We start from the raw sequence: 57,074 nt of genomic DNA, 5'->3' as shown, positions 1-57,074 counted from the left end.
CCCCTTGACTCAGGAGGGCTTTTTTAGTGAGAGTGCAACGGAGCGTTAAGAAAATGCCCTAATGAGCTATGGCTTTTCTTTAAAAGCCCGTTGGGTAGCTGACGGGAATTACCGCCTGATTCCTCGGGAGGGTCTTCGTATCTGCTCTTGTTTTTGTACTTGCTGTTCTTTCTCAATTAGCTTGGTTTTACAGAGCCACTCGTTTAGGTCTTTGTAGTTGGCATAGTCTGTTGACTTGTCTATGACTGCTTTGCAAGTTTTACTTATCTGCTGGGTTGCGTTTTTTCCTGCTTGGTCGTTGTCCAGATAGGTATAGATCTTTTGGTGTGATATTATAAAGTCTATGGCTTTGGACAGATTAGCTATTGAGTTTAACACGACAATATCTACTTTTGAGTATTGAATATTTTTCATTGTGAGGTAAGATAGATAATCCATGAATCCCTCGAAAACTAAACAGGCTTCGGTATTAGATTCAGTGCTTCTATCTGTTGCTATATTTTTAGAGGTACACCCTTTGAAATATTTATTCCGAAGTTCATAGCCTCCCGAATCGTTTTTAAAGCCGATGGAAAAATATGGTTTATTGTTGGCTGAGTAATGGATTTCATTGCAATGTTGCTTAGCTATATCAATACTGATTTTTCGTTCTGTGAGATAATAGAGTAATGCTTGGTTGGTAATGGGCAATATTTTTTGGATCGATATTCCTGATAGTTGATTGTTTTCGATTTTTTCCAAATGGTTATTACCGTGAAAAGAGAAGGGTTCGGGCTGATTATCGGTATTGCTGCCTGTTTGCATATTTGCGTATCTGCATTCGAGCTTGTTTATGGCTTCTTTTAGGGTGCAGTTATCCAATCGCATAACAAGGTCTATCATTGTGCCACCCTCGTTAGAGCCGAAGTCTATCCATAGATTCTTAGTGTAATCAACTTTGAGACTGGCGTTGCTATCTGTTCTGAATGGGGAATGGTACATGCCGTAGTATCCTCTGTCTTTGACGGGATGGATGTTTTGTTCGGCTAGATAGTCTTTGATGGACAGGTTGTTTAATTCTATTGTGGTCATGATGTTGATTCTTTTATATTTTGTTTTTTACAGATATATTCTTACTACATACTACAGTCACTTTAACCTGCTTATTAATAGCATAAAAGGTGTATTTTTTAGAAGTAATAGTAGTAACTACATATCTTAAAATGTAGTAAGTAGTAACAAGAAAGTAAGACGGCGCTTTCTCCACTTACTACAACTAATCTTCTTTTCTTTCACGGGATTAGCTTGTTATGTAGTAAGGTAGTAATGTGAGAAAATAATGTCTATTAATTACAGTTCATAATCAATAAAGGGATTGGGTTTAATCTTCTTTATCCGATAACCATATACAGGAGATGGATTGTTGTTAATTCGCTTTTGTAACCGTTTGAATCCTGCTTTTCGAATCGCTTCACCCATCCGTTTTTCAGACAATGGTACATTGGTGAACATCCGCAGATAATTTAGTATTTGGGCGGTAGTCATAAAATGTTCGTTTTCATTCTCTACGGTTGGTTTTTCAAATCCCTGCATTAGCATCTCAAACTCCACGGTCTGCACATGGAAGCCTGAACTTAAACGGTGTAGCTCTTCTATTTCCGAATCATCGAACCAATAACGCATTCCCTGTTTATACAAATACATGATTTCGGAAAATACATTATCCATATTTATAGAGAGAGCTTTGTCAATATCAATACGGACAACCTCAAAAGGCAGAAAGCGTCTGCTGCCTGTCGGGTCTGTCAAGAAATCATTTCCGTTTACCGATGCCATAAAACTGGCTAAGTGTGGATATTCTTCAATATACGTATCATATGGTCTACGATATTTTACTGCCGGAGTGGTTATCAGGTTCTTCAGTTCGTTTTCGTCCCGTTTATTCAATGCCCTTAACTGATCGTCAATGTTGATAAACAAATATTCGGCTATCAAGGTCAATACATCTTTGCATTGCGGGTCTATCTTACCTGTAAAGAGATAGCTTTTTAAGGATGTGGGGCAAAGGTGATCGAGCCATGTCGTTTTAAATTTGCCCTGTTCGCCTGTCAGAACCAAACAAGTATGATTCTGGCAACCGACATCGCTCATCGCATTGGCAACAACACCTATCAGCCATTTAATCAGATATTCTTCCCATTTGTCAGGATTGGAAACAATCACTGTCTGTAAAAGCTGTTCCGTATAGCAAGATTCCCGAGGATTCAGCATTGGCAGTTGAGAGAGATATTCCCTGATAGGATGTATCTTCTCTGCAAAATTACTTTCGAGGATAGCCCGGATATTATCGGCAGAGGTTGTAATACCTACCTTGACATCAATTTCCCTGCGAAGGGAGTTCAAAAAATATTTGGTTACAGGCTTGAACTCCCCTTGTGCATCGATTTCCCTATACTCCGTACGGCTTTTTACGCTATTGTAACGAAAGCTATACAGCGTACGTAGTTTCTGCTCGATCCGTTCGTTTTTCGATTGACGGGCGGAAGTAGTTTCTTTTCCTTTCATGGGAGTTAACTATCTTCTGCGGTTTTGAATCTCTTTAGGATAAAGTTTAATATTTCCTCTTTATCATAGAAGACAAGTTTTTCTCCGAATCGGTATTCTTTATAATAACCGAGCCGAGCGTATTTACGGACAGTGGGAGCAGAGGCTTTGAGAAGTTTGGTAGCCTCTTTCATTTTGATTAGGTTACTCATCGCTATATCTATAAGCGACATTTTTTCGGTAGAAGAATTATCCTTGATAGTTTCTTCTTTTTCCGGCTTTTGCCAACGTGAATAGTTTTTGTTTCGCATAAAAATAAGAATTTAGTTTTCTGAATTTTTATGCAATATAACACTGAAAATCAACCTCCTAAAGTTTTCGATATTTAATGATAATATATGATATTTTTGTGCTATTTCCCTTATTTTCGTCATTAGAAAATAGAGTAAAATTTTAGAAAACAGGCATAAAAAAAGCAGGCGGATAGCCTGCTAAATATGGTTATAATGAAGACGAAATTCTATAATCGTTTATCTTTCTCTTACATATTCTATCAGCTTATCCTTATTCAACAGGTATTCTTCACTGTAACAATCGTAGTTCAATATTTTGTCAACGTAGGCATCTATATTATTTTCCAGAATTTCAACTTCTACTTTATCCATATACGGATTTTTTTCTCCTCCTGCCAGATCAGCGGTGAATGCTAAAGAGAAAACGATTTCCGAATTCGGAAGTTTAAATGCGATGGCTGGTAGGGTATAGCCGCTTATCATAGCTGAGGGAGCACCTACCACCTCCATATTTTCGTTTTGCCATGCTATAGATGCTAATGCCGCAGCAGCTGAGTAAGTGAATTCATCTTGCAATACATACATTTTACCTTTAAAGTGGACGCTATTGCTGTCAGGTAATTGCACCGTTTGCCTGTACATTTCTGTTTTATCTCCTTTTCGTATCATTTTTAATTCACTGAACGAAGATAGAATTGAATTTTCAATAGCTGGGTTATGATTCATCCCAACATGATACTTATATTCCAAGGGTCTATCGATTATTTTGCGAAGCAGATCTATCCATACACCGTCATAACCTCCCGAATTTCCTCTTATGTCAAATATTATTTTTTCTACATCGGGTGTATATATGCGAAGCAATTCGCTGATGTACCATTCTCTGTCAGATATTGCCGGCATTCGCAGATAAAGAATGTTATTGTCGATAAGCATCACGTTTCTATAATTGGATTGAGAGTGTCTTTCTTGCAAAGTCTCTACTGTTGTGTCCAATGATAATGCTATCTCTTTATCCCCAATATTTAGGGTGAATTTCTCTATATTCAAAAGTGGTAAAACCATTGTGAAAGAACGCGAATAGTATTTTTGACTGATTGGGTCCCAGAATAAATAGTACATTTTAGCGGAATTGTCTCCAACAAACTGGTTCATCGGTAGACCGTCAATGCTGCTTATTTTTTCTCCTCCATTAACACGGATACTATTGTATCGAAAAGGACGTATATTGTAATATTCTCCATTCATGAATTTAGTCATGATATTGATTTGCACCTTCCCATTCATACTTTTGTTAAGTAAACGGTAATAATAATCGGCATTGGTCGTATCTGCCAGTGAGACGTTTCCTATCGATGATAAATAATAATCGGGCGAAACATAGCTTGCCAGAGAAGAACCGGGTATGATTTGGGAGTGTGCATCATTCAGTAGATTTAATCCTTGTCGGATGATTTGGACAAAGTCTTCGATAGAGGTTGCAGGTGTTATTTCATCGTTTAATTTTTTGAATTCATTATCCACATTTACGCCTGTCCGTTGTTCCAATAATGCTAACGGAAAGAAATATTGGTGAATGTGTCCTTGCAAAAAGGACAGATCGTCCTGCATTTGCTTCTGAGAAAGCATTTGACTTTGTATCGGATTGCTTACAAGGCAAACCAAAAATGCGATGTGAAAATATTTACTTATTGGTTTCATATATTAAGATTAGGTATTTTTGACAAACTACATTTTTAGCCCCACTAAATAGAAAAACTCATCAATCCGCTTAAGTTGTGCTGAAAATTTTTCTTTTGCTATTGAATTTTTATTATAAGAGGGATCACGTAGATAACTCATTTCTGGTTTAGTCTCTAAACCTGTGAACTTTTGCCAAGCTTCATTTCGTTGTTCATCGTTATATGCACTAAAATAATTAGCTTTAAGTAAATAACCGAACATCCGCTGTCCAATATGTTTAGGTTGTTTTTCTCCTGATTCATATTTTAGTATTTCTACTCGCACTTTAGCAAGTTGCTCTTCTTTGTCTAATATTGGAAATTGTTCAACGATTGGATTTGGTTCAGCTAATTCCATATGAGTAGTATCTGTTATGTCAACTTGGCTAGGAATAAATTCTGAAGTATCATATTCCTTTATCAACTGTTTGTAGAATCTGAAGTCAAAGTCTTTATCAAAATATTGTTGTATAAGGTCGGGGCGAAGAGTAAATATATCCACTACTTTGGAGTGAATGCGTGTCTTCTCGGCTAGTTCTCTTGGGTTTTTATAGCTGAAGTTATATATTTCAGCCAAATAATCCTTTGCATATATTTCGAATGTCTTACCCTTCTTCAAGACCTCATGTCTATATAATAGATATCCCCGTTTTAAAAGCCTGTATTCAAGATGAAGTGATTGATGGAGGTTATCCATCAAAAAATTACCAATTGATCTGAAAATGTTTTTTACTTTATTAGCCATAAGGTAAAAATAAGAAGATTTTTTTATCCTTTATTCTCAAAATTAAAAATTTGCTAAAAGGTAGTCCTATAAATTATTCTTAAATTGCAGAAAATTTAAATCTTATGCTAAAAATATGGGAAGAAAAAAAAACACGATCAAGTACCAACTTATGATAAGCTACTTATCCCTACACTCAAAGCTTTACAACAGCTAGACGGCTCTGGAACTATAGAGGAAATCAATGAAAAAGTATACGAAATAGCTAGTATAAGTGAGGATATTCTAAGTATTCCTCATAAAGAAGACGGTATACAGAGTAAAGTTGACTATCGCCTTGCGTGGGCACGAACATATCTTAAAAAATATGGATTGATAGAAAACTCTTCAAGAGGTATTTGGTCATTAATTGATAATGATATAAATCCTGATTCTTTTAATTCGAATGGAATTGTTAAAACTGTCAGGGCAGAGAACAATGAACCGGACATTAAACGAAGCAAACAGACTGAGATGCTTGATACAGTTGTTGAAAATGAACCTGATGAGTTAGACTGGAAAGAAAAGCTATTGAAAGTCCTTCAAAGCATTGATCCATCAGCTTTCGAAAGGCTCAGTCAAAGGATTTTAAGAGAAAGTGGATTCATACAAGTGGAGGTCACAGGTAAATCTGGAGATGGAGGTATTGATGGCAAAGGTATTGTGCGACTTAATGGTTTCTTAAGTTTTCATGTTTTCTTTCAATGTAAAAGATTTAAAGATTCAGTAGCATCAAGCTATATTCGTGATTTCAGAGGAGCAATGCAAGGTCGAGCAGATAAGGGTTTATTTATAACTACAGGTAAATTTACACGAGATGCAATAAAAGAAGCGTCTAGAGATGGTGCACCTCCGATTGACCTAATAGATGGAGATTTACTTTGCGAAAAACTTAAAGAATTTAATCTTGGTGTTAAAACAGAATTAATAGAAGAGGTCATTATTAATCCCGAATGGTTTGATAAGATATAAAATAAATAAATTGATATACAATGGCTAAAAAGGAGGATAAAAAGATTTGTTTTGTCATATCTCCAATAGGAGAAGAAGGTTCTGAAACAAGAGAACGCTCGGATCAGATACTGAAACACATAATTACTGAACCTGTGAAACAATTAGGATATGAAGTGATTAGAGCTGATAAAATATCTGAACCGGGAATTATTACTACACAGATTATTGAATATATTGTGAGTGCGGAACTTGTAGTTGCCGACTTAACAGAACGGAATCCAAATGTATTTTATGAGTTAGCTGTTAGGCATGCCGTTAGGAAGCCTCTTGTACAAATGATAAGAAAAGGCGATGTTATTCCTTTTGACGTTGCTGCGACAAGAATAATTCAGTTTGATCTACATAATCTAGACAGTGTCGCAACTGCAAAAGAAGAAATATTTTCGCAAGTAAAATCTATTGAAACAGGCAATAATGAAGTACATAACCCTATTTCGGTATCTTTAGATCTAAAAGTATTAAAAGAGAGTGGTGATGCAGAAGAACGTTCTTTAGCAGATATTGTTGAAGCTATTTCTGATTTGAGAGTTTCAGTTTCAAACATAGATAAAGGGATGCAATCATCTAAAATTATTGAAGAGTTGAAATCCAAGGTAGATGCTTTACCTTCTCGAATTGAAAGTAGGTTATACGACCCAGACATTAGAAGGCGCAGAAAGTTTCATCCTATGATGCTAGAAGAGATTATGCATATGGAGATGAAATTAGAGAATTTTAGTTTAACTTTTTTGATGATGACTAGCTTGATAAAAGATGATTTGCCTTGGATTTATGAAATCGGACTTGATACATACAAAGTTCTTAAATCATCAAAGACCAAAACCGAAAAAGTAAAATCTTTGGAGAATTTCGAGGATACCCTAAAGATGCTAGAACATCCTATGTATAGAGAAATATCTGGAAAATCAGAAGAGATGTATATGTTTAGTAAAGATATTAGACATTTCGTACGTCGTTACATGGAGAAATATTTGCAGCGAAGAACTAAATAAATTTTTCTGTATTTTCTACTATTTCTCAATAGTTGTTTTTATTATGAGAAAGGCTATATTTTTCCAATTTGCAACACAACTGTATAAATGAAAAAAGCAATCTATTGATAATCAATAGATTACTTTTTTGAGAGGCGGTATGGACGGAAGATGAACCTAAAGTTCAATCCTTTGAATACCAATATATTGCAGATGTCTAAAAATTCAGTCCCACGAATAAACCCACGCGTATTTTTCGCCAATTTTCGTCGTAATGTATTGTATCAATGAACTTTGATTGTAAAGATAAGCGGTACTTTTGTAAAAAAGGTACTTGAACCTAAATTTAACTATTTAAATTTGTTTGTTTTTCTGTAATCTTCTTGTGTACTCTTTGTATTTATCAATTGGCAAAATGTCCTCTGTTTCATTATCTTTGACTGTGAACTTTAGTGGTTCTAATTCTCTTTTTCGATTCTCACAGAGATATTATTATCCAAGCTGATAAAGATCCTCAAATCGGATGTTATTCTGCCCATTTTGATAAGACTTCCGGTATAACCTTTTGCATAATAAAATACGATACAATCTCCCGGTGTCCAATAGCAAATATCACCTACTACATAGCCGTTCTGAGTCGCTACGTTTTTCGATAGAGACATATCTGCGTAATACTCCCGATCATCGTGCCGGCTCATTTGCAGAGTTAGAGGAAGTTTATCTATAAAGTCCTGCGATGTCGGCGTGTCATTCAAGATCGCTGTAAGTATCTTGTCTCCAATAATAATTTTGATATTCATATTTTCAGAATGATTTTGATTGTCTTCCGGATTTGGGGGTTGCTCCGTCGGCTTTTCTGCTGGCGGGGGAGCTTCATTATCGGTAGTGCAAGCACTCAGGTTAAATATTATCCCGAATATGAAAATGAGATGAAGTACTATTATTCTCATATCTAATCTGTGCTATCGAAATTTAATGTTTTCACCACTTTTGCTGGAACGCCTGCCACTATCGTATTGGGAGGTACGTCTTTGGTTACGACCGCTCCGGCAGCCACAACAGAGTTTTCACCAATGGTTACACCAGACATTACCGTTGCTCCTACACCGATCCACACGCCGTTTCCGATAATTATGGGAGCTGTATATGTTGCACGTCTGTCGGCAGGGTTCAACGGATGCCCGATCGTGATCAGATTAACTTTAGGTGCAATCAGAACGTCATTTCCTATGGTTATGCCACCTCTGTCCATAAATTCGCAACAGTGGTTGATAAATACATTTTTACCTATTCGGATATTCCGTCCGAAGTCGGTGTAAAAAGGAGGCAGGAGTTCAAATGTTTCATCCACCTCCACGCCTGTAAGGCGTGAAAATAATGCTTGCACTTCCCCTGTGTCATGATACGAGTTGTTTAGTTCGGCAATGATTTTCTGTGCCTCGTTAATTATTGCGCCGATTTTATAATAGTCCGGATCGGTAAGTGGAATCAACTCGCCAGACAGGTCGCGCTCGAATATATCTTTCATTATTTCAGATTTTTAGTAAAAAACTCTGTCAGTTTGTCGAATGGGATAACATCCAAACGGTCGTATAAATCCACGTGAACAGCCTGAGGGATAATCATTAACTCTTTGGGCTCGCAAGCTGCTTTATAAGCATCTTCACTGAAATAGCGGGAATGTGCATTCTCCCCTGCAATCAGCAAAACGGGTCTTGGCGAGATTTCTTTGATATAAGTTAAAATCGGCATATTCATAAACGATAACACATTGGTAACTGTCCACGAACCATTTGAATTTATTGAACGCAGATGAAAACCCCGCTCCGTTTTATAATAATCAAAGTATTCTTTTACAAATTGAGGTTCATTGCCTTCAATTTTGTCAGGCAGCCCTTTGGGGGCTAAAGCCGGAGTTCCGTTTTCTGCATCCATCCAACGCTGTAGGCTTAATTGCTCTAATGTTTGGGTGCGTTGCTCCAATGTTGTGGCATCGAAATAACCGTTGGCATTCACTCTTGACATATCGTACATGCTTGTAGTTGCTACTGCTTTAATTCGTTTGTCAACAGCGGCAGCATTTAACGCAAAACCTCCGAACCCGCAAATACCAATGATGCCTATTTTGTTTCGGTCAACACTCGCTTGTATTCCTAAATAATCAACTGCGGCACTGAAATCTTCGGTGTTTATGTCGGGCGATGCTACATGGCGGGGTTCGCCTCCGCTTTCTCCCGTATAAGACGGATCTAAAGCAAGCGTAATAAAACCACGCTCTGCTATATTTTGAGCATAAAGCCCCGAGGACTGCTCTTTTACCGCACCAAACGGACCACTTATGGCAAGAGCCGGTAATTTCCCTTTGGTATTTTTGGGGATATACAAATCGCCCATAAGCGTAATTCCATAACGGTTTTTGAACATTACTTTTTGCCGTGTAACCTTATCACTTAATTGAAAAGTGTAATGGTCTGCCTGCTGTGCGACTGTCGCACTTTGTGCCGATGCTGAGTTGCTCATAACAAATACTATTAATGTGAATAAAAATAACCTTTTCATTTTTTCGAGATTTTAATTGTATGCTACAAAATTAAGATGGGATAGGGGAATAATTTTTGCTCACAGGCTCAATGTTTTTCGCTTGTAAGCTCATTTTAAAGTAAAAGCAAAAAGCCGCAAAGCAGAAATGCTCTACGGCTCGAAATCTTTTGCAGACAAGTATTTATCTTCGGGGAGAAAAACCGTATTGCTTTTTGAATGCGGCATAGAAATGAGACAGGTTCTTAAAACCTACATCGACATATACCTCACTAGCTTTCTTATTTTGATTTTTTAGCTTGTCGTAGGCTACTTCCAGCCTCTTAGTAATAAGCCATTTCTGAGGTGTAATATCGCTGACCCTCGCAAAGTCACGCTTAAATGTAGCAAGGCTTCTCCCAGTGTAAGCAGCTATCTCTTCCATTGTCAGATCATCCATATAGTTCTCGTTCAGAAAATCAAGAATATCAATCTTCCAAGGCTCGGAAAAATCAAATAAGACAGGAAAGAAATTGTTGTCTGTGTTCAATAAGCAGTAGACTCCTTCCTGTTCTTTCAAATTAATAATGTGATCCGTTGGCTGCACGGCAGAATCGAAATACGGTATCAGAGATTGGAAAAGACTGGTTATATCTGGTCTAAGCGGTATTCTGAATATGCTTTCTTTCAGAGATTTGACCTTTTTAGGAATATGGTTTTTATCTATTTCGCTATAAAAGTCACGGAGGAAATTGCGTTTAAAGGTCATGGATATTCCTTTGTACTGGTCGGTATCAGAGTACAATTTCGTCATTTTAACCCTATGGTTACGGCGTATAAAGACGCATTCGCCCGGATGAACGATGGTCTCTTTATTTCTTTCTTCGATAATCAGTTTCCCTGAATACAGGTATACGAGTGTATGGTCTTTTGTGGCATGTACACAGCTTGTATTGTTATCAAAGAAACAGGACAGGAATGTGCCTGAATAATTTATCGTTTTTGAAGTTTCCATGCTGACAGGTTTTATATCATACAAATATAGTATAAAGACAGGAATAATTTTTCGCTGTCAGGCTCATTCTTTTTTGCTGACAGGTTCAGATGATAAATAAAATACCTGTTTATTAAAGACTATGCGAAATAGCTCAAAGAAGGTAAAGTAATATATTGAAATAAGTTATCTTTGAAGTAAAATAAATATTTGTATGACTAATATCCAACCCAACGATTATAATCATTTCCTGATTGAGATCAAGGAACGAATCCGTTCTGCTCAATATGAGGCAATGAAAGCAGTCAATAAAGAAATGATACAACTTTATTGGGATATCGGTAAGCAAATAACAGAAAAACAGCAGGCATCCGGTTGGGGGAAAGCTGTTGTCGAGACATTGTCAAAAGATTTGCAGAAAGAATTTCCGGGCATTCAAGGCTTTGGTGCACGTAATATTTGGTATATGCAGCAGTTTTACACTGAGTATGAGGGAAATGAAATTCTGCAACCATTAGTTGCAGAAATTAGCTGGACAAAACATTTAGCAATAATGACTAAGTGTAAAGATATACAGGAGCGACAATTTTATATCTTGTCAACCAAGAAGTATGGATGGACCAAAGATGTGCTTATACATAAGATAGAAGCAAAAGCATTTGAAAAATATCTGTTAGGACAAACTAACTTTGACAAAACATTACCTGATAATATAAAACATCAGGCTGTTTTAGCAGTAAAAGACGATTATACTTTCGACTTTCTTGGATTAGGGGAAGAGCACTCAGAAACAGAACTGGAGCAGGCATTAATCAAAAATATCCGTTCATTCCTTATTGAATTCGGTACAGACTTTACATTTGTAGGAAATCAATACCGTATTGAACTGGAGGGTGAAGAGTATTTTATTGATTTGCTTCTATACCATCGTAAACTTCAATGTATGGTCGCCGTCGAGCTGAAAATAGGTAAGTTCCTTCCTGAATATAAAGGAAAAATGGAGTTCTATCTCAATATTTTGAATGATAAAATAAGGCTGCCTCACGAAAATCCTTCCATTGGAATCATTATATGTAAATCTAAAAAGCGTACAATAGTGGAATATGCACTAAAAGATTCAAATCAGCCGATAGGTATTGCCACTTATAGCCTTACAACTGAATTGCCCGAATCATATCAGGAGCTATTACCTGATGGGGATGAGATAGCTAAAAAGTTAAACCTGTTAATGGACAAATAAAGGTAGATTGTTGTGATATTTTGAATTCTATCCTCCCCCCCATTTAACTCCTCAAAATCGTTGTCCTTTGTAATTTCTTTCTTTAAGTATAAATCTTCAACTATCTTTTTATTCCAAATATTTGTTAATATAAAAAATCGCAGTATATTTGTGGCAGAAATAAGAGTACTAACCCTTAAAAAATCACGAAAGGGTATAATTATGTTGGTCAAGAAATAAAACACAGAAAACAGGAACTAAGCTGGCTCATCGGGATGAAGAGCTTTTGCAACTTATGTATATAATTAGAAAACCAAAAATCTACGGCTGCAAATTGGTTATCGTTGATTAGTTCCACAATCACAATTTAAATTTTAATTATTATCAATGTCGATGCGTTGACAGGTATATCGTTATATACTTTTCTGTCTTTCGTATCTTACACAGAGATATATTCTGTTATGGGTTAATTACGTCCATACGGCTGTTATATATGTCTCTGTATTATCAAAAACAAAAATGGGCATACAACCTAAAGAATTAAGTAAACTGGGATATACCAACAATGTGGCACGTAGTTTAGCGATCAACATAGTAAGCAAATATTGCAAACACGACAGCAAAGAACAAATTATAAAAATGCTTAGCGATTTGCTGGCATATCCCGATAAATATAAAGGCAATGAAGTATGGGGAAAACTGGCGGAACATTTTTCACCGATGCCGGTAGACAAATCGTTCACAGTTTACAACCTGCTCGATGAGCCTTTGGCATTCAAAACATACGGAAATAAATTTATTGATACTTTGGCCAAACAGCAAATGAATCTGGCAATGCGATTACCTGTTACACTTGCCGGAGCTATGATGCCTGACGCACACGCCGGATACGGCTTGCCTATCGGAGGTGTGCTGGCAGTAGAAAATGCGGTAATACCTTATGCTGTTGGTGTAGATATCGGTTGCAGAATGAGTCTGACCATATTCGATGCCAATGTGGACTTTTTGAAACGCTATTCACATCAGATAAAAGAAGCGTTAAAAGAATATACACACTTCGGAATGGATGGCTGTCTGGGTTTTCCTCAGGAACATGATATATTGGACAGGAATGAATTTCAGCTTACATCACTACTCAAACTGTTACATGGAAAAGTAGTTAGGCAATTAGGCTCATCAGGAGGTGGTAATCACTTTGTTGAATTTGGGGAGATAGAGTTAATAGAAAACAATGTCTTAAAACTTCCTGCGGGAAATTATACAGCCTTGCTATCACACTCAGGTTCCCGTGGAATGGGTGCAGCTATTGCCAGACATTACAGTGATGTGGCTCGTGAAGTATGTAAACTACCACGTGAGGCACAGCATTTTGCTTGGTTAGGACTGGATACCGAAGCCGGACAGGAATACTGGATGAGTATGAATCTGGCGGGAGACTTTGCACAGGCATGTCACGAGCGTATACATATCAACTTAAGCAAAGCTCTTGGATTAAAAGCATTAGCGAATGTAAATAATCATCACAATTTTGCATGGAGAGAAGAAATAGCTCCGAACAAATATGCGATAGTGCATCGTAAAGGTGCTACTCCTGCGGGAAAAGGCATTGCGGGATTTATTCCGGGAAGCATGGCAACACCGGGTTATCTGGTAAGCGGTAAAGGTGTATCCGATTCGTTAAACTCTGCTTCACATGGAGCAGGACGGGCTATGTCGAGACAAAAGGCAAAAGAACAATTTACACAATCGGCTTTGAAGAAATTACTTACTCAAAACGGAGTGACTCTTATAGGCGGTAGTGTGGAAGAAATGCCTCTGGCTTATAAAGATATTGACAAGGTAATGCCTGCTCAGGAATCTTTAGTGGATATCCATGGCAGGTTTATGCCACGGATAGTTAGAATGAATAAAGAGTAATTAGCTAATGTGCCAATTAGCTAATTAAGCAATAACAAAACATGAGTAGTAAAATATACTTACAAATAACCTCCGGACGAGGTCCTGCCGAATGTTGCCGTGTGGTCGCACTCGTTTTAGAGCGAATAATGGAACAAGCTAGAAAGGCAGGGCTTAATACAGAAGTGTTGGAAAGAGAACAGGGTGTGATTAATCGCACCTTGTTTTCGGCAACACTTTCGATAGAGGGTAAAGGATGCGAAGATATAGTAAAGGAATGGGAAGGTACAATTCAATGGATTGCCCAAAGCCCTTATCGTATCTATCATAAACGCAAGAATTGGTTTATTGGGTTAAATTCCTTTATTGTACCTGACATTAAGGATACCAACGAAAAGGAAATTGAATATCAGACTCTTCGTGCATCGGGTCCCGGTGGACAGCATGTCAATAAAACCGAATCGGCGGTGAGAGCAATTCACACTCCTTCGGGATTGAGTGTTACGGCTTCCGATCAGCGTTCGCAATTGCAGAATAAAAAGCTGGCAACGAAACGGCTGTTAATTAAATTGGCTGCTTGGAATATAGAACAGAGTATGCAGGCAGCTCAGAAAAATTGGAATAATCATAATAATTTGCAACGAGGCAATCCTGTGAAAGTAATACAGGAATCGTTGAATTAAAAAGACTAAAATTATGTTTGCAAGACGAACGACAACCAGAATAAAAAAGGGCGCTGTCCAAAAGAAGAACAGGCATGCCAAAACTCCCAATTATTGGAACACACGTCAGGATGAGATTCAGATTGATATAGAAAATCCCGGGAAAGGCTACAAGCATTTCCTGAAGAAAAGGGATATAAAACAGTTCTTAGAGATATTCCCTAACAGGGAAGAAATTGATATTGAATTTGATGCTGTGTTATTATCAAGAGGAAGTTATTACAGAGATGGGTGGTACGAAAACGGAGTGATCGGAATATGTGCCTGGGAAAAAGAGATGACTAAAGAATATAGCTTAGGTTATTTCAAAGCCCACAAAGAAATATTTGATAGGCTTGAGGTTAGATATACATTAAAGGAAGATTTTGTTATATGTGATTTTACTGAGAATCAAATCAAAGCTTATTTACTTTTGCACATTTTTCTTCATGAACTGGGACACCATCATGACAGAATTAATACTAAATCACGAAAAATTGCCAGAGGAGAGAATTATGCGGAAAGCTATGCTTTAAAGTATGAGGAAATTATATGGAATAAGTATTTTGAATATTTTGAGAGATAAATATAAAAGAAAATAATGGAACAAATAAAAACAGAACAATATAAAAATCACTTACAGAAAAAGAAAGAAGTCCTGAATAATGCTGTTATTCAGCTGAAAAAAGAATTTATCGGAATTGATGGTATTATTGATCAAATAGCAAATACAATTACTTCATGGTTTTTCTTTCCCGAAATACAGGATCGTCCGATTATTATTAACCTGTGGGGATTGACAGGTATTGGTAAAACATCCTTAATCAAACGCCTCACTGAACTGATCGGTTTCTCGGAACATTATTTCCGTTTCGATCTCGGAGAATGTACTAGCCGTTACTATGATATACAAGATTCCTTTAAAGATATCTATAATAATTGTGACGGAGAACCTTTTATAATCAACTTGGACGAATTTCAACTGGCGAGGACAATAAACGAAGAGCAGGAAGAAATAGACAGGGCTTCGATCCGTGCGATATGGGATTTACTCGATTGCGGAAAGTTCGATGTTATCGACTTCGAATACAATATGAATTGGTTTAATAAACTGATAAAGAAGCTTGATCTGGCATTATATAAAGGAGTAACAGTCGAGAAAGGAATTATCTCAGGGAACGAAGACCTGTATTGGGATGTTGTGAATTCAAGCAATAGACCCGAAGTGAAGAAGAACAAGAAAGTAGAGCAAATTCCTTTTGTATCAGACAGCGATCTGGACACAATCTTCAATATGGTAGATCATTTGTTTTTGGTAAAAAGCGAATTACAAGACAAATTGAATGAGATGGATGGCGATCAGACAATTGATTATTTGATACAACTCTATAAAGCATCTTTGAAACCCAAGACAGTAGATTGTACCAAATCGTTAATATTTGTAATGGGCAATCTGGATGAAGTATACACAATGAGTCGCAATTTCAATCCCGATATGAGTGCGAATGAACTTCACCGTCAATCGACCGAAATAACGATTACAGAAGTAAAGCAGGCCTTGCTGAACCGTTTCCGTAGCGAACAAATAGCTCGTCTGGGTAACAACCATATTATCTATCCCGCATTCGACGAAAAATCATTTTACGGTATTATACGTTTAGAACTGGATAAAGTAAAAAGAAAAGTTGCAGACACCTACGGTCTCTCCATGATCTTCGATGATAAAGTAGAACGTCTGGTATATGAAGAAGGGGTATACCCTACGCAGGGAACACGACCGTTGTTTACTACTGTTCATCAGGTTGTAAATACACGTTTAGGTAAAATACTGAATGAAATCTACCTGAAAGGAGTTGAAGCAGATTCGCTTTATTTTAGAATAGACGATAAAGCTTCTGAAAAAGATAGCACTGCACTGAAGATTGATTTTTTGAAAAATGGAGAGGTTATCCACCATATTATCGATCAACAAACGTTGGTATTAGGAAAACTCCGTCAGGAAAAACGAAACGATGAACAGGCCATAGTCGCAGTACATGAGAGTGGTCATGCAGTACTTTTGTCTGTGCTGATGAAAACAATTCCTGAGGTCGTATTTTCGGTAACAGCCGATAGCAACAGCGATGGATTTGTCCTTTCCCGACCCGAATGGAATTACATTTCTAAAAAAGAAATCATAAACCGTTTGGCCGTTTTGCTGGGAGGTCTTGTTGCCGAACGTATTATCTTTGGAGAAGAGAATGTAACTATCGGTTCGAGTTCAGATTTGAGCAAAGCCACGAAATTAGCAACTTATGTGCTATATATTTGTGGGATGGGAGACGTAAAAGCCGCTTTCGGAAATGAGAATATGAACGGTACGCCATCGGTCATATTTGACAACAGTAGTGAAACCGTTAATAAAGATGCAAAGGAATTGCTCTTGAAAGCAGAACAATTGGCATACTCAACATTACAAAAACAGGAAAAATTATTAATCAAAATGGCTGACTATTTGAGTGATAAGCGAACCTTAACAAAAGAACAGGTAAAAGAATTTATAGGACAATATGCAGTGGATTTCAGTTTGGACGAAATCATCGAAGATGCAGAACATATTTTCTATCGCAGACACTTAAAAGGGTTAGCAGAGAAATACAACTAAAATGACAGAAGAACATAAAAAACGGATCGGTAAGTTTCTGAGCCTAGTGCTTCGACACGAACCTCAAAAAATAGGCTTAGAACTTGACGAACAGGGTTGGGCGAATGTACAGGAACTTATTGAAAAGTTTAAAAAGCACCGCTATCATTTCTCCATGGAAGAATTGGAGGAAATTGTCGAAACAAATAATAAGCAACGCTACTCGTTCAATGAAAAAAGGAATAAAATAAGGGCTAATCAAGGACATTCGATAGATATAGATCTGGCTTTATCTCCTGTCGAGCCTCCCGAATTTCTATATCATGGAACAGCTACACGGTTTCTGTCCTCTATTATGAAGGAAGGAATCATAAAAGGCAGCCGTCAGCATGTACATTTGAGCAGTGATAAGGAGACGGCAGAAAAAGTGGGTTCCAGACATGGCAAGGTTTGCATCTTAACTATTATGACTGGTAAGATGCATGAAGATGGTGTTTTGTTTTATTGTTCAGACAATGGGGTTTGGCTTACTGATTTTGTAGATGTAAAGTATATATCGAAGTAATAACATATTAATAATTTAGAAATCTTGTAATTGTTAGCGTATATATGAGATTTGAATCTCAACTTCAGCCTGTAAATATAAATTTGTAAGGCTCATAATTCATATTTTTAGAAACTATAACTTATACCACCGTTAACACGTAAACCCGACCAATCAATTTCACTTTCAATTTCTGATATTTTAGATGAGAAATTTATTTCATAACCAGTAGAAACAAATAGTCCAATGTGTGAAGTAAAATTATATTTTACTCCTAACTGAGGCAAAAGACTAACACTTGTATTATTATAGCTATTATCTTCCAGTTCCAGAATGTTGTTTTTCGGAAAAACTTCCTGATCTATTTTAATTTTTGAAAAAATAAGGCTAGGTGAAATTTCTCCATAAAAAGACATGCTTTGATTTTCGCCCATACTAATACTATAAAAATAATTTCGATAGAATATTCCTCCCCGATATCCACTTACTTTTATCTCTGAACTTATTTTTCCCGAATAGTCGGCATAGGAAATCTTTCCTGCAGTATTTAAATAACTAACGGTTATTCCGAATTCATGTTTTTGCATTCTATAACCTAGATCAAAGGTATGCATGATATAACCCGGGAAATTATCAGTAGTTGAAATATCTAATCCCGGGACTTTAGCTAAAATAGCATTCCGTGTACCTGATAATAAATCTTTCATATCAGACATTTTATATGATCCGTAACCTACAGAATATTTTACTGTTATCTGAGATTGTGCTTGTAGAATAAAAAATAAACTTAATAAAACTAAAATTGCTTTTTTCATTATTTCAAGTATTTTGAGATATCCCAATAAGGATTATTTGTGACAAGAGTATTATTAAATATATATGTATTACCAACTAAGTCTTTGCTATAATAAGTGCTTAGTTTGATGTTGTAAGTTTTGATATCAGTTATTGACTTTCGAATATGTCCTTTTTTATTAGTTTTAAAATCTAAGTCATAATATAGTATATAACCTGTATATGGGTCTGTAGAGATATATGTTCCTTCTATTACCTCTGTCTTACTTAAAGTTTCTAGATTCAACTTATAAAAACTTTTTGACTCTTGAACAATCAATTCATTATCAGTAATCGGATCAAAATAACAGCCAGAAACATTAGAAATATCCATATCTTTATACAATATCGCTCCTCCTTCTTTTATCTGATATATTTTTATATTGTCAAAAGTATTGTATATACACATATATTTACCATCATCGGAGACTGTAATCTTAGTTTTATACGGAGATGTTGGCACAGTGATATTATACAGAAGTTCACCTTTGATATTATAAATCATACATTTTCTCGAATAGCTCATTCCACTTATAATAATCATATCATTGTCTGTAATGGCGAAAACATCGTCCAAGTTTGTATATATCGTGTTTCCATCTATTTCAAACTTGTTTAATTGATTCATATCTTTATCAAAAATATGAATCTGTCTGGTCAGAGATTGAAGAACTGCAACTTTTCCTGTTTGTGAAGAGCAAGATAGTTTGTCATTTTCGTGATAGTCTATATAGCTAATAGATACTGTCTTGAGCTGTTCTTTTGTGATTACATCGTATTGTGCTATACTGTATCCCCTAAAAGCGTATAGTAACTTATTTCCGGTATCAGCTACGAAATATCTGTTGTAGTAGTCTCTTGGGAGAAATGTTGGATAATAATAGTAAAAGAAATTCTCGCCCCATGTCCAATAATTATTACCTTCATAATTTTCTGGCAATACATATATTGAACCATAAATATCTTCTGGGAATGGTGGCAGCGAAATATTTTTGCTAGTTGATGTATATTCTAAAGTTTCTGTTTTTGTGAATCCTTCTTCATCCACACCATAAGCAAATATATATTTACATCTATATTTGTTTTTATTCCATGACACAAAACCACTTTCTAAATCATTTGTTTTAATCTGAATTTTCTCTCCACCTAAAGAGGAATAGCTCATGGTATACCTGTCATACCAAGGTTCTATTTTATTATCTTTAAAGAATGTTCTTATTTGATAATCCTTATATCCATGAACGTAGTTTTCATCAATTATATATGTTTGATTGGGGTCTGATATTGTAATAGTTATTTCTGAGTTCCATGACCAATCCTTGTCATAAGTAATTTCGTACCTGTCAACTTCCAGTCCTTCAATATTGGGCTTCTTCCATTGTATTTTCAAGTAATCGCTCTCAGATAAACCATCTGTTATTTGCAATCCTCTATCTACATGGATATATTTTAGGGTATACTCTTTCTCTCCAATGTATCTTTCCAAACCCAATTTTTCTGCCAGACTATGCGTTCCGGAAGTAGATTCAACATATAGTTTAAGCTTATGAATACTATTGTCATAGGCATCGGGATTGATTAATATTCCATTGTGGCTGTTCTCAAGAGGTATACCGTCTAGAGTTATTTCCGTTTTCAATATTTTGTCAATTTCTTCATCTATGCTATAACTTAGCCATGTTTTATCATAAATATAAATAATGTCATTATCTCTGACCCCATACAAGTTGATGTCAATTTCTTTATCTGGAATTGGCTTTTCTTTTTCTACAAAGTGAGTCTCTTCAGTTTGATATTCACATGAGTATGTAAATAAAAGAATGAATATTATAGCTATTCCTTTTTTCATTATTTAGTCTTCTTCATGAATTTTGAGATGTCGAAGTATGAACCCCATGCATGGATTGAAGGACTCACTAAAATATTATTATATGACAGAGGCTCTTCGCTATCAATACTCATTTGAAATAAAAGTTTTGAAAAAGTCGGGTCCAGCACATTAATATTTTGATATAATTGGCCAGAAGTAGTATATAAAAAATTGCCATTAACCACATCTACAGACGAAAATTGACCATCAATTTCTGCTATTTTGTTGAAAGAGGGTAGTTCTGATACACGAAATTTTTGATTATTCCCCTGTATTAATTGAGTTGGATTGGAAGAGTTAAAATAAATAAAAGGTCCATTAGCCATTAAATCGTTATAGCTTAATGTTTTTATTAATTTGGTTTGGTTTCCATTCAATTCTAAAATATCAACTTGCATGGAAGATTCATCATTGAAATTAAATAGACTCAATAACATATATTTATTATCAGCAGATAATCTCATCTCGTTGATGTTCTTTCCAGAAGTTGGGATTGGAATATCGTATAAATATTTCCCAGTATTGGCATCAAAAACCATTAAAGAGATATTATAGAAATTAGAACCACTATTATTCGAAGATATAAGTAATTTATTGTCACTGGTAAATTTCAAAATCTCATATGTTGGATGTACACCGTATGCTAATTCGATCTGAGTCGGGTTTGTAAAGCTATGATTTTTATATATACTTATTTTATTGTAATCTCTTACAGCTATCTTAGTGGAATATTGATCACAAGACATGGATATACTAATTGTTTCATCAAAACTCATAACTTTAGCCGTCTTCATTGTTACCATATCGGTTTTGTATATACCTCTTCTTGCCAAAATATATAGTAAATTTCCTTTCGAATAAGGAACAAAACCCAAGGGATCATCACTAATATTGAATTGATCATAAAAATACTTCGTACCAAAAGAGCCTTGGCTGAAAAAACCTGGATGACGAGTAAGCTCATAGTTTGTTTGTTTTCCTAATAAATGCACATCAATCATATCGTAGTTACTCCATCTCCATGCAATGTAGGGGAATGGCAACCTTTCTACATCTATAGTGTTTGTCCCATCAACTACAAGAATATTTTTATCATCAAATAATCTTACTATTTGCGTGCAATTAAATTCCGGTTGGGGCCAGGATATACGTATTGTTTTTAAATCGATATCTTCGAAGACAAAATCATCTTTACTAAGTTTTTTATATACAGGTATATATTTTGTGGTAAAACTAAATAGATCACTATATAGCCATACTGTAAACCGGTATTCTCTTTCCCCATAAGCATAATTTTCGTCTACAAAACTTGTTTTATTCTGATCTTCGATGTTTTTAGTTTGCCAACCTCCTAACTGACTATCATAGTATTCTATCAAATATTTGATCACAGGCATTCGGTTTATATTCGGCTTATCCCAGATAAGTTCTAAATAACCAGCAGTACTACGCTGTTGTCTTAAATTCAAATGTATATCTTGTATTGTCAATTGTTTATATTGAGCAATATACATATCCGTCCAAGGTTTGATTTTATTGTTCTCGAAGTATGTTGTAATTTTATATTCCCGAAATCCATATACATAGTCGTTATCGATAAAAAAGGAATTTTCAGGATTATCTATATCAAAGCTTTTCTCCTTCCCCGATATAATGTCGTAGTATGATATATTATATTTTGCAACCGGAGTTTGTTCTAATGACGGTTTATCCCATACAAGTTTCAAACGGCCATCATTCGTCATTTCTTGAACAATGTTTAATTTCAGATCAGTTTTTATAAATCTGACTTTGAATGAGAACTCCCCTACGTATTTTTCCAGATATAATTTATCTGCCAAACTGCCAGTATTTGATTTTAGTTCGACTTTTACTTTTAGATTTTGTTCCTTCTCTTGATCAGATGAATATAAAATGATAGCATTATTATTTTTAGGAATACTCTGACCATCTAAAGTAAATGTAATATTTAATAATTGCTGACTTACAGCATCAATAGAGTAAATCAGTTCTGTTGTTGTATATATATAAATTATCCCGTCTTCTCCTATATTCCGGATATTCAACCTTAAATCAATATTTTCAGAAGGTTTTTCTTTTTCAACGAAATAATCCTTTTCTGTTTCATATTCACAACTAAAAAATAATAAGGATAAAACAATGAAAATGGATCTTACAAAATATTTATTCATAGTAATAGGTTAATTTTTGTACAAATATATCATATTTTTCTTACCACATCTAGCTACCGATGATTGTTTGATAAATAATCATCATTGAAGATAATGACCAAAGAATTAAAAACTCAAAAACTTCATCAGGTATGTAGTCAGAGGAATTTTTATTACCAAGATGATAGATGAAAGTTACCATCTGATTGCCGTGGCGAAGTTTGCAGGAAATAGCCCCTAATGCTATCGAGCAGATTTCTTATTTACTCTTTATACGTAGAATAGATGAGACTGATACTTTAGAAAAAGCTAAAGCTATTTTTGCTGAATAGTAATTCAAATCCATCTTTGCCGGAAAAGAAAATTGTCGTTGGTCATACTTCCCCTCGATACAACAAATATAAAATATATTATATCAAGAACTTAACACTATGTCGGTACAAATAGATTTATAAGTTCTGTTTGCGTTCTATTCTGTATCAATTATTTAGCTAAAATACGTGATTTTTATTAAAGGACGAAATGTTAGGTGGGAAGTGATTGAAATATTATCTGATATTTGATCTATGAACAAACATTTAGATATAAGTTTTTATTGGGTAGTGTTACCCAATAAAAACTACCCTATTGACTACCCTGAATTGAAATTGTTTTTTACCTATTGAGAATATAGTTTATAAATATCGTAAGGAGTATTATAAAGCTATTGCAGTTAGTGGAGGTGAAGATGGCTGTAAACTATTTATAGATTTTACTTTAGGTGTAATTGATGAAACGTTGGCTCTTGAAAGCAACACACCATGCTCGATACGTGACAAAATCATAGAACAGATAGGGAATAATTCCAAGATTACACGTAACGAGTCAGCCTCTATATTAGGTATAACGTCCGATGGAGTTAAATATCACCTTCAGAAAATGACAGCAGAGGGTCTAATTTTCTGTATCGGTTCGGCTAGGGATGGATTTTGGGAAAGTTACAGACAATTAATTAAAAAAATGAATATCTATAAGTTAAAGTAAATATTTAGTTAAATTTGCTAACAAAGGAAAGTAAACGAAAATGGAATTTGAAATTTACGCCTTGCTATGACAAGAAGATTCTTGATGAACAGCCACTGAGCCTGCCTTTAGGAGCTACAATGTGGCAAGATACAGAATTTATTGGACATAAGCCTGAAAATTTAATAGTTAATATACCAACAAGGAAACCTAAAATCAAGCTATTGACTGATAATCAGAAAGAAGAAAACAGAAAAAAGCACGTTTTTGCATCCTTGTAGAATATGCCATCGGCGGTGTCAAAAATTGTCTTATTCTCAAAGAAGGTTTCAGATGTTGCAAGTTTGGATTTGACGATTTAGTCATGCTCATTGCTTGCGGTCTACATAATTTTAGAATTTCAATTTCACTGATTTTGAATCATATATACCTTTATTGAATATAATAGTCATTAATATATTAAGGAATTCATATATGAATATTTCTGAAATAAAATGACAGTAATGTGAAATATCAAATATATTTTTTATATTGTACAGTAAAAATTATTTGAAGATGATTAAATGATCGAAAAACATTATAAATATAAATTAGGTGTTGCATTAGCATTTGGAACTGAAGCGAATACTGGAAATTTTGAAATGATCGTATTTCAAAATATAATTATAAACAGTTGATTACATTCAATTTACACCAATTATTATCGAGCGAGGTCTCGAAGAACTGCTTTCATTCCCACCTGTATATTTAAAAGCGGAAAATCGAAATGAGTTATTTAAATCAGTAATTGGAGATAAAGAATTCAGTCAAAAAGATTATATGCACCATTTTAAATATATATAATCGACAGCACCTGTTACTCGTGATTTGAGAGAACAGGTAGAAAAAGATATTTTACCAAAATAGGGGATGGGAGATTAATACTATATAGATATAATTAGTTAATTTTGGAAACAAAAGCAACTATCATATTTTAATTAAAAGAAGTGGGAGAGAAAAAAACAAGAAATAGTTATGGATTTTTGATAGAGAAAAGTAAAGAATAATTAAAGGTCAAATTACAAAGCATAATCAAATGTCATTATCATTAAGCGCAGAACAAAAAAATATAAAAAACATATTCCTCAATGAGGACCAGTATGTAATACCCTCTTACCAAAGGCCTTATTCATGGGAATATGATCAATGTTTCCAACTTTATAATGATCTAATGGAAGCATTCGAAGAAAATACAGATTACTTTATTGGAAATATAATCATTGCGAAAAGCACAAATAATAAAGGGATTCTTCAAGTTGTAGATGGGCAACAGAGAATAATAACACTTTTTTTATTTCTTAAAGTGTTATCAATATTATATCCTGAAATGAAAATTCTAAAAAAAATGTTAGAGATAGAATCATGGGAGGGAGATGATAGCTTTTCAAGGATTAGATCTGAGATTTTTGAGAGTAGTGATGGTAATGATTTAGATAAAATTTTTAAATATCAAAATGATGATTTTGAAGAAAAACGAAAAAAAGTATCTGATAAACAAGGATGGATTCTAGAAAGATTATGTGATAACCGTATTGAAGCTAATAGTTTATTCTTTTATGGTTGGTTGGTAGATTTTCAAAGATCCGTCGGTTTGGATAAGAGTAAAGAGTTTATAAAATTTTTATTGGAGAATGTATATTTATTACCAATCGAATTAGTCGGTAACTCTATTGATGAAGCTAATACTAAAGCTTTAGTTATTTTTGAAACAATAAATAACCGAGGAATGAACTTAGAGGATGCAGATATTTTTAAAGCAAAGTTATACAATAAAGCAAAGAGAAAGGAGGAAGAGGATTCTTTTATTAGGCTATGGGTGGATTTCAAAGCCTCTTGCGATGCTTTACAATTAAAGGTCGATGATGTGTTTAGGTACTATTCACATATAATAAGGGGAACTGAAGGAATTACAACTGGAGAAAAAAACTTGAGAGAGTTTTTTATAAATAAATCATATTCACCTTTAAGTTTTAAGGATTATCAGGATGTTTTATCTGATTTATTTAAGATCACAGAAATCCTAGAATATCTTAATCAAGAAAAGATAAAAACGACAGACACAGCCATATGGTTACAGCTAATAGATGCATATACGAATCAATACCCCAAATATGCGATTGTAAATTTTCTATACGTTTATGGATTTAAAGAAGATAGGAAGTTTATCGATTTTTTGAAATCGATAGTTCGATATATATATTATCAAGGGTCTACTACTACTGTAAAATTCGAAATTTATAATATAATAAAACAAACCTCTAGCAAAACAGATATAGATTCTTATAAGAGGAGTGAAATTCCAATAGATTATTTTCTCTATTTAGGAAGGTTAAAGAAAGGATTTGCGTTGCTAGCTTTTTATTTAGAGAATCATATTAACATCCCTTCTTACACAATAGATAGAATTATAACGACCAAGGATAAGCATTTACTCTCGGAAGATTGGGAAAATGTAGATTTGAATAATGTGGTAGAAAGCTTAGGGAATTTTGTCGTTTTAGATATACCTAAAAGAAATCTTCCATTTGATAAAAAAAGCGAATACTATATTAAATCTCATATAGATAATGTAAGAGCTCTTTTAAATAATAATAATTTTACGTATCATGATTTTATAAATAGAGACAATCATCTTAAGAATATTCTTCTATCATTTTTTTCAAAATAATTAGTCATGGAAAAATTATTTATTAATTATTTCAAGGCATTTAGTGAAGAGCTAGAACTGAAGATAGGTAATAAAAATTTATTACTATATGGTGAAAATGGGGCTGGAAAAAGCTCTATATATGAAGCAATAAAATACATCTTTTTTCAAGATAAAATTGAGGGTCTTAAAATCCGCACAACTATTACTCCAGAAGAGAAGCAACAACAAAAGAATGACTTAAAATCATCTTATAATAATAAACAGGTTAATAACCCTTTTCAACTAAAGATAAACAACACCGACTATGACTCATTTAACAAAATAGATTATCAAGTTTTCATGATATCTTCTGAGGATATTCTGGTCAAGTCTAATATTTCTCTTGAAGATGTTATGCGAACTTGTTACTTTAATATTGGAGATACAGATATTTTTTTGAATAATTATTACGATTTAATTGAAAGTGAAGTTAATCTTATCCTAAAAAGGGATTTTAAAGAAGATATTCGAATCTCTATTGATAATAGTGATAATTTTAAATGTATTATAATTGATGACCCAAAGAATTTAAGGAGAAAAGAAGAATTAAAGAATTACTTTAATGAAGCCAAATTAAATCTAATTATTTTACTTCTACTCTTTACTATAATTCATATAGCTGAAGATTCCTCAAAGAAAAGGCTTCTAATTTTGGACGATTTTGTTACAAGTATGGATGCTTCAAATAGAACATATCTTATAAACCATGTTTTATCAACATTTTGTAATTTCCAAAAAATAATACTAACACATAATATAAGTTTTTACAATTTAATAATGTTTGTTATTAATGAAATAAATATCGAAAACCCCAAATGGGATTTTTGTAATTTATATGAACTTAACAATTCTCACAAAGTCTACCAGAAATCTCTTATTGAGAAAGTTAGTTGCATACGAACAGATTTTAATGCAGGAGGTTATAATATAACAGAATTAGGTAATCGCATTAGAAAAAAAATTGAAATATTATTGTATGAGTTTTCTAAATTAATGATGATTGGTGCTGTTGAAGAATCGAAAAATATCCTGTCTTCCATATTAAATGACAAATCGATTTATTATGATAACAATAAAACTGGTTATGATTTGATTAATGATGTCAAAATCATTTTAGCTGACGGAAATGATCGTGATTTAAGAAATAGAATATGTAATAAAATAGATAGTTATGGAAAAATAAACCATTCACAATTAAAAAGCATTCTTAAAAACTTAAAATTATATCAAAAAGTAACTATGCATCCCCTATCTCATGCTACAATCGGTTTAACAACGTTTACAGTAAAAGAAATTATAGAATGTTTAGATCTGTTAGAAAAAATAGAATCTAACTTGAAAGGATGCATAAATGGTAATGTCGTTAATCTCTAAATAATAAAAATAATTGATGAAAATATAATTATGGCAGACGTTCATTCAAAAGAAATAAGAAGTTACAATATGAGCAAAATTAAAGGGAAGAATAACAAACCTGAAATTTTGGTAAGAAAGCATCTTTTTTCTCAAGGACTAAGATATCGACTTTACTCTAAAACACTTCCAGGTAAACCAGATATTGTATTGCCAAAATATAAAACAGTAATATTTATCAATGGTTGTTTCTGGCATGGCCATGAAGGATGTCGATACTTTGTTATACCGAAAACTAGAACTGATTTCTGGCTTAATAAAATCAACAATAACAAACAACATGATAAAACAACATTCTGTTTACTTGAAGAAATGCAATGGCATGTACTAACCATCTGGGAGTGTGACTTGAAAAAAGAAAAAAGAGATAAAACACTCTACATGTTGGTAAATGATATAAAAAAACAATATTAAGAATGTTAGATTTTTATTATAAATATTACAATAACAGATTTGCATTAAAAAGCAGAGAACTTTCAAAAGAGATAGATTCAGTTTTTTTATTGAAAGGAATAAAACCTACCTCCACATCTGAAATTGTAATAAATAAAAAATATAAGGAAATTCTGGGTAATGATTTGTTTTCTGAACTAAATAATCTTTACTATACTATTCAATCCTATTTTGGTGAAGATCCATTTTTATCCAGATATCTGGATAAAAACAAAACATTTGATAATGAAACAGAGTTTCATTTTGCGGATTTCTTCTGTGGAGCTGGTGGACTCAGCGAAGGAATTATCCAAGCGGGATTTAGCCCTGTGTTTGTGAATGATCATAATAAATCGGCTCTGGAAACCTACTATTTTAACCACAACCTTCCATTAGACAATTTTTTCGGTGGAGACATCGAAAATCTTACAATCGAGCTTGATAATTTCAGACATCTTTTCCGGAACATCAGACTTGTAGCTGGAGGACCTCCTTGTCAGGGATTTTCCATGGCAAACAGACAACCATTGAAAGATGACCCCCGGAATTCTTTATATAGATTTTATCTTACTATGATTTCTGTAATCAGACCAGACTGGTTTATTATGGAGAATGTTAAGGGAATGAAAAATAAAGAAAGTGAGATAGAAAGTGATATACGTAAAATTGCAGGGCAAGAATATGAGTTTTTTCCAATGGTACTGAACGCTAAAGATTTTGGTATTCCTCAGAATAGGGAGAGATATTTTCTCATCGGAAATAGAATCGGTATTTCACCGCTCGAAATGCAGATGAAGTTTAATGTGATCAGTAATGGATATAAACCATACGTTCTGAAGGATGCTTTATTTGGATTACCAGAGATATCTACCAATCCTCATATAAAAAGTTCTCATCTTGATAGTGAGAAACATGGGTATACAACCCGTAAATTTATGATTAAGAGCAATAAATATATTTCTGAAATCAACTCTTACCGGGAAGTACAATATCTGCTGAATCATAAGTCCAGATATAATAATGATAATGATATTGAGATTTTCAGCCGCCTTCTACCTGGAGAGGATTCTACAGCGGAAAGCATACAGGATATTCTGAAATATAAAAACAGAGAAGAAATATTTAAAGATAAATATAAGAAACTCAGAAGTGATGAGATTTGTAAAACTATTACATCTCACATGAGACTAGATTGCCATATGTATATTCATCCGACACAAGCACGGGGATTGAGCCCTCGGGAGGCAGCAAGAGTTCAGACATTTCCAGATGATTACTTTTTCAGAGGTTCTCTGAATGACTGGTACTATCAGATAGGTAATGCCGTTCCTGTCAAATTAGCTAAAGTGATTGCAACGACAATAAAAAGTTTCTACGAATGAGGTATATAGAACTATTTTCAGGTATTGGTGGTTTCAAGAAAGCGTCCGAGTTATTAAGTCGGGATTCAGGCATTCCTTTCGATTGTGTTGCTTTCTCTGAAATAGATGCTCATGCTTTAAAGACGTATAAAGCGAATTATAATATTACTGAAGAAACGGAAATGAATGATATTATTTCTTTTGCTGATAAAGATGAAAATGTCAATTCTCTTGTAGATTTTGATATTCTTATGGGAGGATTTCCCTGTCAGGCTTTTAGCCTTATGGGGAAACAGCTGGGTTTTAGTGATGACCGCGGTTCTATACTTTTCAGTATAAAAAAAATTTTGAATGTGAAAACTCCTGAATTTATAGTGCTTGAGAATGTAAGACATCTCGAGAAACACAACAATGGAGATACACTCCATAACATTATGAATTTTTTTCGGAAAAACGGATATCATTTTGTCGAAACAGTTGTATTGAACACAAGAGAGTTTGGACTTCCACAGAGGCGGTCCAGGATATTTATTGTATGCAGTAGAAGAGAATTGGAAATTGAACTTACTCAAGAAAGAATAATTGACAATTTCAGAAATATCGATGAACATTCTTTATGTATATACAATAATGTTCTAGATATACTGGACAAAAATGTTGACAATAAATACTATCTTTCAGAGAAAATAAAACATACTATCTTAGCAGATGGTTCTAAAAATTTTAAATCCAAATCACAGATTGATTTGGATATTGCAAGAACTCTGACTGCAACAATGGTAAAAATGCATCGAGCATGTCAAGATAATTATTATTCAGATGATTATATCATAAACGGTATAAGTCATAAAGATACAGCAAAGGAAATATTATATACCCAACCTGTTAGGAAGTTGACCCCAAAAGAAGCTCTCATGCTTCAAGGATTTGATGAAGAATTCTTTAATAATGCAAAAGATGCTGAGGTAAGTGATCATCAACTTTATAAACAGGCTGGAAATGGACTGAGCGTAAATACAATGTATGCGTTATTGCATTATTTGTTTGTAAATCAACGAATTCAGGATTAACATGAAACTACCGAAATGGACAGAAGAAGAGCTGACTCTTACTCTGGATCTATATCTTAAGATCAAGAGAGGAGAAAAAAAACATTCTTATTCAACATTCCGGGAAATGAGTGAAAAACTCAGATCTCTGAATATTCATCCCGGATTGAATGAAAATCCGACATTTCGCAATGCTAATGGAATTTCTCGTAAACTTGGAAATTTCTCTGCAATTGATCCTGATTATGCAGGTAAGGGTCTTTATGCCTGCTCTATGCTGGACAAAGAGATTTTTATGAAATTCTATAAAAAACCAACAGAGCTTAAAAGAGCGGTGTCTGATATTGAAAAAAAACATCTGGATCAAAAAAAAGAGAACAGAAAGCAGTTACCCTGGAAAAAAGAAGAATTGATTCTCACTCTGGCATTATATAAAGTTCTGACTTTTGGACAGATGCACGGTACAAACCCCAAGGTTATAGCATTAAGTAGAGTTTTGAATGAATTACCCCTATATGAAAAGAATATACGTTCTGAAAACTTCAGAAGTATAGCTTCAGTCTCACTCCGGTTAAGTAATTTCAGAAGTTGTGACCCTAAATGTAATACAAAAGGGTTACTCAGTTCAGGTACAGGATTATTTAAAGAAATATTCAATGAATATTGCAAGAAAGACAAATTATTAGCCAGCGCAGTAGCTGACATAGAAAAAAAATACAATGTAAATATTCAGCATCTTCTTTCTAAAGATAAGCCTGGTAATATACAGGATAAAATGAAACGGAATGATGAAATGGATAATAATTTGTACCAGTTACATAAAAGTAAAGAAGTTGATACCTCATTTTACCGTAAGGTTAAAGAGTATCACTATGGTAAATCCGGAACATGCTCGGTCTGTAGGATAAAATTAAATAATATATATGGAAAACTTGGGGAAGATATCATGGAATATCATTGTATAAAAAGGTTTTCTACAGATAAAAATGCTTCGGTTGAGGTATGTATCGGAGATTATATACAGGTATGTCCTGCATGTCATAAATTACTGGATAAACATTATGGATTGATTGAGCATGAAGAGCTGAAAAATATTATCAGAAATCAATGATGAAAATACAGCATTATGATATTGTCAGACCTGATCCTGAAAAAGAAGTAAATTCACTCAGAGCATTTGGATATTCTGTAGAAACAGCTATAGCCGATCTTATTGATAACTCTATAACAGCTGGAGCTGATAAGATATCAGTTACTTACGATATAGATTCTTTTGGCTCCCATGTAAGAATAGAGGATAATGGGAAAGGTATGTCTGAAGAAGAGCTGATAAATGCTATGAAATTAGGTAGTTTTAACCCTTCAGATGAAAGACGTACAGACGATCTCGGAAGATTCGGGTTGGGATTGAAAACAGCTTCTTTTTCTCAGTGTAAACGTTTAAGTGTTTTGTCTAATGATGGTAAATCATCAAGTATCCGTGTCTGGGATCTGGATAAAATACAGGATGAAAAAGAATGGGTGCTGTATAGAAAATGTCTCGATGATTATTCGTCCACAAAACTTGGAAAGTTTGAAAACAATACCGGAACAGTAATATTATGGGAAAAACTTGATCGTCTTGCTGAAACTGGTAATCCTAATACAGACAAGGGGGACTTCTATCGTAAGTTTGAGAATGTAAAAAAATACCTCAGTCTTGTTTTTCATAGGTTTCTTGAAAAGAAATCACTTCTCATCTGCATCAATAGAGAACAGATTTCCCCAATAAATCCATTTGTTATATCAGATAGCAACCCTTCTCAGGAATTACAGGAGAACTTTTTTACTATGAATGGTTCTCAGATTTCAGTACAGCCATATATATTGCCTCATGAAGCAAAATTATCAAAAGATGAACAGAAAAAATACGATATAATAAGAGGATGGATTGAACATCAAGGAATATATCTTTATCGCAATGACAGACTTATTATTGACGGTTCCTGGATGGATCTTAAGTTCAAACAGAGGGAAAGCCAACGTTTAGTACGTATTTGTATAGATATCACCAATAAGCATGATAAAGAATGGCAGATTGACGTAAAAAAAGCATCGGCTAAAATTCCGGATATTATAAGAAAAAACATTCTAAAGATATGTACTGATGCTATTTCCTGTGGAATAAAGGTCTATACTCACAGAGGTGCATATATTCGCAGAAAAGGAGAGAAAAAAGAGATCGTATATACATGGAAGTGCAAAACACGGAAAGGAGAAAAATTCTATCAGATTAATCCGGAACATCCCTTGTTTGTGTTGATTGCAGACATTCTGGCAGATAATCAGCAGATATTCAAATTATATATTAAAACCATTGAAAGTACCATACCTGTTGGTATGATTCTGAATGATTCATACGATGAAAATGTCTCCCTAAAGCAATCTTTGGATAACGAACCTGAACAGATCAGAAAAATCTATGCAGAACTGCTCAAAGGAATGAATGATTCTGGAGTTGATATTGAACAAGCTAAAGAAATATTAAAAACAACTGATTTATTCAGTAAACATTTAGATGTATTATGATTCATTACAACGAGATAAAAGCAAATGTCAGAGGTGTGTATGAAACCTTAAAAAAACTGATGCCATTTCCACAAGCAATAAGTACCTCTATCAACAGTTTCCTGTCTTCTATCCCGGTTGAGCAGATATTACATCCTTCGAGGACATTCTCTTCTATTGAGGAAGTTGTTGATTTGCTGAACGAAGAGCTCAGTGAGGAAGTCAATATTATTGTGGAAGATGGGGAGCAACATACCATTTTTGACAATAAAGATCATATAGAATGGTATAAACAGAAAAAAGCAGAAGACGCTATAAATTTCAGATTCTGGCCGAGATATAAAAAATATCTCAATCATATTAAAGGTTGGGCTACTTCTACAGTTGAAAATCTGGATAAGACAACTGATGGCATTATTGAACTATTTGAGGATCCTACTGTAAAAAACAGAGCGTTTGATCGAAGAGGATTAGTTGTGGGATATGTTCAGTCTGGTAAAACTGCCAGTTTTATGGGAGTTATTAATAAAGCCATTGATTCTGGGTATAAAATTATTATAGTACTGGCTGGCATGCATGAGAACCTCCGCCAGCAAACACAGGAACGCATAGATGAAGAGATTCTTGGAAGAGATACTAGTATTAAGGCGGAGATAAAAAGAATAGGGGTATCAACTCTTCCTGGAGAAACATATTACCCTATTGATACCTTTACAGAGTCCAATTACGATGCTCGCAAGAACGGGGATTTTAACCTGAAAAAATCTCATGGTACACCTCCGACATCAGACAGATGTATTATTTTTGTGGTAAAGAAGAATAAATCTATACTTAAAAATCTTATTAAGTATTTTAAAGGCTGGATAGAGACATTTGACGGGGATCTTGTATACGAAGACAGAGATATAAAACAATTTAATAACCTGCCTCTTTTAATTGTGGATGATGAAGCTGATCAGGCATCTGTAAATACTAAGCCACATATAAATACAGACGGAGAAGAAGTGGACCCAACAGCCATAAATGAGTGTATAAGGGAACTTCTGCAATTGTTCAGACAAAAAATTTATCTGGCATATACCGCTACTCCTTTTGCCAATATATTCATACATCACGACAGACCTCATACTATATTGGGTAAAGACCTTTTCCCTGAATCCTTCATTAAAACTCTAGATGCTCCCTCTAATTATTTTGGACCTAAAAGGGTTTTCGGACTTAATGATTGCGAAGAATTTGGACTACCTATAAACAGAACAATTAGCGATTCCGGTCTTAAAGAATCAGATTTTGTTCCATTGAAACATAAAGCAGATTACACCCCGGAGAATATTTCTGAAAGTCTCAGAGAAGCTATAGACTCCTTTATTATATCATCGGCTATACGTTGGTTTAGGGGACAGTCTAAAAAGCATAACACAATGCTTATTCACTGTACCAGATATACAAGTGTACAAAACAAAATAGCACAATTAGTAAAGGAATATGTTGAAAAATTATCCGACCATATTATTAATCATGATGCTGATACAATAAAAAAACTGAAGAATCTTTATGAAAAAGATCACCTCCCCACCACCATAAGCATGTATGAAGCCTCTCATTGCTGGAATGATATTCTGCCGAATTTCAGTAAAGTTATACGAAAACTTGAAAGTAATTGCCTAATAATAAACGGTACTGTAGGAGATATTTTGGATTATGCAAATAAAAAAGAAACTGGACTATGGGTGATTGCTGTCGGAGGAGACAAACTATCCAGAGGACTCACCCTTGAAGGACTGACTATAAGTTATTTTACCCGTACCACATCCCTCTATGACACGCTCATGCAGATGGGACGATGGTTTGGCTACAGAACAGGATTTGAAGATCTTTGTCGGATATATACAACAAAAAAACTATATGACTGGTACAGGAATATATCAACAGCATTCGAAGTTTTGCGTGCAGAGCTAATTGAAATGGAAAGATTAAGATTGACTCCCAAAGAATTCGGGTTACGTATCATATCTCATCCAGATATGATGATTACAAGTACAATGAAAATGCGGGATTCTATTCCATTGCGACTGAACTATAAAGGAACATGTACTGAAACCACATCTTTCCCCAATAATGAAAAAGTTATTGAATCAAACTATCAATGCGCAGAAAGTCTTATCTTAGGATTGAGAAGACCAGATATAAATGAAAAAGATAAAATAGTTTGGTTAAACAGACGTGTCAGTATTATAGAAGACTTTTTGGATAATTATCAGACTTACAAAGGACTTCCTGCTGCAAATTCAAAAAGAATAAAACAATATCTTGAAACCCAGAGAGCAAAAGATATAACAGACTTTGATAATTGGAATATAGCATTGATAACTCTGGATAATTCACAGAAAAAAGATAGAGTGATATCTTTTTCTGGACATAAAATAAGACCGGTAAGTCGTTCGCTGAAAGAAGAAGCCAGTGATAAACTTTTTATTAAAATGATGACTGATAAAATTGACGAAGTTGTAGACCTTGATACAGATCCGAGACATTTATCAAGAAAGCAGATCCGCAAATTACCAGGAAGATTATCTAACCCCCTCTTGATGATATATGTACTGAATGTAACTGATTATGGAAGAGATGATGTGTTGCAATTTAATAAGAATATCGTTGGCTTTGCAATCAGCTGGTCGGATGGTGGAAATTCGGTTGACATGCAATATTATGTAAATACTGTTTATCAAGAACTGGACCTCAATGAAGATGAAGAAAATTGATTATACTGAAATATGGAAAGAGATTAATGAAGAATCACGGAATAACCCTAATTCATTAATCGCCAGGAAAATTCTGGCTGAAAGTAATGAAGCTGTTTTTATTGCAACTGATTTCAATAAAAATATCCGCTGTCTTTACATTCACCTTTCCTCTGGAATCTATATTAATCAGAATAGACTCCCATTGTTCAGAGGACTCGATATTGCAGAGGTGAATAATTCTATCGGTGATCATCATAATTGTAGATTTCTAAAAATCTCTCAGATAATCCCCGAGACAGAAAATATTTTTGAATTATTTGTATCAGATATATGTAATGATATCGTAAATCTGGCATCTTTTTCTTCACTGGAACCTACTTTAAGTAGATCTTTGAACGAATGGAAAATATTCTTTGAAAAATATACAGATGAAATTCTACCTATATCTGCACAACAAGGCTTATTCGGTGAACTATTATTTCTTGAAGATTTTATTCTGAAAAAATATACAACATATGAGGCTATGCTATACTGGACAGGAGCTAAACGAACAAATCATGATTTTCAACTACATAATACGGCTATAGAAGTTAAAACATCAGCAGGAAAAGAACATAAAAAAATATATATCAGTTCCGAAAAGCAATTGGATAAAACAGGACTCAAAAATCTGTTCTTAGTTCTTTATTGCCTTAATATTCATGATAATGCTCCTGATAGATCATTGTTTGCAAAGATTGAATCTATCCGAAAAATACTTTCTGATGATTCTGTAGCATTAAGCATATTCGACGCACAGTTAATCAGATTAGGATATAATAGAGATTTAGCTCACGCATATACATCTGGGTTTTCAATAACGAAGTTAAAGCTATATGAAATAACGGAAGGATTTCCTTCAATTTCACCTTCGATATTACCCGATGGCATAGGCGATTTGAAATATTCAATTATAGTTTCCGCATGTGGAAGGTTCGAAATAAATAAATCCGAAATGATTAAAAATATATAATATGAATATAAAAGAATTTGCAGATGATTTCCTTGAAAATGTTTTTGTAAATATAGAGGCAGGGGACAGTAATCAAGAAGATGAATTAACAAAAGATATTATTGAATATATTAAAGATTGTGGAGAAGTATTTGAGCCTATAATATGCCATTATAAACAACGAGGCATAAAGATCAATGCCTATGATTATAATGAAGAGTCCAATACATTGGATCTTTTTGTCACAATACTAAAATCTGGAACAGGTTTACAGAAAACTTCAGATCATGATATTGAGGATGCTTTTAAAAAAATCTGCGAGTTTTACAAAATGGCTGTCTCTGATAAACTGATATCAAAAATAGACGAGTCAAATGAAGATGCGTATGAATTGGCTCAGTTAATTGATGAAATAAAAAATCAACATCAACATGTAAGATTTTTTGTATTAACAAACGGAACTGTATCATCTGATATTTTGCCAGAGTGTATAACCGATAGTAGAGTCAGTTTTGAGTATAATCTTTGGGACATGGATCGGATATATCAGCAATATTCAGTAAGAGCAGGTAAAGAGAAAATTGAAATTGATTTTCCTACTGACTATAATCATAAACTAAAGTGTCTGAAAATGGATGAGGTCAGTGATAAAGTAAATGTCTATCTGGTTATTATCCCTGGAATAATTCTTGCTAAAATATATGGTACTTATCATCAAGGATTACTTGAGAAGAACGTTAGAACTTTTTTACAATTTAAAGTTAAAGTTAACCGGGGAATAAAAAAAACTATTAGTGAAGAACCTGATATGTTTCTGGCATACAATAATGGAATTTCTACTATTGCTGATAGTGTAGAAATAGAATCTGAAAATAATATAGCTTATATAACTAAAATAAATGGATGGCAGATTGTGAATGGAGGACAAACTACCGCTTCTATTTATTCTACATCTTTAGATAAAAAAATTGATTTGTCTAATGTTTTTGTTCAGATGAAACTTTCTGTTATTAAAGAAACTGTTAATTCAAATAAAATCATCCCGAGCATATCTAAATACGCTAATAGCCAGACAGTTGTTAAAGATTCTGACTTAAGTTCTAATGATGAATATCACGTAAAACTGGAAACTTTTTCAAGAAAAGAGTGGATTCCGGCACAGACAGGAGGTAAAGCTACTAGTAAATGGTTCTATGAGAGAACTAGAGGTCAGTATTTAGACGATCAATCTCAAAAGAATGGAGCAGAACTAAAAAGATTCAGAATAGAATATCCGAGTCAAAATAAATTCAATAAAACAGATCTAGCTAAATACGAAATGAGTTGGATGCAAAAACCATACGATGTAAGTAAGGGTGGAGAAAAAATATTTAAGTTATTTGATGATATAATAAAAAACAGTAACATAGAAGTTGACGAGATATATTATCATCATACAATTGCTCGAGCTATTCTTTTTAAGGAAATAGATAAGCATGTAAATAGAAAAAAGCTAGGTGGGTATAAGGCTAATATGGTTTCCTATATTATATCTTTGCTTTCTTATAAAACACAGAAGAAACTTGATCTCGATAAAATATGGGAAAAACAGATGTTATCTGAGAATTTATTCAAGATAATTGATGAAATTATTCCTTATGTTTGGGAAAAAATAAATACCCCGGAAAAAAAAGGAATGAACATTGGAGAATGGTGTAAAAAGATTGATTGCTGGAATAGTATTACCGAAAAATACTTTGAGATAAAAGGACTTGAATATGAAATAAAAAAAGAGTCTGATGACATTAATGAGAATTCACAAGAATATACCCTTGCAGAAAAAAAACTGGTAGATGATATGTCTGGAGTTTCGCCAATTATTTGGTTCTCTATTTCAAAATGGGCCAAGGAGAATAACCTTATGTCACCTCTTGATAGAAAAGCAGCTTACAATTTTGGAACAGCAACTAACAGAAATCTACAACTTTCTTTTAAACAAGCTAAATTTGCTGCTAAGATTTTAAGACAGGCTAAAGAACTTGGCTTTAAAGATTGGAGCGAAAAATAAAAATATCCATATAGAAATAAGGTATAATTGGCTTTTTGTATTTTCATAAATATGAGAATATTAATCCTGTGGTTCTGTCTTCTACTATATAAGGGCTTACAACAATTCATTTAAAGATATTGTTTTTTGGTTTATACCATCTGTTTTCATTTTTCTAACTTGTTTTGTGGCTTGTTAATAAGAGTCGTCATACCACAACTTAAATGCGGTTGTAGAGTATTTTAAATTAAATATTGATTACCTAATTAATACGTTCTTTTTCCATACTAAAAAACTGTAATGATTGAGGTTTATCCCTTCAGATTTAGGGATACCGTTGATCCTCTCAGCTAAAGTATTCCAATTAGGGTATCTATTCTCGGGTCATGCTAATGCGGACATTATTGTTTTTCAATAGATCTGTATATTCTTTGCAACAATATTGATTGCCTCTCTTTGAATAAGGACCTTAAGTATAGTATATAAATATTTCTGGTCAATCCTATACCTTGACTGATCAATAAGATAATGTAGTTTAGTACAATACGGATTAACCTATGGACAAATGTGACAATATCTCACTATGCAAGTCGTTTGGCATTTAATTTAATTTGTTTATAATAACTTGCTTGGGGATAGCCAAACAACCCACAAAGAGTCTGCAAGCCTACTTCTGTGTGTCGCTCTTTGAATCGGAAGATTGCCTGACTCGGGATTTTTTTAATAAATCAATTCGATATTCTTCCTAAAGCATATCTCCTACAATCTGATAGCTTTCAAATTTAAGTTCGGTCAACTTAAATTGACATCTTAATTCTCATTTTTCAGTTTTGGGTTTGAAGTATTTAGGTTTGCTTTTCTTCTTTTGTGCCTCCATCAATTTATAGCTATCAATACAAACCTTATTTAGGACGAGATAAAGACAAGGCAGTTGTCTTCAAGAGGACACAAGAGGACATATACTACCTTTATATAGACAATACGCTGATATATAATTGTTTAATAAAAAACATACTATATATTTGTTATGAATATTCAAAATCAGCTATGACGATAGCCTATTGTTAAATAATAAAAATTTAAAATTATGAGTTCAATTGTTTGTATAGAATCGCAAGTCTTCGAATCCCTGCTCAGCCGGGTCGAAGCACTCAGCCAGGAAGTTGCCCAGCTGCATAAAAAATACAAAAGCAAGCATCTGGGAGAAAAACTAGATGGAGGACAGGTCTGTGACATACTCAACATCGAAAAGAGGACCCTCCAGACCTACCGGGATACCGGCAGGATCGGATTCTCCCAGATCGTAGACAAAATATTTTATCGAGTAAATGATGTGGACAAACTGCTCAAGGAAAATATGATTATTAAAAATAATAACCCTAAAACAAAAAAGAGTCATGGAGATAATGAACCAAAATGATCCCCGGATCAAACAAGCATTCGATTCACTGGATATCACCTCCGGGAAGCTCGCAGAGCTCTTCGCCGATTACAGACCAATACTCAACGGAGAACGTCACATCACAGATGAGCATCTGCGAATGCTCATACATGTCTGTGACCGGACATTACAGGACTACAGAAGTAAGGGTTTACTCCCTTATTTTAAGCTTACCAAGAAAGTACTATACAAGGATAATTTGCTATAGAACTAAATTCTCAGGTTTATTATTGAGATATTTTAGTCCCACGATTTAGGTTTACAAGCCTTAAAAAAAGGAAGCAATTTCAAGCAAATTTCGGGACAATAATACTATTGATTATCAATAATATATATCCTTATCCGTAGGACTAAATCCGGGAAATAAAAAGTCCCACGGATAAGCCTGTGAAAGATACCTGAAACGGCATTTTTTTGCTTATGTGGGATAAAATAAAAAGTCCCAAAAGTATTAACTTTCAGGACTTTGCGATGTTTTGCATCTTGCTTTGGCGGTATGGACGGGACTCGAACCCGCGACCCCCTGCGTGACAGGCAGGTATTTCCGCTATGATTTTCAATTAATTACGTTGTTGTTATAAACTATTTATAAACAGGTCTAAATTGCTCTCAATTTAGGAATTTGGTTATCCTCTGTGTAACTTGGTATATTCTCTTAATATCCGAAACATTCAAACTGAAATCTGCATATTCAATTGAAGGATTATTAGCTTTAAAAACAATACTATTTTCGTTTTGATTATACCCTTTAATCTTTCTAATTAAAATATCGTTTTCTATTAATATTACCCAAAAATCTTTAGGGTTTATTTCTTCACTTAAATCTTCTATCTTTACCTCTTTAGAGATAGCTATATCCCCATTACTTAGGCTATACCGACTATTATCGTCCATCGCTTCCCCTCTAACCTCAAAAGCAGCATAAGCACCTGAATTGATTCTATCAAATACAATGCTAATCTGTGTATCTCCCAAATCAAAGGTATCAAGTAAATAGCTGTATTGGCAAACAGGAGTAAAAGGTATTTTTAATATGTAATTTCCTCCCGACAATTTTTGGTACTCCATTCCGTAATCGTCAGTAGGATTACCGTACAATTCCTCTTGTGTTTCCGTATTTAGAAAATATAAGAGTTTTTTCTTTGATTCGGGGGGAATGGGTTCACCTCTTTCATAACGAACAATACTCATACGTTGCAATCCCATCCAAGAAGCTAACTCGTCTTGTGTGATACGCAACCTTTTTCTATGTCTCTTGATTAAAGTGTAATCAAGAGTCTCATTATCTGTATGTTTAGTCATATTTGAAGAAATCCGTAATCAAAAATCCGTAATCAAAATCGTAAATAAAGTTAAATATGAAATATTTGTTGCATAAACGTATCGCTTATTGCAACATTTGTTGCTTTATTTGTATATCAATTGTAACATTTGTTGCAAATATAATGAGAATATGTTTAATATCAAACATTTCTATTGAAAAAATGAGATTAAATGAGATTTCAATAATGTAAATAATACAATAGAGTAATGCAAGGACTACTTTCTGTGATGAATATAGCCATATCATTAGTTGAGAAGTCGCTTGCAGAGCCTATACCTCAGAACATTGACAATTGTTTATTTGGCTTTCGGTATATTATTGATTTTTCAGGCAAAGACGATAAAGTAACCCTCCAGACAGCCGAGATTTTGGATTCAGAATGGGTACTGATCGAAGAAGCCAGCGACCTATTAAAAAAAGAGATTTTGAAAATGGTAGAAGGCAGAAATGTTGAATATTGGCAAGCTATTGAACAAGAAACAGAAATACGGAAAGACAGGCAATATTGAATATTCTTTCCTTTGGTAAGCTCTTTGACATGTTGACAAGCAAACCCCTGTTACGACAGTTTCCGCATTGGGTTGTGGAGTGGTTCTGTGCATAAAATAACGAAATACACACTGCCTATGGCTATTTACTTTGGGGTGGGAGGATAATAAAACCCTGTGTGATTAAATATATAGAGTATTTGCATCGGCAGATACTTCGGGAACATACGAATCGGGCGTACAGTCAGTTCAGGTCTGACTGTTCCTACTTTTTACGAAAACTTTTCAACTAATTAAATATCTCATTTTCTAATATATACACTTTAAATATTTGAAACTGTCGATTCTTTACGAAAACTTTTCAAATTAAATCAATGCCAGACTTTTAGCATAAAATACCTTTGGTTCAAAATGATAAAATTTTAAATAAAATTAATAAGTAAACTAACATGGAAAAGCAAATCGGTCTTGGTACAGGCAATGGGGCTTGGCTCTTGGATATGTACATAGAGGCTATTCACGTCACGCCCGAATCAGCACAAGAAATTCTCGAAAAATATAATATAAAGAATCGGGATGTAAACGAGATACATATAGGCTTTCTGGCAAATCAAATGATTCGTGACATGTGGATTGAAAGAAGCGGATTAGCGATTAAATTCGATGAAAATATGAATATGGTCGACGGTCAGCAGCGATTACTAAGTATCATTGAATCAGGGAAACCTCAAAATCTATTATCCATCTGTAATGTAGATCAAAGGGCGTTTGAAATTCTTGATACACAGCGTACACGGACTGCCTCCGACACATTCAAAATAAGCGGCTACCAATACCATGTTCAGTTAGCCGCACTAACAAAGAGGTATATGCTATTAATAAGGCACACTCTTGACTATAACATATCTTCAAAAAGGCAAAAGATCACACCTAACGATCAATTAAATGAATACAGATGTAATAAAGAATTATATGACGAAATATTGCAAAAAGGCATTAAACTGAACTCGGCATACAATATCCTGACAACAACAGATTATTGCGGTTTTATATCCTATCTAATCAAGCATAAAGGGCATGAGCCTGAAAAAGTTTACTCTTTTTTCAATCAATTTGCATCTATCGAAAGGTGTATCTGTATATCTATCGAAGAAGTCCGCCGTAGGCTCGTCAATGCGAGAAATTCAGGCAAGAGAGATAAAAACAGAAAATATGTGAAGCGGTCTGGACTTTCGGATAGTTTGAAAACAAGCTATATAGCTATTGCATGGAACGCATTTATAACCAACAGGCACGATTTACAAGAAATCAGATTTGAAGATGGGGAGCATTTTTTATAAGACATAACACCACAACCAATCAACTTTATACACACTAACACCTTCGGGCGTACTAATTGAATTTAGTACGCCCTTTTTTTGTCCCATACACCTAAGATTATTTTTTATAATATGTTAAAATACAGATAATAAATGAGACGGCAACCCAAGAAAAAAGGCATTCAAAGAGCAATTGATTTCTTTAAAGGAAATGCGTATGTGAATATCAGAAGTGCAATATTCGATGGCTTTAAAGAAGCACTTAAAGAAGGTTTTCTCGCAGCATTTTATGAATATGAAGAATATAAACGAAAAAGGAAAAGGAATTTAGACACCGACCTTATCAGTAAATCCGAAGCATATACTATTCGCAATCGTGATCGGGTCGAAAAACTAATCGAACTGGAATTATTAGACCAAATGACAAGTAGTGAAAACCCAAATTCCACAATTTATATTTCCCGCAAACAATTATTAGAACTAGATAAAATAAACACAAGAAACTATCAATGGCAACCAAAAAAGACTTCCAGAAATTCCAAGAGCAAGCCAAAAAGCTCTGCGAAGATTACTCCACAACAAACGCAGAATCCGACACAGCAGTAATGTTCTGGTTCACACCGCAACAACTCGAACAGTACACCGAATATTGCTTAAAACAAATTACCAAAAACAAATAACCATGTCAGAAAAAACCCATTGGAAACAATTAGTCAATCTCGATTACATCGGAGCTTACTCCCTGCAAGGGCAGGACTTGACCGTAGAAATTGTAAAAGTAGAAGTAAAGCGGGTAAAAGGCGAAAACGGTAAGGAAGAAGATTGCACCGTCGCCTCCCTCAAAGGGCAAAAACCCTTTATCGTCAACCGCACCAACGCAAAAATCATTACCAAGATTCACGGATCACCCTATATCGAGGATTGGGAAGGAAAAAAGATTACCCTCTATCCCACTACCACAAAAGTAGCAGGGGAAACCGTAGAATGTCTGCGGGTCAGACCCATTGCCCCCAAACAGGAAACCTTTGACAGTGAGATTGCAGCCGATGAAGCAAAACTAAGAGAATGTAAAACCCTGAACGAGCTTAAAGATACCTTTCAGAACCTTCGACACCGCAGCGATACCAAGATCATAGCCGTTAAAGACGAATTAAAAGCCGTATTGCGATGAAAATATACAAAGATTTACAACAGCAGTCCGATGAATGGTTCATGCTTAAATACGGCAAAATAGGAGGCTCTGCGTTGAAGCATTTAATGGTTTCTAAACCCGTCCACGAATCGGCAATCTATAACGACCTGCTTTCAGCCCGATTCGAAGATTACGAATACGAAGAAGCATTTACATCACGGGATATGGAACGGGGTAATATGTACGAACCCCTAGCCCGTGCCGAATACGAAAGAGTCCATAATGTAACAGTTGAACAATACGGATGGATAGAAATGAATAACGGCATAGCCGGATTATCACCCGACGGGATAATAGGAACAAAACTCGATCGGGCAATCGAAATCAAATGTCCGAACCGCATCACACATACAGCCTACTTACGCAACCCCCTTTCGATGGTCGAAGAATATGTCTGGCAAGTAGTTATGTACTTTACCGTACTCGATAAACTCAAAACCCTGCATTTCATATCCTACCGACCCGAAAATAGGGCAACCCCTCTGCTTGTCTACAATGTAACCCGTGACACTATCGTACAGGTATCAGCCAAAGAAACCGACACCATCGGAAATCTGGTAAAAAAAGCAAAATATAAACTCAAACAACTTGAAGCCACTCTCGAAAAAGACGTGGCTTTTTTATTACCCAAATTTTAACCCATCAAAACATGAACGATCTATTGTACGGCTCTATCTGCCTGTCGGATATTCCCAAAGAACTGATAACAAAAAGCGAAAAAAACGGCAAGCAATATATCAATATTGCAGTTCCCAAACTAAAAAACAAAGGCAAATTCAACGAAACCCATGCCATTACCGTAAACGTCCCCAAAGACCAACGCAAGCCCGACGATAAAACAATTTTCATCGGCAGCCTCAAAACTTGGGAGGGGAGCAATAAAACACAAAACAATTCAAACAATTCATCCAGTCAGGATGATGATTTACCATTCTAAACACTTATAACTATGCACAATTGGTTTATTTGTAAAGTGTCTTACGAAAAGACACTCGAAAGCAGTAAGGTAAGAAAAGTAACAGAACCCTACCTAGTCGATGCCCTGTCCTTCACCGAAGCAGAAGCCCGTATCATCGAAGAAATGAAGCCCTTTATATCCGGCGAGTTCACAATTGCCGATATAAGCCGCTATCCCCTAGCCGAAACATTCTTCGACGGCTCCGGCGACCGCTATTTCAAAGCAACCGTAGCCTACATCGGTCTGGACGAACAAGCAGGCAGCGAAAAAAAGACTAAGGCTTTGATGCTGATTAAAGCATCTGATCTCCAAGTAGCCAAAGACAGGCTCACCGAAGGGATGAAAGGAACACTCGCAGATTGGGAACTTCCCAAAATCGAAGAAACGCAAATAATGGATGTATTTATATACTCCTAATTCTCTGTAAACTATTTGGGGGGCTGCTGTTGTGAAACATCAGCCCTTTTTTATTCACTCAAACAACAAATCCCAATATGAAAAATAATAATCAGGATGTATTCGAAGCCGAAAAATACAAACGTCCGATATTCGTTCAAAACCTCAAAAAAGGCGATTTTATAATATGCCAGTCCCCGGCAAGCACTTGGATATGTATAGTATCTCATATCGAGGATGGTAAAGTACATTACTTCATTAATTATAACTACCGTGCCAAACTGCTAAGGCAAAACGATTGGTTCTTGGCTGACTATGCCAAACGTAAAGCGACCGAAGAAGAAAAAGAAGCCTTGCAACAGGTCTTAGACAAAGAACACCTAGTCTGGATAGACCCATTGAATAAAATTGTCAACCTCAATGCCCTTTCGTTTGTCCCCGAAAGCATAACCCTGTTAAAACCGACGGGCTTAAAGAAATCAGATAAGCATATCGGGGTTTGTACCGCAGACAATTTGAAAGTTATGTATGGGGCTGCCGATACCTACGGATTATTCTATAATGACCCCAGACTATTAGAAAGAGTGGACTGTCTGCTCATTCCCTGCAATTACAACGAATTGGAATCCGGCGATACTGCTTTCAGGACAAAATACAAACCGAGTGAATTTATTATTGGCTCGAATGACATCAGGAACTATGTAAAGATACAGAAGCAGGGCTATACTTACATCAATGGAGAATCCCTTATCAAATGTTACGATACAGACTATCATTGGTTTAAAGTTACTATGGGCTAAATGGCTATAAAGGGAGTTGAACACACTAAAAACGGAATCCCTGTCAGGTGCGAATACTGCTTACATAATCAGGGCGAAAATCAACAGTTCGGTTATATGTGGCACTGTTCGCATCTTCAACATTGCGTCATTTTCGGGCTACGCTACTGTAAAGCACATAAAGAAGGCAAAGGGAATTTTGAACTTGATAATCCTAAATACCAAGAATGGAAAAAGCAAAACAATACACACCAATCCTGATATGCAAAATTCCCAGAACTATTATCCTACTTGATAACGACCTGTCCGAAGAACAAAAGCAAAGACGAATATCCCGCTACTTCGACAAAAAAGGAAATTTCAAAATTGACACAGTAAAAGAACATACAATTTTTGGAACAAAATGACAAACAAAGGCTTAATACTATTAGACCTCTTTTCTGGCACGGGAGGCTTTCACAAAGGACTCACAGAAGCAGGATTCGATTTCAAAGAGGTATATTATTCCGAGATAGATAAACACGCAATCGCTAATTACAAATACAATTACCCACATGCCAAACATATCGGCTCAGTTGAAAATATCATACAGTCGGGAATCTCAAGACCCGATATTATCACATTCGGATCGCCTTGTCAGGATTTCAGCCTTGCTGGAAACAGAAAAGGACTTGCAGGAGATAAAAGCTCCCTTATCCAAGAAGCAATTACCGCTATTACTCACTTCCGACCAGACATTTTTATATGGGAAAACGTTAAAGGAACTTTCTCCTCAAACGCTGGCTCAGACTTTTGGGCAATTATCCAAGCGTTTGCCAACATTGGGGGTTATGACATCGAGTGGCAACTTGTTAATACATCATGGCTTTTACCCCAAAATCGTGAGCGAATATATCTTATCGGACATCTTACAACCGCTTACCGAGATTGGCGAAACGTATTTCCTGTCGGAGAAAATGAAACAACTATTAATAAGAGCCGACAACCAAACAAAGTTAGGTTTCAAACCAACACTTGTACTACAATTACAACCAGATATGGAGGAACAGCAAGCGACACGTATGTCAGCGTAATATCAGCTAATAATACATTACAGCATCGAAACGAGCCGAATATGACAAAGGCTGTTATTAATCCTTCACGTATAATCTCTAATCAGCAATGCAGGCGAATAAAAGAAATAGATGGTGAACCTTCATTCACTCTTACAGCACAAAATGTTCAAGGAGTGTTTGATGGTTCTATTATCCGTCGCCTTACCGAGATCGAGTGCGAAAGGTTGCAGGGATTCCCCGACAACTGGACGAAATACGGCAACTATGATGGCATAATAAAAGAAGTACCCAAAACACAACGCTATAAATTGTTGGGCAATGCTGTAACCGCTAAAATGGTAGAACTAATTGGCTCTAGGCTTATAACCAACTTCAAACAGGCAGATACAATTCGGGTAGGTCTTGATTATGGAATCGCAGACGACTACAAACAAGCAGCTTAACATGGATATAAATACCATGATTGACTGTATGCGTAAACAGCGTAAACGCTATCGCTTTACCGCAAATGAACAAGCGTTGTTTTACGAGTTAATGGCTGTATTCAGGCACGAAGGCTTTCCCGATACATTTTTTTGTTCCTCTAAAGAGCTATGCAACGATTTAGGGCTTATAAAAAACACATTCGTGAATGCCCGGAATAAACTTATATCCGCAGGATTGGTATTCTATAAATCAGGTAAAAGCAGAAGTTCAGTAAGTCAGTATTCCTTTACACGGTCTTTCCAGTCCAATACAGTTAATGGTACAGTTGTTAGTACAGAAGTTGGTACAGTTTCCACCACTGCCACAGCCACATTTGGAAGTTCAGACAACACTAAAAAGAACCATTCGAAGCCTTTCATTCCACCCCGTTTTGAGGAAGTCGAAACCTATTGTCTGGAGAGGAAAAACGGTATCGACCCGCAAACCTTTATCGACCATTATACAGCTAACGGATGGATGCGGGGCAAGACTAAAGTAAAAGATTGGAAAGCGTGTGTTCGTACATGGGAACAAAACAGAAATAAAAATGAAAACAATAGGACAGATAATAACAAACCGAAAGACTATGGTAAAGGTTTCTGACAAAACCCTGTCGCCCGAATATACCTCTCAGCTTCGTTTGCTCTTGTCCCGTATCATTAAAGAACAGATTCCCGACTTTATATACGACCAACAAAACACGGAAGTAATCAAAAACCTGTTCCTGTATTACACGGGACAGGTTGGCGGTTACGACCTAAAAAAAGGTATCTGGCTAATGGGCGGCAACGGAACGGGTAAGACAACACTCTTACAAATCTTTTCCGAGTTCGGCAAAAAACGGTACGATGGATTTAGAATTTATGACTGTGCCAAAGTAGCCAACGACTATGCGATGAACGGCGAGCTTGATGTATATACTTACAATCAGACAGGATATAGCCGTAAGCCTGTAAACATGGCATTTGACGAGTTAGGGCGGGAAACGATACCCTCCAATCATTTCGGGCAGAAGCTCAATGTTATGCAGCACATACTACATATACGTTACAACCTTTGGCGTACAGAAGGAATACAGACTTACATTACCACCAACTGCGATGCCGATGAAACACACCGACTGTATGACAACGTAAATGACCGTTTCATTTCCGACCGCATAAAGGAAATGTATAATAGAATCGTTTTAGATGGCGAATCCAGAAGGAAGTAATAATCAATGTAAATAATTAATAAAAATAATAATTATGGTTTTTAATATAGACGAATATCCAATATTGGGGAAAATAGGACAATTCCCTTTAGATGAACTAATATCTATCCCTTTAAATATGTGTGAATCTGATTGTGACAGTTTTTGTAGTTGTCAGCAAGATGCCTACGAAGCACAAAACAAAATAAAAAGAGAAATAGGAAAATTCTCGATAATATTAGAAGATAATATCGAATTTCCGACAGAATCAATAGAGAAACTGATAAGCGAGTTATTTCTCAGTTCCAGTGGTAGGGTGTATCCATCAGTAAGTAGAAAAATTAATCAGATTTTCAAAGAAACTAAACATGGGGTAATAATATTAGGTAATTATTTAGTTTATTATTTGATAGTTAGTGAAACCGAACACTATTTCTTAATAACAACTAGGAGTGGAATTTTAATAATGGCTGCCGAATTTGAAGAAAAAGAAAACAGGCTTTGTATGATGTCAAATAAATATACCGAAGATTTGGCAAAAGACTCAAATGTTGATGTTATGGATTTTGTACATGATATATTTACTAAGGCTTTATTATTCCTGTATTTTAAGGATTCACAACATTACGGAATAATAAATTTAGTACCGCACTTAGAAGTATCAATAGAAGGTTATTCGTATAAAAATGAAACCAGCTCTGACATAAATCTTATTTTTTAGAGGTCGAATATATATCAAAGTACCAATTCAATACACGTTCGGCATAACGTTTCTTTGGTAGTTCTATTTCTTCGGCAAGTTCATCATCGGTAAAGATTTTCAAAACAACAAAAGAGAGTTCTTCAACTTTATGCTTGCTTATAATCTCCATTTGAAAATCAAAAAAAAATTCTGACCCATCGGGTAATATAATCCTGTTTATAGCATGGGGGAAATGTATGCCCGAATTAAAAGAATAGCCTTCTACATAGCTGATATTAGGGTATTCAAGAGCTAGTATAGCAGCCGTCCGAAAACACTCTCTATAAGAAAACTTATGTTCTTTCCTCAATTCTTTGATTTCATTCTCAGAGAAGAAATCCTTTACTGGCGACAAACCGATCTCCCTGATTTGTGATTTAGCCCAATTACAGAAAGCAATCTGCTTCTTGTTTTGGGCTTTTTCCAAAATCATATCGAAATGATTTTGCATTATATCTGTCATAGTTCCCATAACCGCAAAGATACCAAAATACAATTTTAATTATGAAAATATCCAACATTATCAAATCCAATCTGGCAATCACCTACCAGCAAGGCGAAAAGGTTCGGGACAGGATTATCAAGAAGCTCTATCATGGAAAAAGGGCTACTGTCGATTGTGGTGGATTGATTTGCATGACTACACACTTCCTATATCCCATCACTGACCTTGTTTTGCTATACCCGAAAGAGTATTTGGAGAAACATATCAGGTTCACCAATATCAGTAAGTCCAATGCCGACTTATTACGGCGTTGCATTGATAACACATTAAAATTAAAAGAAAGTGATACATAACCTCAATGATTTTTGCCATAAGGTAAATGTCAAGCCATCCGATTTAATCTCAGATTCACAAAAACAGCCCCTACCATTGTATCGGGCTGTTTTTGCTTATCTGATGTACCCCACATATACGCAGACAGAGATAGGCAAACTTCTGAATCGCCATCCGTCAACCATCAATACGAGTATTAACAAGTTAAAAGATGCCAATTCTGTTGGCGACAAAAGTGTTAAACGAGTTTTCGACCAATTAAATTTTAATACCAAGCGTACCAAAATGACCCGACCCGACCTCACGCCACTCAGCAAAAAAGTATATGCTGCCAACAAAGAAAAAGGATTCCACGACCATCCGCACCCCGACAAACATCACCTATGCCTTATTGTGAGCGAATTAATGGAAGCCGTAGAAGCTCACCGCAAAGGCAAAAAAGCAGATTTGACGAAATTCTACTATTGCACAAAAAACAATACTGAATCAGAACACAAATCGGGCTTTGTCAAAAGTTTCAACACGTATATAAAAGATACGATAGAAGATGAGCTGGCGGACGCAGTTATCCGTTTACTGGACTTTGCCGGAGCTAGGAACTATGACCTTAATAACATCGCTTTTTCGTCCCAGATCGTGAAAGCTAAAACATTTACCGAAAGTATATGGGAAGTTATCACCGAGTTGGTAGCATGTGAAGAAGAAGAATCGGTTTACTGCACGATAAGTCAAATTGAGGAACTGTGCAACCGTATGTTTATCAGTCTATGGGAGCATGTTGATTTAAAGTTAAAGTACAATAGAACCCGCCCTTACAGGCATAACAAGCTATATTAATTAATAGCCCTTATCGTTTTGCCGTTCTAATTCTATAATTATAGCATCCTTTTTTTGTAATTGCTCATTCTGATCGAAGATAGTGAGGTAAAGATGTTTAGCTAATTCTTCCTGAATACTGATAATTTGTTCCAAAGACATTTCAGCTTTAGTTTCTTTACCTCTCTTCATTATTTTCATCATAGAAAATTCAAATTGAGGTTTTACCATACGCCCTTGTCCTGTTAGCAACCATTCAGAATTTATCTCAGGGTAGGATTTTAGTATAATTGACAGATTATTACTGGTTATACTATTGCTTTCTATTCTTAAAAAAGCATTTGAAAGATTTGTCCTTTCTAGGAAATCCGTGTAATTGACATTTCTTTCATCTAAAAATTTTTTCAACCTTTCTCTGGTTGAAAGTTCAAAGTCCGTTCTGTTCATTAGTCTTATATTTAATTATTTCGTAAGTACTATTACGATACATGATGTTAATATGTTAAGTTGCAAATTACAAAAATAACATTAATTATTTTTCTATTAACTCAATACTAGCAACAAAATACAATTAAATATTTTAATTATACCGACTGGAGATGTTTCAAAAAGTTTTCGTAAAAACCAGCAAATTAGTTAAAATAATTCCATTTATCGTTATTCTTTTAACTAATTTTGTACTTGTTGTGGTGTAAAAAATTGAATACTAGAAAACTACACGTAATAAATAAAGCTAATTATAAGCTAGGGAAGTCAAACAAATGTACACAAAAGAGAATCTATGAAAAAAATCAATTAGGGAAGTAAAATCAGAGTGCAGATTGATAAATAAGAACAGAGAATACAACTTAATAAATTCTTAATATGAAAGATAATAGACAACAAAAGCAAAGCACACCCTCCAGTGAAGAAATAAGCATTCCTAAGTACATTGAAATGAAATTCAATGATAAACAAAGTATAACAATCGGAAAAAACGAAGAAGGAAAATTCCTCTTGCATGTTGGCGATTCGAAAATGACAGAGCTATATAATACATTGCTAATATCCGAAGAACATTTTCTCTGTTTAATTGCTTCTACAATAATATATTTCGAACATTATGAAATAAATATGATGGAGAAAATCAGGGAAATTATAGGTACGGAATCAATCACGTACAAATATCCGTTGACTGCTCCCGAAAAAGAGTAATAAAATAACTCATTGTAGAATACTTAATCAGATTATGATGAATCTGTTATTTAAAATTTATGAAAAATAAAAACAATAAGGTATATATTCCCAATAAACAGCAATTCCCAAGACCGAATAATAGAAAAAAGCAAAACAATAGCCAAAAAACAAAACAAATAAAACCATCGACCGATGTCATAATAAATAATAAAAGCATTGACTTTAAAAAATTAGCACTATTGGTAAATGTCTGTCATTTGGTAGCTGATGTCAACGAGCAGTTGGTAATGGATATAAATGATATTCTGAAAGATGCCGACCCAAGATTAAAGTTGCAATTTGAACGGTCAATAAGGCAGATTAAAAACCATACAGCCGATATGGTGCGTTTTGTCGATACAAAAATGGATGATACATTTTCTGAAAAATTCGGTAATGCGGCAGATGCCCTGAAAGAAATTATTATGAACTACATTAATGACAGCATAGTAACAAATGGATAGGCTTTTAACTCGTTACTGCAACTTGGTTAATATTAAAATAGATGATATGAAAGGAAAGTCCCATGCAAACGGACTCCCGACATATCGGCATATTTTTTATTATTGTGTTAAAACCAGATTTTCAAATGTGAAGCTACGGCACATAGCAGCAACTACGGAGAAAAAAACGTCAGGGGTAGGATATGGTATAAAGATAATCGCAAATCAGATAACTCCCATTACTAAAGCCGGAACTTCAAAAAATGTTTTAACCTCAGAAATGCAAATTATAAAAAGTTTTGTAGTCGCTTTTTTAAAGATTTGCCAAGAATACAAAGAATCAGAATTAGAACTACCAAAAAAATAGTAATTCCCCCTACCCATTTCAGAAATATATCGGATTCTTTCTGTATATTTCTTTCGGAAGTACTTTCAATACTTCTGTCAATTGAAGCATTGATTGCTGCATGATTGGCTGACTCGGCTACATCATTCCTTGTACTGATATTGGATTCGTTGAAATGGGTTTCTTCTTCCTTTTTTTGGGATAACGTTAGTTCCGTTTCCTTTTTCACAGGTGGCTTGCCCGTTTCAGGCAATACAGGCTTTTCAGTATCATACTCGGTTTCTTTTTTTTTAATACCCATACTTTCAGACAATACCTTTTCGATAATAGTCTTAATGTCAGTCTGTAAATTTGATTTCCCTATGGAATGGCTTTTCATATCCTGAACGATGTTCTCAGTCTGAGCTAAATTGACATTTTCGCTTTTCGATGCCCTGCACGTTGTCAAAAGTACCAAAAGCAAAGAGCCAAGCAGTATAAATACTATATTTCGTATTGTAATTTTCATTACATATTATTATATATCGTTGTTATCACTCCTTTCAGTATAGTAGCATAGTTCGGGTCGGTAGCATATCCCGCTTTGGTTATTGCTTCTGCAAATAAATAAGGGTTATACCTTACTTCTAATGCTTTTGCATATCGTTTATTCTCATGGAAAAATAGTCCGTGATCTGTAAAACTCTGCTCCGGCGAATTGTACTTTCTAAACCAATCCTTAATTCGATACTCATATTTTCCATCGGCACGTTTAGTTACCGATATTATTTCGGGGAATTGAATATCTGGTCTATCCAATACCTCTCTCGTAGTCAATAATTGACGTTTGTTTTCGGGCGTGTCTTTTTTCGCTTTCACTCCAAAGAACATATTACCTACCGCACGCTCCCCCCATCCGCTTTCTAAGGCAGCCTGAGCCAGAGTAAAAATGGCATCCACTCCTGTCTTTAATTCTGAGTCTTTTGCATAGGGCAGATAGGCTTTGATAAACTCTTTAGGTGTTAGTTTTTGCATGGCTATTCCTTCTTTCTTAGTTTACAATCCAACACAATACATTTGTACCCCTTTAGTTCGCTAATATCCTTCGAGTTCTGATTTACTACGATTTGAAGTTCGGCAACAATAACCCTCAGTTCTGCATTATCCCGCTTCATCATTTCCTTATCCTCCCTCAAATCCTTTATCGTTTCCTGATAAACCTCCTGAACCGCCTTCATCGCTTCGGCTTCTGCCTGTTTCTTTATAGACCGCCATTTCACAATAGCCACAATTCCACCTCCGGCAATGAAAGTAAGAATTGGTTCAAGAAAAGTCGTGAAAAACTCGTGCATAGGATTATTGTTTTTTCTTTGTTTCAGCCAAAAGATCAGCCTCCACTTCTTTGACAATATTTTCAAAAACGGTTAAGTGTTCAATCGGAGCAACCCTGTCTAAAAAGTCGGTGTTCAGTCTTCCATGTTCCTTGCGGATAAATCCGATTTGTTCAAACTGATTATCTGACATTGATGAAATCGCACATTGAATAGAGTTCAGTTCGTTATTGATAATAGAGTAGTTAATGGCATAAGTCACATTGCCTATTACTACCTGTCCGTCTTTAGTAGTTACCGTGTTTGTTATTTGTAGCATAGTTTTGTAGTTTGTGTTAAGGTTAAAAACAAAAAAGCCCGAAAAGGAATGTTACTTCCGTTTCGGGCTTTATGCCTCTTATAATGAGTATAAATATACTACAAATTAATTATTCTGACAAATAGTGCGATATAGTGTGGTTGTTACCTATGTAACGGATGTAATAAACATCTTCCGAGTAGTTGAAAAATATATACCAAGTTGTATTTTTATTTCGCTTATAAGATACATAATACATATTTTGACCGTATTTATCAAAATAAGAAGGAGCAGGTTTTTTGTGCTTACGGGCAATACCCGACTGAATATCATCGACCAGATCATTGACATACTCTATCGCTGCCTCTTCAAAACCGAAATAATCTTCTTCGTAAAGAATTTGTATCAATTCTCTCAGAAAGATACTTGTTGCATGAGAAAAACGAACTTCCATCTACTATTGCTGGCTAAACATTTTATGAATTTCCTTTTTCATAACCGTTTTGAACTCCTCTGGCGAATATGAGTTTTTCAAATCTTCTTCGGTTATTACCTGCTTTTTGCTCTTGTACATTTGTTCTATTCTTGCATGAACACGCTCCTTTAATTCTTCGCCGGAAATAAAATCTTTTTCATCTATTGTCATAACAAGCTGATAGACTTTGCCATTGTCCTTAATCATTACTTGTTCGGTTTCCGCTATTTGAAAATACTTTTGCGGATTGCAATTAAATTCGTTTATGCTTATCGTACACATAATCTTATATATTTTAGCTTTACAAATTTAGGAAGAAGTATGCCATTCCAATAGTTTATCTGATTTTTTAACTTTAGCGTTTATAACCATTGAGCTGTTCATTCGGGAAAATAGTTGTTACTTTTTCAAAGATTCAGCTAGTTGAACTCTCAAAAATTCAATTTCCTTTTCCATTGTTTGAACCTCTCTTATCCGCAAATCCTTTTCGTCTTGTAAAAGGGTCTTATACAAATCTATTAAGTCGGGAGAAGTTTGGTTGTATGTCTGATGTATTTCGTTTGAATAGCCACTATTGATAAAAGAATTATCCTTAGTGTCTGTTATAGTCGAATTAAAGGAGTTCATGGCATGGTCTACGTCGAAATCTCTTAACGATTCTAAGGAACAACCTAAAGCATTAGCAATTTTTGATAATGTTTTTTCTTCAATTACTTCCTGATTTTCTAATTTAGAAATATCACATTGTGGTAAACCGATTAGATTACCGAGTGATTCTTGAGACATATTTTTTCTTTTACGTCTTATCATCACGTTAACACCCTGATGAGGTTTTTGTTCTACTGTATCTGTTGCCATAATATATTATCAAATAATGTTCTCCACGAAATTAATAAAAAATAGTCACATAAGCCTAAAAATACGCTCAAACTACATCGAATTTCATATCATATTTTTATTAAAATATAAAGATATAAATTTACCTCTATAACAAATAATATTTATTGTTTGAAAATAATATTTATTATCAAACTCTTAAAATATATTTGCGGATGCAATATTAAAAAATGGTATGTGTAGTAGCGTTTCAATTAT

60 protein-coding genes and 1 pseudogene are annotated in these 57,074 nt (G+C 34.7%); 39 read left to right on the top strand and 22 right to left on the bottom strand.

Annotated features, from left to right (window positions below):
* Positions 1–108: 108 nt before the first annotated feature.
* From CLV62_RS06160 to CLV62_RS06140, 5 genes are all read right to left on the bottom strand, one after another.
* Positions 109–1,071, bottom strand: coding sequence for a toprim domain-containing protein (locus CLV62_RS06160; RefSeq protein WP_110309907.1), 963 nt, complete (start codon positions 1,069–1,071; stop codon positions 109–111).
* A 258-nt stretch (positions 1,072–1,329) separates the two neighbouring features.
* A complete protein-coding gene (locus CLV62_RS06155; protein ID WP_110309906.1) occupies positions 1,330–2,544 on the bottom strand; it encodes a VapE domain-containing protein in 1,215 nt (404 codons plus the stop codon).
* 5 nt (positions 2,545–2,549) lie between these two features.
* Positions 2,550–2,834: a MerR family transcriptional regulator gene (locus tag CLV62_RS06150; protein ID WP_110309905.1), complete on the bottom strand. Its 285-nt coding sequence runs from the start codon at positions 2,832–2,834 to the stop codon at positions 2,550–2,552.
* Between the two features lie 219 nt (positions 2,835–3,053).
* Complete coding sequence (locus CLV62_RS06145; RefSeq protein ID WP_110309904.1) at positions 3,054–4,517, bottom strand: S41 family peptidase; 1,464 nt, start codon at positions 4,515–4,517, stop codon at positions 3,054–3,056.
* A gap of 27 nt (positions 4,518–4,544) precedes the next feature.
* Positions 4,545–5,282: a hypothetical protein gene (locus CLV62_RS06140; RefSeq protein ID WP_110309903.1), complete on the bottom strand. Its 738-nt coding sequence runs from the start codon at positions 5,280–5,282 to the stop codon at positions 4,545–4,547.
* 165 nt (positions 5,283–5,447) lie between these two features.
* Between CLV62_RS06140 and CLV62_RS22150 the strand changes: the two are divergent.
* The 3 genes and pseudogenes from CLV62_RS22150 to CLV62_RS06130 form a co-directional block, all read left to right on the top strand.
* A pseudogene (locus tag CLV62_RS22150) lies at positions 5,448–5,609 on the top strand (restriction endonuclease); the annotation flags it as partial.
* A gap of 24 nt (positions 5,610–5,633) precedes the next feature.
* Positions 5,634–6,272: a restriction endonuclease gene (locus tag CLV62_RS06135; RefSeq protein ID WP_245904018.1), complete on the top strand. Its 639-nt coding sequence runs from the start codon at positions 5,634–5,636 to the stop codon at positions 6,270–6,272.
* A gap of 20 nt (positions 6,273–6,292) precedes the next feature.
* Positions 6,293–7,306 carry a hypothetical protein gene (locus tag CLV62_RS06130; protein ID WP_110309901.1) on the top strand — a complete coding sequence of 338 codons (1,014 nt, stop codon included), beginning with the start codon at positions 6,293–6,295 and terminating at the stop codon, positions 7,304–7,306.
* Between the two features lie 437 nt (positions 7,307–7,743).
* On the opposite strand, the gene CLV62_RS06125 is transcribed toward CLV62_RS06130, so the two are convergent.
* The 4 genes from CLV62_RS06125 to CLV62_RS06110 all read right to left on the bottom strand — a co-directional run bounded on the left by CLV62_RS06125 (position 7,744) and on the right by CLV62_RS06110 (position 10,817).
* A complete protein-coding gene (locus tag CLV62_RS06125; protein ID WP_110309900.1) occupies positions 7,744–8,235 on the bottom strand; it encodes a cyclophilin-like fold protein in 492 nt (163 codons plus the stop codon).
* 2 nt (positions 8,236–8,237) lie between these two features.
* Positions 8,238–8,813, bottom strand: coding sequence for a sugar O-acetyltransferase (locus CLV62_RS06120; protein WP_110309899.1), 576 nt, complete (start codon positions 8,811–8,813; stop codon positions 8,238–8,240).
* Positions 8,813–9,805, bottom strand: coding sequence for an alpha/beta hydrolase (locus tag CLV62_RS06115; RefSeq protein WP_394337193.1), 993 nt, complete (start codon positions 9,803–9,805; stop codon positions 8,813–8,815). The genes CLV62_RS06120 and CLV62_RS06115 overlap by 1 nt, the downstream gene beginning before the upstream one ends.
* 202 nt (positions 9,806–10,007) lie before the next feature.
* The gene (locus tag CLV62_RS06110) at positions 10,008–10,817 is read right to left on the bottom strand and encodes an AraC family transcriptional regulator (protein WP_110309897.1); all 810 of its coding nucleotides are present in this window, start codon (positions 10,815–10,817) and stop codon (positions 10,008–10,010) included.
* Positions 10,818–11,010: 193 nt separating this feature from the next.
* Here CLV62_RS06110 and CLV62_RS06105 point away from each other — a divergent pair, with 193 nt between their 5' ends.
* The 6 genes from CLV62_RS06105 (at position 11,011) to CLV62_RS06080 (ending at position 17,800) form a co-directional block, all read left to right on the top strand.
* Entirely contained in the window at positions 11,011–12,036 is a 1,026-nt protein-coding gene (locus tag CLV62_RS06105) for a PDDEXK nuclease domain-containing protein (protein ID WP_110309896.1), read from the top strand.
* 498 nt (positions 12,037–12,534) lie between these two features.
* Positions 12,535–13,932 carry an RtcB family protein gene (locus CLV62_RS06100; RefSeq protein ID WP_110309895.1) on the top strand — a complete coding sequence of 466 codons (1,398 nt, stop codon included), beginning with the start codon at positions 12,535–12,537 and terminating at the stop codon, positions 13,930–13,932.
* A gap of 41 nt (positions 13,933–13,973) precedes the next feature.
* Positions 13,974–14,594, top strand: coding sequence for a peptide chain release factor H (gene prfH / locus CLV62_RS06095; RefSeq protein ID WP_110309894.1), 621 nt, complete (start codon positions 13,974–13,976; stop codon positions 14,592–14,594).
* A 13-nt stretch (positions 14,595–14,607) separates the two neighbouring features.
* Positions 14,608–15,198: a hypothetical protein gene (locus CLV62_RS06090; RefSeq protein ID WP_110309893.1), complete on the top strand. Its 591-nt coding sequence runs from the start codon at positions 14,608–14,610 to the stop codon at positions 15,196–15,198.
* 15 nt (positions 15,199–15,213) lie between these two features.
* Positions 15,214–17,256, top strand: coding sequence for a M41 family metallopeptidase (locus tag CLV62_RS06085; RefSeq protein WP_110309892.1), 2,043 nt, complete (start codon positions 15,214–15,216; stop codon positions 17,254–17,256).
* 1 nt (position 17,257) lies between these two features.
* Positions 17,258–17,800: an RNA 2'-phosphotransferase gene (locus tag CLV62_RS06080; RefSeq protein WP_110309891.1), complete on the top strand. Its 543-nt coding sequence runs from the start codon at positions 17,258–17,260 to the stop codon at positions 17,798–17,800.
* A 107-nt stretch (positions 17,801–17,907) separates the two neighbouring features.
* Here the strand turns inward: CLV62_RS06080 and CLV62_RS06075 are convergent, their stop codons facing one another.
* The 3 genes from CLV62_RS06075 to CLV62_RS06065 are packed head-to-tail and all read right to left on the bottom strand — an operon-like array spanning position 17,908 to position 22,675.
* Positions 17,908–18,594, bottom strand: coding sequence for an outer membrane beta-barrel protein (locus CLV62_RS06075; RefSeq protein ID WP_110309890.1), 687 nt, complete (start codon positions 18,592–18,594; stop codon positions 17,908–17,910).
* Positions 18,594–20,462, bottom strand: coding sequence for a hypothetical protein (locus CLV62_RS06070; RefSeq protein ID WP_110309889.1), 1,869 nt, complete (start codon positions 20,460–20,462; stop codon positions 18,594–18,596). The genes CLV62_RS06075 and CLV62_RS06070 overlap by 1 nt, the downstream gene beginning before the upstream one ends.
* Positions 20,462–22,675: a fibronectin type III domain-containing protein gene (locus tag CLV62_RS06065; protein WP_110309888.1), complete on the bottom strand. Its 2,214-nt coding sequence runs from the start codon at positions 22,673–22,675 to the stop codon at positions 20,462–20,464. The genes CLV62_RS06070 and CLV62_RS06065 overlap by 1 nt, the downstream gene beginning before the upstream one ends.
* A gap of 756 nt (positions 22,676–23,431) precedes the next feature.
* Between CLV62_RS06065 and CLV62_RS22345 the strand changes: the two genes are divergently transcribed.
* The 13 genes from CLV62_RS22345 (at position 23,432) to CLV62_RS05995 (ending at position 40,367) form a co-directional block, all read left to right on the top strand.
* Positions 23,432–23,677, top strand: a complete 246-nt coding sequence (locus CLV62_RS22345; RefSeq protein ID WP_170120020.1) for a winged helix-turn-helix domain-containing protein — start codon at positions 23,432–23,434, stop codon at positions 23,675–23,677.
* A gap of 14 nt (positions 23,678–23,691) precedes the next feature.
* On the top strand, positions 23,692–23,937 hold the full coding sequence (locus CLV62_RS06050; protein WP_110309885.1) for a hypothetical protein: 246 nt from the start codon (positions 23,692–23,694) through the stop codon (positions 23,935–23,937).
* 794 nt (positions 23,938–24,731) lie between these two features.
* Complete coding sequence (locus CLV62_RS06045; RefSeq protein WP_110309884.1) at positions 24,732–26,363, top strand: DUF262 domain-containing protein; 1,632 nt, start codon at positions 24,732–24,734, stop codon at positions 26,361–26,363.
* 6 nt (positions 26,364–26,369) lie between these two features.
* The gene (locus CLV62_RS06040; protein WP_110309883.1) at positions 26,370–27,758 is read left to right on the top strand and encodes an AAA family ATPase; all 1,389 of its coding nucleotides are present in this window, start codon (positions 26,370–26,372) and stop codon (positions 27,756–27,758) included.
* Positions 27,759–27,788: 30 nt separating this feature from the next.
* The gene (locus CLV62_RS06035; protein WP_110309882.1) at positions 27,789–28,211 is read left to right on the top strand and encodes a very short patch repair endonuclease; all 423 of its coding nucleotides are present in this window, start codon (positions 27,789–27,791) and stop codon (positions 28,209–28,211) included.
* A 2-nt stretch (positions 28,212–28,213) separates the two neighbouring features.
* Positions 28,214–29,611: a DNA cytosine methyltransferase gene (locus CLV62_RS06030; protein ID WP_110309881.1), complete on the top strand. Its 1,398-nt coding sequence runs from the start codon at positions 28,214–28,216 to the stop codon at positions 29,609–29,611.
* Complete coding sequence (locus tag CLV62_RS06025; protein ID WP_110309880.1) at positions 29,608–30,660, top strand: DNA cytosine methyltransferase; 1,053 nt, start codon at positions 29,608–29,610, stop codon at positions 30,658–30,660. Before CLV62_RS06030 ends, CLV62_RS06025 begins: the two co-directional genes overlap by 4 nt.
* Before the next feature lies 1 nt (position 30,661).
* On the top strand, positions 30,662–31,750 hold the full coding sequence (locus CLV62_RS06020) for a hypothetical protein (protein ID WP_110309879.1): 1,089 nt from the start codon (positions 30,662–30,664) through the stop codon (positions 31,748–31,750).
* Positions 31,747–33,207, top strand: coding sequence for an ATP-binding protein (locus tag CLV62_RS06015; protein ID WP_110309878.1), 1,461 nt, complete (start codon positions 31,747–31,749; stop codon positions 33,205–33,207). Before CLV62_RS06020 ends, CLV62_RS06015 begins: the two co-directional genes overlap by 4 nt.
* A complete protein-coding gene (locus CLV62_RS06010) occupies positions 33,204–35,948 on the top strand; it encodes a Z1 domain-containing protein (protein WP_110309877.1) in 2,745 nt (914 codons plus the stop codon). The genes CLV62_RS06015 and CLV62_RS06010 overlap by 4 nt, the downstream gene beginning before the upstream one ends.
* Complete coding sequence (locus CLV62_RS06005; protein WP_110309876.1) at positions 35,929–36,942, top strand: PD-(D/E)XK motif protein; 1,014 nt, start codon at positions 35,929–35,931, stop codon at positions 36,940–36,942. Before CLV62_RS06010 ends, CLV62_RS06005 begins: the two co-directional genes overlap by 20 nt.
* A gap of 1 nt (position 36,943) precedes the next feature.
* Complete coding sequence (locus tag CLV62_RS06000; RefSeq protein WP_110309875.1) at positions 36,944–38,968, top strand: AIPR family protein; 2,025 nt, start codon at positions 36,944–36,946, stop codon at positions 38,966–38,968.
* A 1,066-nt stretch (positions 38,969–40,034) separates the two neighbouring features.
* Entirely contained in the window at positions 40,035–40,367 is a 333-nt protein-coding gene (locus CLV62_RS05995; protein WP_110309874.1) for a helix-turn-helix domain-containing protein, read from the top strand.
* Between the two features lie 630 nt (positions 40,368–40,997).
* Here the strand turns inward: CLV62_RS05995 and CLV62_RS05985 are convergent.
* On the bottom strand, positions 40,998–41,690 hold the full coding sequence (locus CLV62_RS05985; RefSeq protein WP_110309872.1) for a hypothetical protein: 693 nt from the start codon (positions 41,688–41,690) through the stop codon (positions 40,998–41,000).
* A gap of 228 nt (positions 41,691–41,918) precedes the next feature.
* Between CLV62_RS05985 and CLV62_RS05980 the strand changes: the two genes are divergently transcribed.
* From CLV62_RS05980 to CLV62_RS05915, 13 genes are all read left to right on the top strand, one after another.
* Entirely contained in the window at positions 41,919–42,221 is a 303-nt protein-coding gene (locus CLV62_RS05980; RefSeq protein ID WP_110309871.1) for a hypothetical protein, read from the top strand.
* A gap of 428 nt (positions 42,222–42,649) precedes the next feature.
* On the top strand, positions 42,650–43,540 hold the full coding sequence (locus CLV62_RS05975) for a hypothetical protein (RefSeq protein WP_110309870.1): 891 nt from the start codon (positions 42,650–42,652) through the stop codon (positions 43,538–43,540).
* Positions 43,541–43,672: 132 nt separating this feature from the next.
* Positions 43,673–44,125, top strand: a complete 453-nt coding sequence (locus CLV62_RS05970; protein WP_110309869.1) for a hypothetical protein — start codon at positions 43,673–43,675, stop codon at positions 44,123–44,125.
* A 43-nt stretch (positions 44,126–44,168) separates the two neighbouring features.
* On the top strand, positions 44,169–44,690 hold the full coding sequence (locus CLV62_RS05965; protein WP_146212709.1) for a hypothetical protein: 522 nt from the start codon (positions 44,169–44,171) through the stop codon (positions 44,688–44,690).
* Positions 44,687–45,349, top strand: a complete 663-nt coding sequence (locus CLV62_RS05960) for a YqaJ viral recombinase family protein (RefSeq protein WP_110309867.1) — start codon at positions 44,687–44,689, stop codon at positions 45,347–45,349. Before CLV62_RS05965 ends, CLV62_RS05960 begins: the two co-directional genes overlap by 4 nt.
* A gap of 11 nt (positions 45,350–45,360) precedes the next feature.
* Entirely contained in the window at positions 45,361–45,648 is a 288-nt protein-coding gene (locus tag CLV62_RS05955) for a hypothetical protein (protein ID WP_110309866.1), read from the top strand.
* A gap of 12 nt (positions 45,649–45,660) precedes the next feature.
* Positions 45,661–46,086 (top strand): DUF4494 domain-containing protein, encoded by a 426-nt coding sequence (locus tag CLV62_RS05950; protein ID WP_110309865.1) that lies wholly within the window; start codon positions 45,661–45,663, stop codon positions 46,084–46,086.
* 77 nt (positions 46,087–46,163) lie between these two features.
* Positions 46,164–46,865: a hypothetical protein gene (locus CLV62_RS05945; protein WP_110309864.1), complete on the top strand. Its 702-nt coding sequence runs from the start codon at positions 46,164–46,166 to the stop codon at positions 46,863–46,865.
* Positions 46,866–47,105: a hypothetical protein gene (locus tag CLV62_RS05940; RefSeq protein WP_110309863.1), complete on the top strand. Its 240-nt coding sequence runs from the start codon at positions 46,866–46,868 to the stop codon at positions 47,103–47,105.
* 142 nt (positions 47,106–47,247) lie between these two features.
* Positions 47,248–48,342: a DNA cytosine methyltransferase gene (locus tag CLV62_RS05930; RefSeq protein ID WP_110309861.1), complete on the top strand. Its 1,095-nt coding sequence runs from the start codon at positions 47,248–47,250 to the stop codon at positions 48,340–48,342.
* 1 nt (position 48,343) lies between these two features.
* Positions 48,344–48,967, top strand: coding sequence for a helix-turn-helix domain-containing protein (locus tag CLV62_RS05925; protein WP_110309860.1), 624 nt, complete (start codon positions 48,344–48,346; stop codon positions 48,965–48,967).
* Positions 48,912–49,577 (top strand): hypothetical protein, encoded by a 666-nt coding sequence (locus tag CLV62_RS05920; protein WP_146212708.1) that lies wholly within the window; start codon positions 48,912–48,914, stop codon positions 49,575–49,577. Before CLV62_RS05925 ends, CLV62_RS05920 begins: the two co-directional genes overlap by 56 nt.
* 34 nt (positions 49,578–49,611) lie before the next feature.
* Entirely contained in the window at positions 49,612–50,277 is a 666-nt protein-coding gene (locus tag CLV62_RS05915) for a hypothetical protein (RefSeq protein WP_110309858.1), read from the top strand.
* Here CLV62_RS05915 and CLV62_RS05910 read toward each other — a convergent pair.
* Complete coding sequence (locus CLV62_RS05910) at positions 50,267–50,731, bottom strand: hypothetical protein (RefSeq protein WP_221409217.1); 465 nt, start codon at positions 50,729–50,731, stop codon at positions 50,267–50,269. The genes CLV62_RS05915 and CLV62_RS05910 overlap by 11 nt on opposite strands.
* 71 nt (positions 50,732–50,802) lie before the next feature.
* Here CLV62_RS05910 and CLV62_RS05905 point away from each other — a divergent pair, with 71 nt between their 5' ends.
* Both CLV62_RS05905 and CLV62_RS05900 read left to right on the top strand, forming a co-directional pair.
* Positions 50,803–51,096, top strand: a complete 294-nt coding sequence (locus CLV62_RS05905; RefSeq protein WP_110309856.1) for an STAS-like domain-containing protein — start codon at positions 50,803–50,805, stop codon at positions 51,094–51,096.
* Positions 51,086–51,913, top strand: a complete 828-nt coding sequence (locus CLV62_RS05900; RefSeq protein WP_110309855.1) for a nucleoside triphosphate pyrophosphohydrolase family protein — start codon at positions 51,086–51,088, stop codon at positions 51,911–51,913. Before CLV62_RS05905 ends, CLV62_RS05900 begins: the two co-directional genes overlap by 11 nt.
* Here the strand turns inward: CLV62_RS05900 and CLV62_RS05895 are convergent, their stop codons facing one another.
* Entirely contained in the window at positions 51,914–52,339 is a 426-nt protein-coding gene (locus tag CLV62_RS05895) for a hypothetical protein (RefSeq protein WP_110309854.1), read from the bottom strand.
* Positions 52,340–52,756: 417 nt separating this feature from the next.
* Between CLV62_RS05895 and CLV62_RS05890 the strand changes: the two genes are divergently transcribed.
* Both CLV62_RS05890 and CLV62_RS05885 read left to right on the top strand, forming a co-directional pair.
* The gene (locus CLV62_RS05890) at positions 52,757–53,086 is read left to right on the top strand and encodes a hypothetical protein (protein ID WP_110309853.1); all 330 of its coding nucleotides are present in this window, start codon (positions 52,757–52,759) and stop codon (positions 53,084–53,086) included.
* 59 nt (positions 53,087–53,145) lie between these two features.
* The gene (locus tag CLV62_RS05885) at positions 53,146–53,571 is read left to right on the top strand and encodes a hypothetical protein (RefSeq protein WP_110309852.1); all 426 of its coding nucleotides are present in this window, start codon (positions 53,146–53,148) and stop codon (positions 53,569–53,571) included.
* A gap of 266 nt (positions 53,572–53,837) precedes the next feature.
* Here the strand turns inward: CLV62_RS05885 and CLV62_RS05875 are convergent, their stop codons facing one another.
* The 7 genes from CLV62_RS05875 to CLV62_RS05845 form a co-directional block, all read right to left on the bottom strand.
* Positions 53,838–54,404, bottom strand: coding sequence for a hypothetical protein (locus tag CLV62_RS05875; RefSeq protein ID WP_110309850.1), 567 nt, complete (start codon positions 54,402–54,404; stop codon positions 53,838–53,840).
* A complete protein-coding gene (locus CLV62_RS05870) occupies positions 54,404–54,910 on the bottom strand; it encodes a glycoside hydrolase family 73 protein (RefSeq protein WP_110309849.1) in 507 nt (168 codons plus the stop codon). Before CLV62_RS05870 ends, CLV62_RS05875 begins: the two co-directional genes overlap by 1 nt.
* 2 nt (positions 54,911–54,912) lie before the next feature.
* Positions 54,913–55,227 carry a hypothetical protein gene (locus CLV62_RS05865; RefSeq protein WP_110309848.1) on the bottom strand — a complete coding sequence of 105 codons (315 nt, stop codon included), beginning with the start codon at positions 55,225–55,227 and terminating at the stop codon, positions 54,913–54,915.
* A gap of 4 nt (positions 55,228–55,231) precedes the next feature.
* Entirely contained in the window at positions 55,232–55,525 is a 294-nt protein-coding gene (locus CLV62_RS05860) for a hypothetical protein (protein WP_110309847.1), read from the bottom strand.
* A gap of 109 nt (positions 55,526–55,634) precedes the next feature.
* Entirely contained in the window at positions 55,635–55,958 is a 324-nt protein-coding gene (locus tag CLV62_RS05855; protein WP_110309846.1) for a hypothetical protein, read from the bottom strand.
* Positions 55,959–55,961: 3 nt separating this feature from the next.
* On the bottom strand, positions 55,962–56,261 hold the full coding sequence (locus CLV62_RS05850; protein ID WP_110309845.1) for a hypothetical protein: 300 nt from the start codon (positions 56,259–56,261) through the stop codon (positions 55,962–55,964).
* Between the two features lie 117 nt (positions 56,262–56,378).
* Positions 56,379–56,837 carry a helix-turn-helix domain-containing protein gene (locus tag CLV62_RS05845; RefSeq protein ID WP_110309844.1) on the bottom strand — a complete coding sequence of 153 codons (459 nt, stop codon included), beginning with the start codon at positions 56,835–56,837 and terminating at the stop codon, positions 56,379–56,381.
* Between the last annotated feature and the right edge of the window lie 237 nt (positions 56,838–57,074).

The sequence above is a fragment of the Indolivaga alginatilytica genome, assembly GCF_003201355.1.
GTDB classification, from domain to species: domain Bacteria; phylum Bacteroidota; class Bacteroidia; order Bacteroidales; family Dysgonomonadaceae; genus Dysgonomonas_A; species Dysgonomonas_A alginatilytica.
This window is presented reverse-complemented; position numbering and strand designations above follow the sequence as displayed.

Bases quoted from the DNA above. Each gene is read 5' to 3' on its own strand.
- CLV62_RS06075 (WP_110309890.1), bottom strand. From the start codon at position 18,594: ATGAAAAAAGCAATTTTAGTTTTATTAAGTTTATTTTTTATTCTACAA.
- CLV62_RS05850 (WP_110309845.1), bottom strand. From the start codon at position 56,261: ATGTGTACGATAAGCATAAACGAATTTAATTGCAATCCGCAAAAGTAT.
- CLV62_RS05875 (WP_110309850.1), bottom strand. From the start codon at position 54,404: ATGAAAATTACAATACGAAATATAGTATTTATACTGCTTGGCTCTTTG.
- CLV62_RS06160 (WP_110309907.1), bottom strand. From the start codon at position 1,071: ATGACCACAATAGAATTAAACAACCTGTCCATCAAAGACTATCTAGCC.
- CLV62_RS06140 (WP_110309903.1), bottom strand. From the start codon at position 5,282: ATGGCTAATAAAGTAAAAAACATTTTCAGATCAATTGGTAATTTTTTG.
- CLV62_RS05895 (WP_110309854.1), bottom strand. From the start codon at position 52,339: ATGAACAGAACGGACTTTGAACTTTCAACCAGAGAAAGGTTGAAAAAA.
- CLV62_RS05960 (WP_110309867.1), top strand. From the start codon at position 44,687: ATGAAAATATACAAAGATTTACAACAGCAGTCCGATGAATGGTTCATG.
- CLV62_RS06035 (WP_110309882.1), top strand. From the start codon at position 27,789: ATGGCAGACGTTCATTCAAAAGAAATAAGAAGTTACAATATGAGCAAA.
- CLV62_RS06085 (WP_110309892.1), top strand. From the start codon at position 15,214: ATGGAACAAATAAAAACAGAACAATATAAAAATCACTTACAGAAAAAG.
- CLV62_RS05860 (WP_110309847.1), bottom strand. From the start codon at position 55,525: ATGCTACAAATAACAAACACGGTAACTACTAAAGACGGACAGGTAGTA.
- CLV62_RS06130 (WP_110309901.1), top strand. From the start codon at position 6,293: ATGGCTAAAAAGGAGGATAAAAAGATTTGTTTTGTCATATCTCCAATA.
- CLV62_RS05885 (WP_110309852.1), top strand. From the start codon at position 53,146: ATGAAAAATAAAAACAATAAGGTATATATTCCCAATAAACAGCAATTC.
- CLV62_RS06115 (WP_394337193.1), bottom strand. From the start codon at position 9,805: ATGAGCAACTCAGCATCGGCACAAAGTGCGACAGTCGCACAGCAGGCA.
- CLV62_RS06005 (WP_110309876.1), top strand. From the start codon at position 35,929: ATGAAGATGAAGAAAATTGATTATACTGAAATATGGAAAGAGATTAAT.
- CLV62_RS05975 (WP_110309870.1), top strand. From the start codon at position 42,650: ATGGAAAAGCAAATCGGTCTTGGTACAGGCAATGGGGCTTGGCTCTTG.
- CLV62_RS06110 (WP_110309897.1), bottom strand. From the start codon at position 10,817: ATGGAAACTTCAAAAACGATAAATTATTCAGGCACATTCCTGTCCTGT.
- CLV62_RS05995 (WP_110309874.1), top strand. From the start codon at position 40,035: ATGAGTTCAATTGTTTGTATAGAATCGCAAGTCTTCGAATCCCTGCTC.
- CLV62_RS06105 (WP_110309896.1), top strand. From the start codon at position 11,011: ATGACTAATATCCAACCCAACGATTATAATCATTTCCTGATTGAGATC.
- CLV62_RS05955 (WP_110309866.1), top strand. From the start codon at position 45,361: ATGAACGATCTATTGTACGGCTCTATCTGCCTGTCGGATATTCCCAAA.
- CLV62_RS05865 (WP_110309848.1), bottom strand. From the start codon at position 55,227: ATGCACGAGTTTTTCACGACTTTTCTTGAACCAATTCTTACTTTCATT.
- prfH (WP_110309894.1), top strand. From the start codon at position 13,974: ATGAGTAGTAAAATATACTTACAAATAACCTCCGGACGAGGTCCTGCC.
- CLV62_RS06065 (WP_110309888.1), bottom strand. From the start codon at position 22,675: ATGAATAAATATTTTGTAAGATCCATTTTCATTGTTTTATCCTTATTA.
- CLV62_RS06025 (WP_110309880.1), top strand. From the start codon at position 29,608: ATGAGGTATATAGAACTATTTTCAGGTATTGGTGGTTTCAAGAAAGCG.
- CLV62_RS05910 (WP_221409217.1), bottom strand. From the start codon at position 50,731: ATGATTTTGGAAAAAGCCCAAAACAAGAAGCAGATTGCTTTCTGTAAT.
- CLV62_RS06080 (WP_110309891.1), top strand. From the start codon at position 17,258: ATGACAGAAGAACATAAAAAACGGATCGGTAAGTTTCTGAGCCTAGTG.
- CLV62_RS06125 (WP_110309900.1), bottom strand. From the start codon at position 8,235: ATGAGAATAATAGTACTTCATCTCATTTTCATATTCGGGATAATATTT.
- CLV62_RS06015 (WP_110309878.1), top strand. From the start codon at position 31,747: ATGATGAAAATACAGCATTATGATATTGTCAGACCTGATCCTGAAAAA.
- CLV62_RS06045 (WP_110309884.1), top strand. From the start codon at position 24,732: ATGTCATTATCATTAAGCGCAGAACAAAAAAATATAAAAAACATATTC.
- CLV62_RS05915 (WP_110309858.1), top strand. From the start codon at position 49,612: ATGGTTTTTAATATAGACGAATATCCAATATTGGGGAAAATAGGACAA.
- CLV62_RS05940 (WP_110309863.1), top strand. From the start codon at position 46,866: ATGGCTATAAAGGGAGTTGAACACACTAAAAACGGAATCCCTGTCAGG.
- CLV62_RS05905 (WP_110309856.1), top strand. From the start codon at position 50,803: ATGAAAATATCCAACATTATCAAATCCAATCTGGCAATCACCTACCAG.
- CLV62_RS05950 (WP_110309865.1), top strand. From the start codon at position 45,661: ATGCACAATTGGTTTATTTGTAAAGTGTCTTACGAAAAGACACTCGAA.
- CLV62_RS06100 (WP_110309895.1), top strand. From the start codon at position 12,535: ATGGGCATACAACCTAAAGAATTAAGTAAACTGGGATATACCAACAAT.
- CLV62_RS05855 (WP_110309846.1), bottom strand. From the start codon at position 55,958: ATGGAAGTTCGTTTTTCTCATGCAACAAGTATCTTTCTGAGAGAATTG.
- CLV62_RS06000 (WP_110309875.1), top strand. From the start codon at position 36,944: ATGAATATAAAAGAATTTGCAGATGATTTCCTTGAAAATGTTTTTGTA.
- CLV62_RS06090 (WP_110309893.1), top strand. From the start codon at position 14,608: ATGTTTGCAAGACGAACGACAACCAGAATAAAAAAGGGCGCTGTCCAA.
- CLV62_RS06150 (WP_110309905.1), bottom strand. From the start codon at position 2,834: ATGCGAAACAAAAACTATTCACGTTGGCAAAAGCCGGAAAAAGAAGAA.
- CLV62_RS05925 (WP_110309860.1), top strand. From the start codon at position 48,344: ATGGATATAAATACCATGATTGACTGTATGCGTAAACAGCGTAAACGC.
- CLV62_RS05970 (WP_110309869.1), top strand. From the start codon at position 43,673: ATGAGACGGCAACCCAAGAAAAAAGGCATTCAAAGAGCAATTGATTTC.
- CLV62_RS05870 (WP_110309849.1), bottom strand. From the start codon at position 54,910: ATGCAAAAACTAACACCTAAAGAGTTTATCAAAGCCTATCTGCCCTAT.
- CLV62_RS05845 (WP_110309844.1), bottom strand. From the start codon at position 56,837: ATGGCAACAGATACAGTAGAACAAAAACCTCATCAGGGTGTTAACGTG.
- CLV62_RS06040 (WP_110309883.1), top strand. From the start codon at position 26,370: ATGGAAAAATTATTTATTAATTATTTCAAGGCATTTAGTGAAGAGCTA.
- CLV62_RS06030 (WP_110309881.1), top strand. From the start codon at position 28,214: ATGTTAGATTTTTATTATAAATATTACAATAACAGATTTGCATTAAAA.
- CLV62_RS05930 (WP_110309861.1), top strand. From the start codon at position 47,248: ATGACAAACAAAGGCTTAATACTATTAGACCTCTTTTCTGGCACGGGA.
- CLV62_RS05945 (WP_110309864.1), top strand. From the start codon at position 46,164: ATGAAAAATAATAATCAGGATGTATTCGAAGCCGAAAAATACAAACGT.
- CLV62_RS06120 (WP_110309899.1), bottom strand. From the start codon at position 8,813: ATGAAAGATATATTCGAGCGCGACCTGTCTGGCGAGTTGATTCCACTT.
- CLV62_RS06155 (WP_110309906.1), bottom strand. From the start codon at position 2,544: ATGAAAGGAAAAGAAACTACTTCCGCCCGTCAATCGAAAAACGAACGG.
- CLV62_RS05980 (WP_110309871.1), top strand. From the start codon at position 41,919: ATGCAAGGACTACTTTCTGTGATGAATATAGCCATATCATTAGTTGAG.
- CLV62_RS05920 (WP_146212708.1), top strand. From the start codon at position 48,912: ATGAAAACAATAGGACAGATAATAACAAACCGAAAGACTATGGTAAAG.
- CLV62_RS06020 (WP_110309879.1), top strand. From the start codon at position 30,662: ATGAAACTACCGAAATGGACAGAAGAAGAGCTGACTCTTACTCTGGAT.
- CLV62_RS06010 (WP_110309877.1), top strand. From the start codon at position 33,204: ATGATTCATTACAACGAGATAAAAGCAAATGTCAGAGGTGTGTATGAA.
- CLV62_RS06145 (WP_110309904.1), bottom strand. From the start codon at position 4,517: ATGAAACCAATAAGTAAATATTTTCACATCGCATTTTTGGTTTGCCTT.
- CLV62_RS05985 (WP_110309872.1), bottom strand. From the start codon at position 41,690: ATGACTAAACATACAGATAATGAGACTCTTGATTACACTTTAATCAAG.
- CLV62_RS06070 (WP_110309889.1), bottom strand. From the start codon at position 20,462: ATGAAAAAAGGAATAGCTATAATATTCATTCTTTTATTTACATACTCA.
- CLV62_RS05890 (WP_110309853.1), top strand. From the start codon at position 52,757: ATGAAAGATAATAGACAACAAAAGCAAAGCACACCCTCCAGTGAAGAA.